This is a genomic window from Pedobacter alpinus (assembly GCF_042684645.1).
In the GTDB taxonomy this organism is placed as follows: Bacteria; Bacteroidota; Bacteroidia; order Sphingobacteriales; family Sphingobacteriaceae; genus Pseudopedobacter; species Pseudopedobacter alpinus.
Genome location: NZ_JBHULV010000052.1, coordinates 124383 through 182053, shown reverse-complemented (window position 1 = coordinate 182053; position 57671 = coordinate 124383). Strand labels below are relative to the sequence as shown.

The window sequence follows — 57671 nt, the reverse complement described above, 5'->3', positions numbered from 1 at the left end:
CTGAATAGATTCAGTTAATTGCGATGAAATAACGTAAAGCAGTTCAGCCATTATAATACAAATTAGTGGTTATAAGCCTTATTATTTGCCTACATTTATATTCAGATTTGAAAGTTCTACATGCAATTTCACCTTTGCTTTCAATGCAGAAAAAACTCTCATTAGAGTATCGATTGTCACGTTACTTGCGTTATTTTCTAGTCTGGAAATTTGTGCTTTCTGAACCCCTATGAGCTTTCCAAGTTCTTCCTGTGTCAGATTCCGTTCCTGTCTTGTCTGCTTGATGGCTTTACCTATTAAATTCATTTGAAGTTCATACTCAAAAAAATCACGTTCAGGAGTTCCGATTTCCCCGATAATTCTGTCCTGCACTTCGTCTAATGTGTATTTTTCATTTCTTTCTATTTTTTAGTCTTTTTCTATTAAATACTTTTCTCTAATCTGCATGGCTTTTTGAATCTCATTATCTGGAACTTTGCTTCGTTTTTTAACAAATCCATGTGTCGATACAACAAATGTTTGACTGTCGGAAGTTTTATCCAAAAAAAGCAAGAAGTCTATATTGAAGTCCTTGATACAAAGTTCGGAATTCCCAAATTTCATTGTTTAATTTCTTAAAAAGTTCAGGGTCTAGTTCAACTTGAGATTCTGATATTATATAAGATTTTCTCAGAATGCTTTTTCTGTAAGCCTTTTAAAAATTCAAATACTTCCTCTAAAATAATAATCTCAAAAAGTTTGTCCATTCAGTCAAATATTATTTCTGATCAAATATACATAAGTTTCCTTGAAAAGAAACTTATGTTTTAAATTAATGAAGCTTTGTGGAGGATAATATGGCTTTATAACATAAATAATAAATTTCTAACATTTATTTCTTCAAAATCAGAATTTTGTATTGATATTAAAAGTTAACAACTGGCAATCGTGAAATTTGTAAAACCTCACTTGGTGAAATTTTCCAATATTCTCAAAATTCGAAATAAAAAAATAAAAATCTATCGCATAAAAATGCCCCAGTAAAACTTAATACTGGGGCATTTAATAAATTGAATATTCTTTTAGTGTAAAAACTTACGCTTAGTTGTAAACTTTCACAATAAATATAAAATCCTGCATCTTTTTAATTTGCTGACTACGGTTTAAACCTGCTAAAGAATTCTTTTTATTGATAGCAATTTTTTGTTTCAAAGAATCTTGAGGGATATTGTTGATCGCTTTTAACAAAAAGTCAGTTTTAATAGCAAATGCGGCACCGTCAGCTTGGGTTTGCTTGCCACTTACAATGCCAATAACATTGCCTTTTGCATCCATTAACGGACCACCAGAATTACCTGGATTTACTGGAATAGAAATTTGGTAAGCAATAGAATCGCCACCAAAGCCAGTTGCAGAACTTAAATAACCTTTTCCGTAAACAACATCATCTTTAGGGTAACCAATTGTATAAACATCTTCGCCTAAATCAGAACTTGTTTTCTTAAAAGTGTAAGGTAATGGAGATAAGCTTTTAAAAGCAGGGTCTGTAATTTGCAATACTGCAATATCAAAAGCTGGATCTATATAAATTGTTTCAACTTTAAAAGACTCTCCTTTACTATTTTGTACATAAACAGAATCGGCACCATTAACTACATGGTAATTTGTAACTAAATAACCATTAGAAGAGAGGGCAAAACCAGTTCCTCCAAATTGACTAATATCTTTAGGTTGGTTTGTTGTACTGTTTATATTTCTAATTAAAGCGTTTTGAGAGCGCTTTATAGTTTCCATATCTCTTTTAAGCTGACTATAATTTGAACCGTGTTCATCTTTACTAAACTGACCGGTAGAAAATAAAGTAATTAAAGTCATAAAAATAGCAACCGTTGCAGCAACAGCTAAGTTCTTTTTATATTTATTCCAAAGTATTACAACTTTAGAAGGCTTTTCTTTTAACTCTTCCACCAAAACATCCATATCCAACTCCTCGTGGATAGCCTCCATAGCAAGCTTTAAGTCTTTTTGCTCTCCAAAAGCTTTTAAAGTTTTTAAAAAATCTAAATGAGTAATCACTTTAAGATCTAAAGTTGCATCATTTTTTCTCTCTTCTTCAAAAGAAAGCACTTCTTCGGTACTCATCTCTTGATACAAGTAAGATTCAATTTTTTTAATTAGTTCTATTTCGCTTTTCATTTTCTTTATTTTTGGTTAAAGAATAGTTTCTTTAACCTTTGCAAGCATTTATATTTTTGTGTTTTAGCATTATCAGCGTTGGTATAACCAAATTTTTCGCAAATATCTTGCATGGACATACTGTGGATATAAAAATCCTCAATAATTGTTTTGCAAGGTTCGCCTAGCTGTGTTAACGCACTATTCATCAAAAGAAACTGTTGATCTTTCTCTTCATGTTGATCCAAATCTGGCTCTACAGAAAAATGATCTTCATAATCTTTTATATCTTCACTAAATCTACTTTTATGACTTAGTTTCTTTAACCAAAGTCTTCTACATACAGAGTATAAAAATGTTTTTAGTTTACTGGTTAATTCAAAATCTCCACTTTTAATTTTATCATGAAGTATAATTATACTTTCTTGGTAAATATCTTTAGCATCATGCTCACTGCCGTTATTATTAATGATTAATTGTAAAATCATTGGAAAATAAGCCTTGTAAAGATATTTAAGTGTTGAAGATGAATTATTAAGTATCCCTAAAATAATTTCATTATCTGTTAGTCTTGAACTGTTTATCTTGTTACTCACTACTTAATACTGTTTCTGCTAAATTGTAACCCTAAATCCATAAAAAAAAATAAATTTTACATTATTTATTTTTAATCCAATTTAGTTGATTTTAAAAGGTTTATCTGAAAAAATAAAAATAATTAAATTTTTCTTTAGCTTTTGGGTTACCTTTTTAATTTTCGGGTATAAAGAGTAAATTAATCACAAAATAAAAAAGAAATTAACATGAAAAACTTATTCAAATTCGGATTTTTTGCTTTAGCTATCTCTTTATCAGTTGTTGCTTGTAATTCAAACAAAGCTTCAGAAGAAAGTGCAGATTCAACTTCAATGGATTCTATTATGGTTGATACTGCTGCTGTTGATACAGTTGCTGGTGATTCTTCTATGGTTGCTGTTGATACAACTGCTGCTCAATAAGATTTAAGTCTTAAAGAATTTAAAAACCACTATCGTTGATAGTGGTTTTTTTTGTGCTGTTTTTTTTTAAATTTGTTATATATGATTTTGAATTAATTTGCGTTTTAATTTTTTATTACATTTGCTGTAATTGCAAAAATCGTACTATTCTAAAAATATCCTTAATGGCTAAAACCAAATATTATTTTAACTCCCAGACCCTTAAATACGAAAAAGTAAAATTAAGTTTAGGGATAAAGGTTTTAAAAGGTTTAGGTTTTATTTCTACAGCATTGGTGTTTTCTTTTGTAATTATAGCTTTAGCCTACACTTTTTTAGATTCGCCAAAAGAAAAACAGTTAAAAAGAGAAATAAACACTTTAAGCTTACAATACGAAATATTACAAACACGCTTAAAACAGTTTGATGTTGTTATAAATGATTTGCAACAAAGAGATGATAATATTTATAGGGTAATATTTGAAGCAGAACCAATTCCCTTAGAAGTTAGAAACGCTGGTTTTGGTGGTATAAACAGATATAAAAGCTTAGAAAATTACGATTATAGTAAATTAATGATTGAAACCACTAAGAAATTAGATGTTATATCTAAGAAATTATACATACAATCTAAATCTTACGATGAACTAACCAAAGCTGTAAACTCTAAAAGTAAAATGATGGCAAGCATACCTGCTATACAGCCAATAGATAGTAGAAAATTACGTGGCTCAATTTCTGGTTTTGGTTATAGAATGCATCCAATATATAAAATACGTAAAATGCATGAAGGTTTAGATTTTGCAGCACCCATAGGAACGCCTATTTATGCAACTGGCGATGGGCGTATTATTGCCGCCGGTGTTGAACGTGGTTATGGAAATAGAATTATGATTAGCCATGGATATGGATATACTACCAAATATGCTCACATGAGTAAATTTAAAGTAAAGAAAGGGCAAAGTGTTAAAAGAGGAGATGTTATTGGTTTTGTTGGCAATACAGGAGCATCAACTGGGCCACACTGCCACTATGAAGTCTATAAATCAGGAAAACCAGTAAACCCTATAAATTTCTTTTTTAACGATTTAACACCTTCTGAATATGTAACTATGCTTGAGGTTGCTTCAAGAGACAACCAATCTTTAGATTAATATAAATTTTTATGCCTTACAAAGAAAAAGAAATAGAAAAGCTTTATTATCCGATTGGAGAAGTTGCTGAAATGTTTGAAGTAAATACCTCGATGATTAGGTTTTACGAGAAAGAATTTGAGATTTTACAACCTAAAAAAAATGCTAAAGGAAATAGATTATTTAGACCTGAAGATATTAGTAACCTTAAAATAATTTTTAATTTAATTAAAGATAAAGGCTTTACCATACAAGGTGCTAAAGAGTTTATGAAAAAAAATAAAAATGAAGTTGTAGAACAACAAAAAGTTATAGAGTCTTTAGAAAAGCTAAAATCTTTTATGCTAGAATTGAAAGAACAATTGTAAATTACCAATTCAATTATTCTAATTTCTACCCAAAATAAAAAATGCAAGCGCAAAATCCAACCAAAGTATTATTTGTAATAAACAAAAAAGCAGGACTTCAACTAGAAACTTCTCTTGATAAAACCATTGAGGAACACGCTAAAAAAAACGCCTATCCTTTTGAAAGATACCTTGTGGAAGGAAATAGCGTTGAAAGTGATATTGAAAAAATTATAGAAAATTTTAACCCAACTATTATAGCGGCCGTTGGTGGTGATGGGACAATAAATTTGGTGGCGTCTTTAATTTATAATACAAATATTAATTTAATAGTTATTCCACTTGGCTCTGCTAATGGTATGGCTAAAGAATTGCAAATCCCTTTAGAACTTCCTGCTTGTTTTGATTTAATTGTTAAAGGGAAAATTCAGAAGATAGATTTATTAAAAGTAAACGACAAAATATCTGTGCATTTAGCAGATGTTGGCTTAAATGCTAGAGTTGTTAAAAGGTTCGAATTAGACCCAAAAAGAGGGCTTTCTGTTTACGCAAAACATCTTTTTTTTGAAGTGTTTTTTTTAAAAAACAATAGATTCAAAATTTCTTACGACAATAAATTTCTAAACATCAAAGCAGTATCCTTAACTTTTGCCAATGCAACAAAGTATGGTACAAGCGCAGTAATTAACCCAGATGGGATATTAAATGATGGTTTTTTTGAAATTTGTATAGTAAAGCCGTTTCCTAAATACAAAATATTTAAAATTGCTTATCAAATGTTTAGAAATACTTTAAAATACTCTGAATATTATAAAGTTATAAGTTGTAAGGAGGCGCAGGTTATGTGTACTAAAAGAACTTTACTGCAAAATGATGGTGAACTCATGAATAAGGTTAACACCATCAATTTAAAGAGCTTACCAAATGCTTTAAACGTTATCATCTCTCCTAACTTATTGCACCCAACCATCATAAACTAATTCACCGTCTTTGTTTTTATCATCAACAATTAAAACTTCTACTTTCATTTTTAAATCTTTGTAAAGTTTTAGTTTAAAAAAACCTTTAGCAGATATTCCAAATCTAGAGTACTTACTATCCATAACGTAAGTTGCCTTAGATGCAGCTCCACTAACTATGTAATTATTCTGATATTTTTCTATAAATTGTAAATTATGTTCATGTCCGGCAGCGTAAATTAAACCTGGATATTTCTTAAAAATCACTTTTAAACGCTTTCTTAAAATTTTAAACCTTGGATGCGATAAGTCTTCTCTTGCACCGAAATACTTTCGGTAAATAGGTAAAAGTGAACCCACTAATGGCAGTGGTAAGTAGGCGTTTTTTTTATAAAGTGTAAATGGAAACAAGTGATGCTTTATTTTATATTTACCCCCATGTAAAGAATTACTATAAATGGGATAATGGCCTATTACCAAAATCCTTTTATCCTTATTTTTTTCTAACAAACTTTCTAACTGAACAAAAAAATCTTCCTCAGTTTCTTGTCCACAGCTAAATTCACGACCAATAGGCCTTACTCCTTTTTGCACCCACCATTGTGTGTTAATGGCTATGATTACTAAAGAATCGTTTATTTCAATTTCTTTTGGTCCTGGGCAACCATTTTCTGGAAAGTAAACTGTTTGAGGCTTAAACAAATTGTTTAAATAATCTTCTTGCCTTAAAACATAACTTAAACCGTCACTTTTTCCTTTGTTCCAATCATGGTTGCCAGAAATAAATATCACTTTACCTTTATAATTTTCAACAGCTTTGTAATGAGCATTTAAAACTGCTTCCGCATCATTTCTTAAAGGATGTTTTTCATCAGGTAAACCGTAAGGATAAACGTTGTCGCCTAAAAATATAACTGCCGATTGATCATTTTGAGGTAGATGATTTTTTAGCAATTCTAAAATCTCATCAGGTTGGTTTCTTTTGATATTGCCCGAATCTCCAATTAACAATACTTCATATATAGGCTGTTGTGTTTCCATTAATTTAACTTACAAAAAAAACAGCAAATTATATAATTATACTAATAAATTAATATTGAATGCTTAATTTCATGGCAAAACTACTGTGTATGAAGAAACTCTACATTTTTATCTTCTTTGGATTACTAAATTTTGGATTAAAAGCCCAAGAAAATTACGGCCCAAAAATCACCGCTTTGGGTAATGCAGGTGTTGCAATTCAAGATGTTTGGTCGGCAAAAAAGAACCAAGCTGGTTTAGCAGGCATTACTAAGCCAACAATTTCTGCTGGTTATGAAAATAGGTTTGGCGTTAAAGAATTAAGCACACAAGCCGCTGTATTTGCGCTACCCGTAAAAAGTTATACCATTGGTGCTGCCTTTCAAAGTTACGGAGTTGATAGTTACAATGAGGTAAAAACTGGTTTAAGCTTAGCAAAATCTTTTGGACCAGATTTATTATTGGCTGTTGGTTTAAACTATCATCAAATAAACATTACAAATTATGGGAATGCTAATAGTTTTTCTGTTGATATTGGCGTACAGTATAGAGTTTTACCCAAATTATGGCTTGCATCCCATATTTCTAACCCAAATCAAAGTAAATATGGTGATAACACAGATCAAAAAATACCCGCACATATACAGTTTGGAGGAAATTATATTTTTTCTGATCAGTTATCTATCACATCAGAAATTGAAAAAGTTTTAGGTAATGATGCTGATTTTAAAACAGGTGTTGAATACAAAGTGGTTAAATTTGTAGCGCTAAGAGGCGGAGTGTCAGTTAATCCGTTTAAACAATTTGTTGGTTTTGGTGTAAATTACCAAAAAGTAGTTATTGATTTTGCCGTAGCATCTCATCCAGTTTTAGGTTATTCACCTCAAATTTCTTTGGGTTATGAGTTTTAAAATTAAACTGCTGTTTTTTGTGGTTTTATTGGGTTTTGTACAAATTTCTTTTGCCCAACAAACTAATGATCCTATTATAGAGTATATTATTGAATCTGTGGTTGCTAACCAAACGGAAGACTTTGATTACACAGAGTTGGTTGAAAGACTTAACTTTTATAAAAAAAATAACATTAATTTAAATAAAACCAACAAAGAACAATTACAAGAATTGGTTTTCTTAAACCCGCTTCAAATCAATAATTTATTAGAACATATAGCTGTAAATGGCAAATTAATTGACATTTTAGAATTACAAAGTATTGATGGGTATGATTTAGAAACCATAAAAAACTTGCTCTATTTTTCAAGTATTAATGCGCCTACTGGTTTTGAGAATTTTACTTTTAATAAATTATTTAAAGATGGTAAGCATGACTTGTTAATTAGATTTAGTAGGTTTTTACAAACACAAAAAGGATTTAACATTCCAGCATCTTCTACAAGTTCGAGATATTTAGGAACACCTGAAAGAGTTTTTACCAGGTATCGATTCTCATTTAGTAATAATATTCAGTTTTCTTTAAATTTAGAAAAAGATGCTGGAGAAAAATATTGGAATAATACCAACGGACAATCTGGACCCGATTTTTCTTCAGCAAGTTTATACATCAAAGACATTAAAAAAATAAAAAAATTAGTAATTGGTGATTATGCCTTACAATTTGGACAGGGTTTAACTTTATGGAGCGGATTAAGTTTTGGAAAAGGTGCTGATATTTTTACAGTTGCAAAGCAAGATTTAGGATTAAGACCCTATACTTCTGTAAATGAGTTTTCTTTTTTTAGAGGGATCGCCACCCAGGTAAATTTTGGCAAATTTGATTTTACTCCGTTTGTGTCTTTAAATAAATTAGATGCTGGTATTGCTTTAAATCCGTTAACTAATTTAGAAGACATTTCTTCTTTACAACAAAGTGGTTTGCACAGAACTGCAAATGAACTTAATAACAGAAGAAGAATTGACCAGTTGTTATTTGGAGGCAATTTGCAATATAACCACAGAAAATTATCTTTAGGTTTAACAGCATACCACTCTAACTACAGCCAAAGTTTTGCAGCTGGTAACGCTTTGTATAATAAATTTGAATTTAGTGGCAATAAATTAAACAATTTAGGTTTTAATTACAGCTATACGCTAAATAATACCTACTTTTTTGGAGAAGTTGCCCATAGTTTAAATTCCGGTTTTGCTTACCTTAATGGACTAATTAGTAGTTTATCTCCCGCTGTTTCGGCAGTTGTTTTTCACAGAAATTATCAAAAAGATTATTATTCTTTTTACAACCAAGGTATTGGTGAAGGTTCTATAGCTGTAAATGAAAAAGGATTTTATGCTGGTTTACAAATAAAAACAAGCAGAAAGTTTCAATTAGATTTTTATACAGATTTATTTAAATTTCCTTGGCTTAAATTTGGAGTTGATGCTCCCTCAAGCGGATATGATATTTTTAGTCAGTTAAATTACACACCCAATAGAGTAACACGTTTTACATTAAGGTATCAGTTTCAAAACAAGCAACAAAACTCGCCAAATCAAATGGCAACAAACGTTTTAGATTTTGTAAAAAAATCTAATTACAGAGCTGAGGTTCAATATCAAATTAATAAAAGTTTTTCTTTAAGAAACAGGGTAGAAATGGTACAGTATCATGAAGAAAATTTTTCCAATAGATTTGGTTTTTTAGCTTATCAGGACATTAATTACAGTCCTTTAAGTTCAAAATGGTCTGGTAATATGCGTTTTGCATTGTTTGATACAGATGGTTTTGACACCAGAATCTACGCTTACGAAAACGATGTTTTATATGGTTTTTCTATTCCCGGTTTTCAAAACCAAGGTGTAAGGTATTATACAAATGTACGGTACAATGTTAAACGAGGTGTTGATTTATGGATAAAATACAGCTATACGCAATTTAACGGTGTAACAACTATTGGTTCGGGTTTAGACGAGATACAGGGCAATCACCGTTCTGAAGCTAAAGTTCAATTACGTTTTCAATTCTAAAATATATGATTGCATATTTTAAAACCGAAGTTCCTTTTTTGCGTCTGGTTTTAATTTTTATTGTAGGTGTAGCTTTATCCATCACTCAAAATTTAGCTCCAAATTTATGGTACAATTACATTTGGTTTGGTTGTATAATTTCGCTTTTGATTACTGCATTAACCTATAAATACTTTAAACTTTATTTAAAAAGACATTACACAGGTTTACTTGTTTACATCACCATGTTTATATCAGGTATTGTGCTATGTAACCAACATAAAGAAATTTACAAACCAAATCACTTTTCAAAACTGCAAGCACAACAATTAATTGGTGTAGTTAATGAAGCGCCAAAAATAAAAGGAGACGTTGCAAGGTTTACTTTAAATATTAAAAATAACGTTCATAATTATAAAATTACACCATCTACAGGTAAGCTTTTAATTGCATTAAGGTTTGATACCACTAAAACTTTAAATTTAAGTTATGGAGACTTAATTATATTAAAATCTAAATATCAAATAACAGAACCTGCTTATAATCCATCAGAATTTAATTATAGAAGGTATTTATCTTTCCAAAACATTTACCACCAAACATTTATAAATCAAAGACAAATTTCTAAAATAGGAATTAACGAAGGGAACCCAATTATTGCATTTGCTCTAGATTTTAGGGAAAAACAAGTTTTAAAATTTAATCAATTTTTAGAAAATGCCAACGCTAAAGCTGTTGCTTCTACTTTAATTTTAGGTTATAGAGCGCAATTAGATAAAGAGTTATTAACTACTTACTCTAACACAGGTACAATGCATGTGCTCTCAGTTTCGGGTATGCATGTAGCTATAGTTGTGATGTTGTTAAGCTATTTATTGGGGTTTTTAGATAAACAACAAAAAACTAAAATTTTAAAAACTATAATTATTATTTTCTTAGTTTGGTTTTATGCGCTAATAACTGGCTTAGCTCCTTCTGTTTGCAGAGCAGCATTAATGATTACTTTTGTGTTAGTTGCAAAAGCAAGATCATCATCAGTAAATATATTTAACGTACTGGCTATTTCTGCTTTTATTTTACTGCTTTACAACCCGTATAACTTGGTTAATGTTGGTTTCCAACTTTCATACGTAGCCGTTGGAGGATTAATTTATTTATATCCCAAAGTGCATTCCATCTACCAAACTCAAAATAAAATTATAGGTTTTATATGGTCAACAATGGCGGTTTCTATTGCTGCACAAATTGCTACCGCACCAATAAGTTTATTTTACTTTCATCAGTTTCCGGTATATTTTATTTTAAGTAATGTATTTATCGTAATCCCAGCAGTTCTAATTATGTATGTGGGTATCGCTTTTTTATTGAGTTGGTTTTACCTGCCAGCAATTAAATTCTTAGGCTTCATTTTAAATAAACTTATCATTTTTACTAATGATGGGCTTCATTTTATAGAAAATATTCCTCACGCAAATATTACCCAAGTTTGGTTAAATAGTTTCGAAATTATTTTGTTTTATTTGCTTCTAGCGAGTATCACATTTACAGTTGCAAATATTAAATACTTAAAATATTGTTACGCTTTTATTACACTTATTGTTTTTAGTTTAACAGTAAAACAGTTTAAGCACATGAACCAAAAAAACGCCACCTTTTTTAGCCTAAGAAAAAATACTGCTATAGCATTAATTGAGGGAAGAAACGCTGTTTTAATTACAGATTTAGACAAAGAAGAATTTACTTATACATTTTCTGTTAAACCGTATTTAGATAGTTGTAATGTAAACAATATTGAATTTATTAACCCTCATTTAAGTAGCGATGAAAAAATAATCAACTTTAATAATAAAAGCTTAAAAATTATTAATCATCAAACTAATTTCTATTCAAAATCTAAACAAGATTGGTTATTATTGAGTAGCAATAAAGTGATTAATTTGGACAAAGTTTTAACAAAAAATAAATTTGAAACCTTACTTATAGACGGTAGAAACAGAGACTTTGTAATTAAAGCCCTTAAATTACAAGCCCAAAATTTAAAAATAAAAACACATACTTTAAAGCGAGAATTTGCATTAGAGTATAAATTATAAATTTGAATATGTTAATACATTACGAAGTTAAAAACAGAATTGCATCTATAATTATTAATAGGCCAGAGAAGCGAAACGCACTAAACTCTGAATTAGTTATTGCGTTAATTAAAGCTTTTAAAAAAGCAGAAGTTGATGAAGATGTGAAAATTATTGTTTTAAAAGCAAATGGAGAAGTTTTTAGTGCTGGTGCCGATTTAGATTATTTAAAAAAATTACAAGCAAATTCTTTTGAAGATAATTTGGAAGACTCTAACCTATTAAAAAAACTTTTTCTTGAAATATATCATCAACCTAAAATAGTTATTGCTCAAGTTGCTGGACATGCCATTGCTGGTGGTTGCGGTTTAGCGTCTGTTTGCGATTTTATTTTTACAACGCCAGAAGCAAAATATGGTTATACCGAAGTTAAGATAGGCTTTATACCAGCTATAGTTTCTCTTTTCTTAATTCGTAAAGTTGGAGAAAGTTTAGCTAAGGAATTATTACTAACTGGAGATTTGATTAGTGCTGATAAGGCAAAAAACATAGGTTTGGTTAATTACATATCCGCAACAAGCGATTTAGAAAAAGATGTATTACAATTTGCAGAAAAACTTTGTAAAACAACATCTTCACAATCTATTGCGTTAACTAAGCAACTAATTAATCAGGTACAAGACAAGTCTTTGTCAGAAGCTTTAGATTTTGCAGCAGAAATGAATGCACATGCCAGAGCTACAAATGATTGCAAAAAGGGAATTCAGGCTTTTTTGAATAAAGAGAAAATAAATTGGTAAATGAATTATATTGTAACATTTAATTAAAACAAACATCTAAGATAAAAACACACAAAAAATGAATAAGCTATTTAAAACAACATTAATAGCTATAGCATGTATTGGATATACATTTATAGCTCAGGCACAAAAAATTATAAAAGAAGGTACAGTTACTTATGCTGTTGAATATGATTTACCACCAGACCAACAATCAATGGCTGCGATGCTACCAGCGGAGTTTGTAGTAACTTTTAAAGGAGACTTAAGTAAATTTAATATGGATATGGGTATGTATTCAACATCTGTTATTTACAACAATGCTACTAAAGAATCTTTAAGCTTAACCGAAGTACCTATGCAAAACAAAAAAATTGCTGTTAAAATGAGTAAAGAGCAAAGTGATAAAATGCAGCAAATGCAAGCCGGAGGAGAGAAAGATTTTGATATTACAGCCACAACTGAATCAAAAAAAATTGGTGGTTATAATTGTATAAAATATGCACTTACAGAAAAATCATCTGGCGATAAAAGTGAAGTTTGGGCAACCACAGAGATAGAAATACCCTCAAATTCGTTAACAAGTACAGTTAAAGGAATTAAAGGTGTACCATTAGAATTTAGTAATGATGCAAGAGGTATGAAATCTAAAATGACATTTAAAAGCATTAAAGAAGATGCTGTTGTAGACATAAATATGACCGTTCCTGATGGTTTTGAAACTATGAAATTTGAAGATTTATTAAGCCAAATGGGCGGATAAAAAATTTAATTCTACATATAGGCTTTTAAGCTTGGGCATTCTTTTATAAATTGCACCATGCTTAAAAGCCTATTTTTTTTTATAAAATATTTCCTTTTTTGGGTTGTATTTTTCTTAATAGTTCGTTTCTTTTTTGAAATTTGGAATATTGACAAGCTATCCTCCTTCCCTTTTACAGAAATCTTAAAAACTTTTTTATACGGCATATTGATGGATATGTCTATGGCCGGATATTTCTGCGTTATCCCATTTCTAATTTCTATCGTATTTTGGCTTTTAAACAAAAACATTCCATTAAAATTTATTAACATTTACTCATACATATTATTAGCTATTAGCGCTATAATTGCCGTTGTTGATATTAATATCTATAAAGAATGGGGCACTAAGTTTAACGATAAAGCAATAGAGTTTTTATTAGATTCACCAAACGAGGCAATAGCTTCTACAAGCTCTTCTCCTATTCTTGCTAGTACTTTTGCAATACTTTCAATTTTTGTTTTAGGTTTATTTACTTATCATCTTTTAATCAGAAAAACGAACTCAATTTCATTAAAACAAAAACTATTATATAAATTGATAGCATCATTTTTCATTATTTCTTTTACTTTTTTGGCTATTAGAGGCAGCGTTGGTATTGCACCAATGAATCCAAGTAGAGTTTATTTTAGCAATCAGCAAATATTAAATATATCGGCAATTAACACCAACTGGTACCTAATATCAAACATTATTAGCCAAAGTAAGCAAAAAGGAAATCCGTATTTGTATTTTACAGATAAAGAGGCTTATGCTATAAAAGATAATCTTTATAAAAACATCAAAGACACCACAATCATTTTAAATACGGCAAAACCTAATATTGTTTTAATTATTATGGAAAGCTTTACAGCTGATGTGATAGAAGAATTAGGTCCAGAAAAAGGTGTAACTCCTAATTTTAGTAAATTAATAAAAGAAGGTTTATTGTTTACCAATATTCTATCCACATCTGACCGTACTGATAAAGGAATTGTAGCAATTTTGAGTGGCTTTCCTTCTCAAGCCATACAAAGCATCATAAAGCGAAATGATAAACAAGCAAAATTACCAGCAATACCAACTGATTTAAAGAAAATTGGCTATCGAACCTCTTTTTTTTATGGTGGCGATTTGCACTTTGCAAACTTTAAATCGTATTTAATGAGCCATAGTTACGATAAAATAATTGACATAAATAACATTAATACTGACGAAGAGCTTAGTAAATGGGGCGTTGCTGATGATGTAACTTTTAACGAATTTCTGAAAAACTTAAAAACAGAAAAACAGCCTTTCTTTTCAACACTATTAACTCTATCTAACCATGAACCTTTTTATCTTAAAGGCGATTATAAATTTGGTAAGAATAATGTAAGTAATATGTTTAGAAGCACAAGTTACTTTACAGATGAAATGTTGGCTAAGTTTGTAGCAGAAGCAAAACAAGAAGATTGGTACAAAAACACATTATTTATTGTAGTTGCTGATCATGGGCATCGTTTACCTACAGAAAAAAGGGAAATTTATGATCCAGGAAGGTATCACATTCCTCTTTTATTTTTTGGTGGTGCTTTAAAAGAAAGTTATCACAACAAAAAAATAGAAAAGGTTGGTAACCAAATAGACTTTACATCAATTCTTTTAAATCAGTTAAATATAAGGGACACTGCTTACCATTACAGCAAAAACTTATTGTCTCCACAGGTTAATGGTTTTGCTTTTTACTCATGGGATAATGGCTTCGGGTTTATGAATAACAATAAACAAGCTGTTAGTTTTGACCCTATTGGCAAAAGAGTTATTTATAAAAACAAAATTGATACCCCTCAACAAGAAAAAGAATTAGAAAAAAAGGCAAAAGCTTTAATGCAAACTGTATATCAAGACTATTTAAACTTTTAGTGCTTTATTAAAAACCGGCAATTTTTTACATCAATTTAAAAAAATCTAATTTAAGAATAGAATATACCCAAATATGGGTATGCTTAATCATTTAAAAAGTATTACTTTCATGTAAATATTTTTATGAAAAAGTTAGCCTTAATCTTCACACTTATTTTTACCTCAATTTTAGTTTTTGGCCAAAATTGGAGTGTTTTACAATTAGAAAAAGCAAACACAGCTAAAGCTATCAGCTTTTTAACATCGGTAGAAAAAGATGCTATAAAATACATCAACTTAGCCCGCTTATATCCTCAAGAATTTGCCAAATACGAAGTTACGGGCTATTATGGTACTGCTAAATACGGCGATTATCTTAAAAATTCTCCATACATCACTTCTTTGTTAAACGATTTGGCAAAAGCTGTTCCATCAGAGGCTCTCGTTTTTGACCAAGCTGCTTACGATAACGCAAAGTGCTTTGCTACTGAACAAGGTTTAGCAGGTACAGAAGGTCATACTCGCATTAATTGTAATAAAGGCAATTATGCTGAATGCTGTTCTTATGGTATGGAAACCGGAAAAGATATTGTGATGCAATGGCTAATAGACCATAATGTTGCCAGTTTAGGCCATCGAATTAATTGTTTAAACAAAAGTTATAAAAAAATTGGCTTAAGTGTGCAGTATCATAAACGTTGGGATAAAGTAGCTGTTGCCGATATGATTTGGTAACATGTTTATTATTAGAAGCCTTCTCACTTTCTTAATAATAGCTTTATTTGGTTTGCAAATTTGCTGCGCAAATATGGCTTCTCCCATTACAGAAGGCACAAAGGCATCTTCTGCACTATCTAGCAAAGACATTAATATTTTAGGAGAACAAATTCATATTAAAATTAGTAAAGATTTTTCTTTTGCTAAATACACCATTATTTACACTATTAATAACAGCTTTAGGAGCAATAAAATACCGCTGTTATTTTTAGCTTTAGACTATAAGGCCGACTTTAAAGTTTGGCTAAACAATGAGCCTGTAGAAATAAAAAGTATTCCAAATGACTATGTGAATATAGACCGTAGTAAATTTAGAGGTTTTAGCGAAAACTTTAAAGCCAATGAAGGTGAAGCAGAACGGGTATATGTTAGTTTTGAAAATAACAAGGTTGATATTTATAGCATAGAAGATCTAAAATTTTTTGAAACCAATTTAGCTACCGGTATTCATCAAATAAAAGTTGAATATATTGCAAATGTTTGGGAAGATAAATCTGATTGGGTTAAGAGTTTAAGTTTTAGATATTCTTTATCTCCGGCTAAGTACTGGAAATCTTTTAATTCTTTAAGTATTAAAATACAACAAGAGGAAAATCAAGAAATTAGCACCAATTTAGGTACAGAAAAAGAGATTATCAATCAGTTTAAATACTGGCATTTTAAAACTTTACCTGCCAATTTTATAGTAATTAAATACAAACCAAAGCAAACCGCTTTTTTAAATATATTAATAAATATTTCCCCAAATGGTTTTATGTGGCTTTTTGGAGTTATTGCCACATTAATTCATTTACTGGTTTTAATAAAAAACAGAACATCAAATAATAAAAAAAATAAGTTAATAGTTGTTATAGGAAGCCTAATTGTTCCATTTTTAACCATGTTAGTTTATAATTCATCTTTTAGTTTTATTGATAATATGATAGGTGTTAATGCGAGTAGGTTTCATGGGTATTACATCCTAATATTTGGATTATACCCTTTTGTAATGCCTATATATTGGTTAATAATGCACTTAATTAATAGGTTTTTAATCAGAAATGAACTCGCAATTTAATTTATATGTTTTGAGCTATCACAAAGCCAGATGCCCAAGCCCATTGAAAATTAAAACCACCTAACCAACCAGTAACATCAACACACTCGCCACCAAAATATAAACCCTGTATTTTTTTCGACTCTAAAGTTTTAGAAGATAGTTCGTTAGTGGAAACCCCGCCACGCATTACTTCCGCTTTATCATAACCTTTATCTCCAGCTGGTTTCACTTTAAAATGATGTATAAAGTTTTCAATAGCTATAAAATCATCTTTAGTTAAAGAAGCTAAGTTTTTTTGAGTAGGAATAAACTCGCCAATAGCATCAATAAATTTACGAGTATAAAATGCAGCTAAGTAGTTTGATAAAACTTTTTTCCCATTCGCACTTCGCTCCTGCTCTATCAAACTTATTATATTTTGATTAGGCAATAAATCAATTTCAATTTGATTACCTGGTTGCCAATAAGAAGATATTTGAAGTATTGCGGGGCCACTTAAACCCCAATGCGTAAACAAAATATTTTCTTCAAAACTTATTTCTGGTAAACTTACTCTTGCAAAAATGGAGTTACCAGATAAACCTGCAAAAAAAGCTTCTTCTTTACCTGTGATAGTTAAAGGCACCAAAGCTGGGGCTGTTTTAACAATTTCTAAGTTAAATTGCTTAGCTACTTTTAAAGAAAAATCTGTAGCGCCCATTTTTGCAATTGGCAATCCACCACTTGCCATTACTACTTTAGGGCATATTATGGTATGGCTTTTACCATGTTGCTCATAACCTATTTCAAATCCATTTGGATGTTGTTTAACAAACTTAACATCGCAATTCAATAAAATTGTTTGGTCTAATTGTTCGCATAAATCAGTAAAAATGTTTACAATATCTTTGGCTTTATTTGTTGTAGGAAAAAGCTGACCCAAAGTTTTTTCTTGTCCGCTTATACCATAAGTCTCAAAAAAAGAAACAGAATCATCAACAGTCCATTGTGACAATGCTGATTTTATAAAATGTGGATTTTCTGATACAAAATTAGCTGGTGTAGTGTGTAAATTGGTGTAGTTGCAACGCCCACCGCCAGATATTAGAATTTTAGCACCAACTTGGGCATTTTTTTCTAAAATTAAAGTGCGTTTACCTAAATAACCTGCTTGTACAGCACACATTAAGCCACAAGCACCACCTCCAATTATAACCGCATCGTAATTCATGCTTCAAAAATGGCATTTTTAAATCATATCTATAATATTTAGTAAAAATATGCGCTCATTGATTAACTTTGTACTATGGAAGAAATCTCCAGTATAACAGAATTTGGTAAGGTTTTAATTTTCTTAATAACAGGTTTATTAGCTGTTGGAGGTGCTTTTGCAGTAAATAAATTAATTGCACCGCACAAACCAAATCCCGAAAAAAACAGTTCTTACGAATGTGGTGAGGAGCCGACCGGTTCTTCGTGGATTCAATTTAACAGTCGCTTTTACGTAATTGCCCTTATATTTTTACTGTTTGATGTAGAAATGATTTTCGTTTTCCCTTGGGTCACTATATTTAGCGATAAAGAATTAATTGCTGCTGATAGCCGCTGGGGATGGCTTACATTTACCGAAATGATTATATTTTTAGGGATTCTTTTATTAGGATTAGTTTATGTTTGGCGCAAAAAAGATTTAGATTGGATTAAACCAGATGCTATTTTGCCTACCATAGATACTGCAATTCCGTTAAATGCTTATGATGGAATAAACGAAAATAAATATGTTCCATTTCAGCATAAAAAAACAGTTTCGGAACAACCAGCAACAGCACCCGTTGTTAGCAAACCCGCATTTACTCCACGATTTAAAAAACAATGAGTTTAGAAAAGCAATTAGAAAATACTGGAGTTGTAGTTACCAAATTAGATGACTTAATGAACTGGGCAAGACTTTCATCATTATGGCCCTTAAGTTTTGGTATAGCTTGTTGCGCTATTGAAATGATGGGTTCAATGGCTTCAAATTTTGATTTGGATAGATTTGGAGTTTTTCCACGCCCTTCGCCAAGGCAAGCAGATGTAATTATTATTGCTGGTACGGTTACTTTTAAAATGGCTGAGCGAATTAAAAAATTATATGAGCAAATGCCAGAACCTAAATATGTAATTTCAATGGGTTCTTGTTCTAATTGCGGTGGTCCATACTGGGAACACGGCTATCATGTTGTTAAAGGTGTAGATAGGATTATCCCTGTTGACATTTATGTACAAGGCTGCCCTCCACGTCCAGAAGCACTAATTGGTGGCATTTTAGAATTACAAAAATTGATAGAGAAAGAAAAGCTCTCTGAAGTTTAGAGAAAGGTGGAAGGTTTATAATGGAGGCTATAAGGTTTAAACCGGATTTTTTTTAACTTGAAGATCCATCTAGCTCTGTGAACTCCGAGCCCTCTGAGGTTAATAAAAAAATAAACTTTGTGCACTTTGTGACTAAAAATAATAAAAATCTTTGTGCTCTTTGTTGTTAATAAACAAAGCTCATTAAAAAACAAAATTAATGGTTAACAAAACAACCAAAAAACAAATATGAAATCAATATCACAAACCCGATTAGGTATTTTAGGCGGTGGGCAATTGGGAAGAATGCTTATACAAGAAACCATTAATTACAATATTTCTGTAAGTATTTTAGACCCAGATGCTGATGCACCTTGTAAAAACATTTGTGATTATTTTGAAGTAGGTTCTTTAGGTGATTATGAGACTGTTTATAATTTTGGTAAGAATCTTGATTTAATTACCATTGAAATTGAAAAGGTAAATATTGAAGCTTTAGAAGAATTAGAAAAAGAAGGTGTTTTGGTTTATCCACAACCACGCATCATTCGTTTAATACAAGATAAAGGTTTACAAAAGCAGTTTTTCAAAGAAAACGATATTCCAAGTTCTCCATTTCAAATATTTAATACCAAAGAGCAATTAATTGAAGCAAACTTACATTTCCCATATATTCAAAAACTAAGAAAAGATGGATATGATGGTAAAGGAGTAAAAAAAATTGAGAATGAAACCGATTTAGAAAATGCTTTTGAACAACCATCATTAGTAGAAAACTTAATTGATTTTGAAAAAGAAATTGCTGTTATTGTTGCCAGAAACCCTAATGGAGAGATAAAAACCTTCCCTATGGTTGAAATGGATTTTAACCCTGATGCTAACTTAGTTGAATTTTTAATTTCACCATCTACTTATAGTTTTGAAATACAACAAAATGCAGAAGAAATAGCAAAACATATTGCAGAAAGTTTAAATTTTGTAGGTGTATTAGCTGTAGAAATGTTTTTAACAAAAGACCATCAAATATTGGTGAATGAATTGGCTCCACGTCCGCACAATAGCGGACATCAAACTATTGAAGGCAATTTTACTTCACAATTTGGGCAACACATTAAAGCAATTTTCAATTTACCTTTAGGTAATACTGATGCAATTGCAAACGCAGTTATGATTAACATTTTGGGAGAAAAAGGTTACGAAGGTGTTGCAGAGTATAAAGGTTTAGAAGAAATTTTAAAAAAAGAAGGTGTTTATATTCATTTATACGGAAAAAAATACACCAAACCTTTCCGAAAAATGGGGCATATTACCATAATTGACGAGGATAGGCAACAAGCAATTGAAAAAGCTAAATTTGTAAAAGAAACATTTAAGGTAAAAGCATAAAAAATGACAAAAGCTACAGTAGGTATAATAATGGGCAGTCGCTCTGACTTAGGAATAATGGAAGAAGCTGCAGATGTGTTAAAAGAATTGGGAATTGATTATGAATTAACAGTAGTTTCTGCACATCGCACTCCCGAAAGAATGTTTAACTACGCCCAAAATGCAGCTGAAAGAGGTTTAAAGATTATTATTGCTGGCGCAGGTGGTGCTGCACATTTACCTGGAATGGTTGCCTCCATTACCCACTTACCAGTAATTGGTGTGCCTGTAAAATCAAGTAATTCTATTGATGGATGGGATTCTGTGCTTTCTATTTTGCAAATGCCAAATGGAATTCCTGTGGCTACAGTTGCTTTAAATGCAGCTAAAAACGCAGGTATTTTGGCGGCTCAAATTTTAGGTACTTCAGATGGTAAAATTGCTGAACGAGTAATTAAGTTCAAATCTGATTTGAAAAATAAAATTGAAGAATCTGCGGAGAATTTAAAAGCTGAAGGATATCCTTCTTCTTTTTAGTTTAAAGTAGGATTTTCTGGGAAATTAATAATGTGGGCGTATTTAACGCCCATATTTAAAACAGCTTCTTTCCAAATATCCGATTCATCAAAAATCATATCTGAATTAAATTTATCAGAAACTATCCAACTGTTTGCAGCTAACTCATCATCTAATTGATTTTTAGACCAACCAGAGTAACCTATAAAGAATTTTATTTCTTCTTCTTTAATATTATAATTGTTGATTTGTAATTTTAAACTTTCAAAATCACCACCCCAAAATAATCCATTCCCTAAATCAATTCCGCCTATTACTTTTTCAGGAATTTTATGGATAAAATGCAGAGTATCATTTGCTACTGGCCCACCAATATAAATTTGCATATTGGAATCCCAACAATCAGAAATTACATCTTTTAATAAAAAATCACTTTTCTGATTTAAAATATAACCAACAGTTCCTTCAATATTATGCTCCGTTAAAAAAACAACTGTCCGCTTAAAATTATCATCGGCCATAAATGGTTCCGAAATTAATAATGTTCCTTTTTGTGGTATAACTTTACTAAGCATACTCAAATAAACATAATTTTTGGTAAATCAGGCTGATTTTTAAAAAATTTAATAACCCAATCATCAAATATTTATGGATTTATCCTGCTTTAGCAAAATCAATCTGAGTATTATTGAAATGAGATTTAATAGTATTAATATCACTTTTAATAATAGCTAACAATTCTAAATCGTAATTATGCGTTGCCATATTAACTAATTTAGTTTTCACTTTAAGATTTTGTTCTTGTAAATCTTGTTTAATAATTGATAACAATTGATTATCAAAATTTGAAATTAAACTTTTAATTTGTTGAGTAGCTGTGGTGGTTTTCATAATCTAATTTTTAGTGATTTTTTATAAACTATTTTATAAAACCTTTACTAATGAAATGCCAAAAATTTTTAATCATATTAAAATCTTCAAAAGACATTAATTTTAAGCCAAAAACATTCGTAAAACAGAAATATCAACAATTTAACTGTCTAAAAAAAACTACATTAAATACAGCTTAAATAGTTGAAACAGACAAAAGCTCGGCTAAGTTTAAATGCTCGGTTACCATTTTTAAATTGCCTTCATTATCATAAGGCCATAGTTCTTTAGGTTTATCCCAATATAGCTCAACACCATTTTTATCAGGATCATCTAAATATAAAGCTTCTGAAACACCATGATTTGCAGCGCCACTTAAAGGATATTTATAAGTATTTAGCCGTTTAAGAATATTTGCCAAATCTTTTCTTTCAGGAAAAAGTATGGCAACATGAAAAAGTCCTGGTGCTCTTACATTGGCAAAATCTGCTCCCTTAGAATACCAAGTATTTAAACCAATATGATGATGATAACCGCCTGCGGATAGAAATGCAGCCTCATCCCCTATTTTTTGAGTTACAGTAAAACCCAGTAAATCTTCATAAAATGATAATGATTTAGTTAAGTTGCTCACCTTTAAATGAACATGACCTATTTTTGTTTCTTGTGGGATTATAAATTTCATCAATAAATATACATAGCTTTGCACAAATTTAATCTTTAGATAATGCTTATTCGTCTTTACGAGGAAAACCCAAACGAAAAAGTTTTAGAACAAATTGTTACTGTTTTAAAAAATGGGGGTATTATAATTTACCCAACAGACACTGTTTATGGCTTAGGTTGCGATATTACCAACCAAAAGGCAATAGAACGCATTGCTAAATTGAGAGGCATAAAGCCTGAAAAAGCTAATTTTTCTTTTATTTGTTACGATTTAAGTCATATTTCTGACTATATAAAACCAATAGACAATTCTACGTTTAGGGTTTTAAAGAAAGCTTTGCCGGGTCCGTTTACATTTATTTTTAATGCAAATAATAATGTTCCTAAATTGTTATCAAGCAAAAAGAAAACGGTTGGCATAAGAGTACCTGATAATAATATAGCTCGTAAAATAGTAGAAATGTTAGGTAATCCTATTCTTTCAACTTCTATACATGATGAGGATGATATTATAGAATACACAACAGATCCTGAATTAATTTTTGAAAAGTATCAAGACACTGTAGATTTAGTAATTGATGGCGGTTATGGAGACAATACTCCATCCACTGTAATTGATTGTACTTCTGGCGATTTTGAAATAATACGTGAAGGAAAAGGTGATATTTCTGATTTTATATAAAAACAAACTCCAATAACATTTTTTAGAGATAGTTATTTGATTCACAATTTATAGAGATTCCATTGCATAAAAGTTGAATGTGATTGTTGTTTGAACTAGATTATTGAATATTTAATCTATTTAAATAAAAACACTTATCAGAAATAGTAAAATATTTAAAAATAACATGAAAAAGTAATAAAATCCTTATGTAAGTAAGGATTTTGTTATTTAGAATCTAAAATATCAATGAATTCTTTATTTTAGCTGTCATGGCTCAAATCATCAACTTAAAACCTTTTAAAAGTTTTTTTAAATCAGAATCTATTGGTGGAATTATACTTATTTTATGTGTTATACTTAGTTTAATTATTGCAAACTCTAGCCTTGGAAATTCATTTATTAATTTTTTAGAGTTAAAACTTGGTTTTGAAAACAATTATCTTCAATTAAGATATCCTGTTATCCTATGGATTAACGACGGCTTAATGGCAATTTTCTTTTTAATGGTTGGTTTAGAAATTAAAAGAGAATTAGTAGAAGGAGAATTATCAAGTATAAAACAAGCCACCTTACCCATATTTGCTGCACTTGGCGGAATGTTAGTTCCAGCTGCAATTTATTTTTTAATAGATCACAGTGCAGAAACAGGGCATGGTTGGGGAATACCAATGGCTACTGATATTGCTTTTGCAATCGCAATTTTATCTTTGTTAGGTAGCAAAGTGCCCAATTCTCTAAAAATATTTTTAACTGCATTAGCCATTGTTGACGATTTAGGGGCTATATTAGTTATTGCTGTTTTTTACTCAAAAGAAATACATATTGAATATTTAATGTATGCCGCATGTATTTTAGCTTTGCTTACAGCGTTTAATTATTTCGGAGTTAAAAAAATATATTTCTACATCATTCCTGGAATTATAATGTGGTATTTAATACACCACAGTGGCATACACGCAACCATTGCTGGTGTTTTAACAGCTTTTACAATACCAACAAATACAACAGATAAAGAATCCCCATTAGAAAAATTAGAACATTTATTGGTAAAACCGGTAAACTTTTTAATAATGCCAATTTTTGCTATTGCAAATACGAATATAAAGTTTGAATCTCAAATGTTAACCAATATCACATCAGGGGTTAGTATGGCAATTATATGTGGTTTAATGATTGGGAAGCCTTTAGGTATTGTTTCTTTTTCTTGGTTATCTGTAAAGCTTAAATTGAGTAATTTACCGATTAACACTAAATGGTCGCAAATTGCAGGACTTGGTTTACTAGGTGGTATAGGTTTTACCATGTCTATTTTTATAGCATTGCTTTCATTTGATCAACCAGAATATCAAATTCAAGCAAAATTCTCTATTTTAATAGCATCGGTTAGTGCGGGTGTATTAGGTTTCGTAATTCTTAAATTTTTAGGAAAGAAAAAAGGAAGAATGATTTTGAAATAGCAGCATCAAAATATAATTACAAACCTCGTATTTTAAAAAATATGAGGTTTTTCTATTTGAAAAACAAAACATTTAAAATTTTAACAATAAAAAGCACTATTTCAATTAAAAACATATTAATACATGACTAAAATTATTCATTTCACATAAAAATTCTACAAAAACTATTAAAAACTTAATTAAATTAAAAATATTACTTAATTTTACATCATAATTCAACATAAAAATCAATTATGAGAAAATTAAGCACTAAAATCTACAAAAAATTTATTGAAACTGAATCAAAAGCAGGAATAATCTTAATTATTTGTGTTTTAGTATCGATAATGATCGCAAACTCATCTTTAGGCTATTACTTTAATGAATTTTTAAATACTAAACTAGGATTTGAGCTGAATGGAATAGATTTAAGATACTCTTCTTTAAGTTGGATAAATGATGGCTTAATGGCTGTTTTCTTTTTATATGTTGGCTTAGAAATTAAAAGAGAAATTGTTGAAGGTGAATTGAAATCTGTTAAACAGGCATCTTTACCAATAGTTGCTGCTATAGGTGGTATGTTAGTACCCGCTTTACTATTTGCTTTAATAAATTACGGTTCAGATTCTTCTAAAGGTTGGGGAATTCCAATGGCAACTGATATTGCATTTGCAATTGGAATATTATCTGTTTTAGGAAATAGAGTGCCCAATTCTTTAAAAATATTTTTAACCGCCTTAGCAATTGTTGATGATTTGGGTGCAATTTTAGTAATTGCCGTTTTTTATACTGCTGATTTACATTTTACTTATTTATTATTTGCTACTGGTGTTTTTGCATTTCAAATGGCACTAAATTATTTTGGAGTTAAAAAATTGGTTTATTACATCATCCCTGGAATGGTTTTATGGTATTTTATTCACCATAGCGGCATTCATGCAACAATTGCCGGTGTTTTAACAGCTATAGCAATACCTGCAACCAGCAAAAAAAATGCACACTCTCCTTTAGAAAAATTAGAGACTTTATTGAGCAACCCGGTAAGCTATATGATTATGCCATTATTTGCTTTAGCCAATACCAACATAAGATTTGAATCTGAAATGCTTAAAGGTTTAACAAATCCTTTAGGTTTGGGAATACTAGCTGGTTTAGTTATTGGAAAACCACTTGGTATTACTTTAGCATCATGGATTGCTATTAAATTAAAGATTGCAAAAAAACCTAATCAAGCAAATTGGAAACAACTTTCTGCGGTAAGTATGTTAGGTGGTATTGGTTTCACCATGTCTATTTTTGTATCGATACTTTCATTTGCAAGTCCATTGTTTCAATTAGAAGCTAAATTCTCTGTTCTTATTGCATCAATAATTGCAGCAGCATCCGGATATATTTTATTAAATTACCTAAGCAAAAAGCAGGTAGTAAAAGTTGTACCTGTAAAAGCTAAAAAAGAAGTGAAAGATTATAATACAGAAAATCTTGAATTAAGTATTTAAAACGCATTGCATTTAAAAAAAAAAGCCCTCATTCGTTAAAATAATGAGGGCTTTTTTGCTTTTAAGCTTTAATTATTAGCTTTTTATTTTTCCGATAAATTCTGGAATGTGTGAAAGATAATCTTCTTTATTACCAATGGTTTTAACAAAAGCGGTACCCATAATGGCACCATTTACATATTTGTTAGCTCTATCAAAACTTCTTTTATCCGATATACCAAAACCTATGATTAATGGATTTTTAAGCTCCATAGCCTTTATTCTCTCATAATATTTACTGATTTCGTCAGATTCATCTAAATTTTTTCCTGTAGTAGATGATGACGACAACAAGTAAATAAATCCGTTAGATAATTCATCTATTTTACGAATACGTTTTTCGGCAGTTTGCGGCGTAACTAAGAAAATATTAGTCAACCCGTTTTTAACAAATTCCTCTTTGTATAAATCTTCATACTCATCTAAAGGTAAATCAGGTACTATAATGCCATCTACTCCTACCGCGGCAGCATCTCTACAAAAATTGGCCACACCATATTGCAGCATAGGGTTTACGTAACCCATTAACAATACGGGTATATTTATTTGCTGGCGTAAATCTGCTAGCTGTTGAAAAAGAAGTTTAAGCGTCATTCCGTTTTCGATAGCTATTTGTGAACTGTGTTGAATTACAGGTCCGTCGGCTAATGGGTCTGAATACGGAAATCCAATCTCTAAAAAATCGGCACCAGCTTTTTCTAATGCTTGCGCAATTTTTAAAGTTGCGCCAACTTCTGGGTAACCAGCTGTATAGTAAATAGAAAGTATATTATTTCGCTTCTCTGCGAAGAGTTTGTTTAGTCTGTTCATTTTGTTGAGTTCATTATTTTAGAGATTATTAGTGATTAGTCCGCAGTCGGTAGTCAAAAGTCCACAGTTTGGTTGCATAAATAGACGGCGGACAACGGACTTAAAACTTCGGTCTTTCTACAAATTAAAATATTTCATAAAAGTAGCTAAATCCTTATCTCCTCTACCAGAAAGACAAACTACTACTACATCATCCTTTTTAAAAGTCATTTTCTCTAATTGAGCTAAAGCATGTGCCGATTCTATTGCAGGGATAATACCTTCCATTTTAGATAATAGTAAACTTGCTTGCATGGCTTCATCATCAGTAATACTAACATACTCTACTCTTTTAATTTTATTTAAATGAGCATGTTGAGGGCCAATCCCAGGATAATCTAAACCAGCGGAAATAGAATAAGGCTCAATTACTTGCCCATCTTCTGTTTGCATTAAAATAGTACGAGAACCATGCAAAACCCCTTCTTTACCCAAAACAGATGTTGCTGCAGAATGGCCAGAATTTACACCTAAACCAGCTGCTTCTGCGGCTATAAGTTTAACATTTTCGTCATCCAAAAAATGATAGAACATTCCCATTGCATTACTGCCACCACCTACACATGCTAAAACATAATCTGGCTGATCGTTACCAGTATGTTCAATTAATTGCTTTTTGGTTTCTTCTGATATAATTGACTGGAAAAGAGAAACCATTTCTGGGTAAGGATGTGGACCAACCACAGAACCGATAATATAATGTGTATCAACTGGATTATTAATCCAATCCCTCATCGCTTCATTGGTAGCATCTTTTAATGTTTTACTACCAGAAGTTGCGGGCACTACTGTAGCTCCCATCATTTTCATACGGGCAACATTAGGCGCTTGGCGCTCAATATCAACCTCGCCCATATAAATTACACACTCTAAACCTTTTAAGGCACAAACCGTAGCCGTGGCCACGCCATGTTGCCCTGCTCCTGTTTCGGCAATAATTCTTTTTTTACCTAGTTTTTGTGCTAATAAAATTTGCCCAACAGTGTTGTTAATTTTATGCGCTCCGGTATGGTTTAAATCTTCTCTTTTTAAATAAATGCTTGCGCCGTATTTATCTGATAATCTTTTCGCTAAAAATAATGGCGACGGACGACCAACGTAATCTCTCAATAAAGATTCATATTCCTCTTTAAACGCTGGTAACGCAATTATATCTAAATATTTTTCCCTTAGCTCTTCAACGTTAGGGTACAACATTTCTGGAATGTACGCCCCTCCAAAATCTCCGTAATATCCTTTATCATTTACTCTGTAACTCATATTTATGTTATTTTTTTATCTTTTTAAAAGCCATTTTTAATAGTTCTATATCTTTTAAGCCTGGCTCAATTTCAAATCTCGAATTTATATCTATTCCGTGTAAGTTGGCATTCTTTATTGCTAAAACTTGATCCAAATTAGCTAAACTTATGCCACCGCTCAATAAAAACGGTTTATCTATTTTATAATTATCTAAAATTTGCCAACTAAATGTTTCTCCGCTGCCACCATATAGAACAGTCTTTGTATCAAACAAAAATAAATCGACATGGTTTTGGTAAGGTAATAAATCTTCAAAATCAAAATTTTCATCGATACCAAAAGCCTTAATTACTTTAAAACCTGCTATTCTTAATTCTTCGCAAAATTGCGGAGTTTCTTGTCCATGTAATTGTATGGCTTTCATGCCATAAAGCTTACCAAACTCTACCACCTCTGGTAAGGTAGCGTTAACAAAAACACCCGTTTTAATTATCTCTGAAGGTATATTTTTCAAAAATTGTTTTTCAAAATCTAAACCAATAAATCTTTTAGAAGGTGGGTAAAATATAAAGCCTATAAAATCTGGATTTAATTGTACCAAGGCATCAATATTTTCGGGATATTTCATCCCACAAACTTTAATTTTTAGGCTCTTCATTTAGCTTATAGCGATTAATTGGTCAAAAGATTTTTTGGCAGCACCAGATGATAAGGATTTTTCTGCCTCGTAAAAACAATCAGCAAAGGATTTAAATGGTGTAATTGTTTGTATGGCAATTGCAGCATTACACAACACTACATTATTTTGGTTTAATGTTGCTTTATTAGCCAAAACATCAATAAATATCTTGGCAGAATCTTCTACTGTATGCCCACCTTTAATAGTTGTAGCATCAATTTTATCAAAACCTAAATCAGCAATATCATGTATTTGCTCTCCGTTTTTTGAAAAAGTTTTAAAATCACAGGTTAAAGAAACTTCATCATAGCCCTCCAAAGTGTGTAAAATGGTATAATTTGAACTAGAGTTTTGGTATATGTAAGCATAAATTCTTGCTAACTCTAAACTAAAAACACCTACCATTTGGTTTTGCGGCATAGCAGGGTTTACCATTGGCCCCAACATATTAAAGAAAGTTTTTACCCCTAATTCTCTTCTAATTGGTGCAACGTTTTTCATTGCAGGGTGAAATAATGGAGCGTGTAAAAAACAAATGTTGGCTACTTCTAAAGATTTTTTTAAAACATCCTCATCATTGGTGAATTTATAGCCTAAAAACTCCATTACGTTGGAAGAACCACAACCAGAAGAAACGCCATAATTACCATGCTTTGCAACATGATAACCAGCACCAGCAACCACAAAAGAAGCTAATGTTGATATATTAAAAGTGTCTTTACCATCTCCCCCAGTTCCGCATAAATCTATTAAGTTAAAATCTTTATTTATGGCAATAGGTAAGCATAATTCTAACATTGCCTCTCTAAAACCATGTAATTCATCAACAGTTACATTACGCATAGAATATGCGGTCATAAAAGCGGCCATTTGAGAGTTATTGTATTTACCAGAGGAAATATTGGTTAAAATTTCTTTAGACTCTTGCCTGTTAAATGTTTTCTGTTCGAATAAGTGATTTAAAATCGCTTTCATTGTTATAGATTATTTCATAAAAAAAGGGTTACCAATGGCAACCCTTAAATGTATATTCTTTTAAAATATTAAAATATGGTTTGCCCTACGAATTATCGAAGTGCCACCACCAAATTATATTTAAATTAATTTTTCTCATTATTTAGCAAATATGGGATTTTTTTAAATAGTTAAAAAATTAAAAGCTCTCTGATTGAAAAAATTTAACATAAATGAATAATATTAGAGAACATTAATTTCGCATCTAATTCAAATTTACTTTTTTATCAAACTTGTTTAACAAAGTTGAATTTGCAACCATTTTTAACAAAATTACACCAATTATTATGGATAATAATATTTGAAAAGAATTAAGAAAGCTGCTGTAAAAAGTATCCTTTTTATAATCTATCAATAACTCTCTACCAACTTCACTTTGTAGCTTACTTAAATTCCCCAAACTTTCATTTGCTTTGTTTAGGCCAAATTTAGCAATGGTAATTTCTTCGGCATTTTTATCAGATTTTTTAATTTCACTAAATGCGTTGTCAAAATAAGCTAACTGAGTTTTTAGATTTAATAGCGCATTTTTTTCTCTATCAACCAAAATTGTACCTTCATATTTCAATAATAATTTATCAAAATCTTTGTGAACAGCATTTAGTTTTTTTTCTAATCTGGTTTGGTCATTTGCTTCGTTTGCATGTAAATACTCTTCTAAAATAAACAGTCTTTGCTCATTTAAAGTTCGCATTTCATACAAATCAACAGAAGGTTGTAACCTATCTTCAAAAATTGATGCTACGGTATAATCGTTACTTTCTGAAATCTTTTTTTCTAATAAATTACTTATAATAATGGCCACCATCAATGCTACCAAAACAATGGCGGCTTTCATTTTCTCTTTAAACATTAAAGACCACTTCATAAGCAAATTTTAGGTTCTTAACTAAAGTACAAATTTTATAATTAAACCCAATATTATTTACAATTGAAAGAAGTTTAACTTTTATGGCTATCTATAAAACTGATAATTTTTTGGTACAAAGGATTACCTCCGAAAGCCATTTGAGACATCATACCAATATGTTTTTTACCTTTTATCTCTTCAAAAATTACTTTTTTTCCTTGTTTCAACATTTCATCTTTAAACGCTGGACTTTGCATTCTGATTGATAAAAAAGTTTTTTCGCCCATAAATATCAAATATGGATTATTGATGTTTGGAATTTTATAAAAAGGAGATGCTGTTTTCCACTCGGCTGGCTCGCTTGTGAAAACTTTTAGAAAACCAGGTACATATTCATCATCAGTATTTATTTGCAAGGTTAAATATTGGTGTATATTTAAGCCAAAAGCATCATTTAAAATCACCCCTTTTATTGGATTTTCTACCCCAATTTTTTCAAAATACTTTTTATCTTGATTTATTAAAGCTGCTAAATGTGCTCCAGCAGAATGTCCCATTATAAAAATACGATTTGGGTTTCCGCCATATTTATTAATATTCAGCTTTACCCAATTAACTGCTTTTGCGCAATCAAAAGCCATTTCTTGATATTGCACATTTGGAGACAAAGGATAATTTATAACTACAACAATTTTTCCTTTTCTAGCGAAGTTTCTTCCTAAAAACCAATAAGTATCTTTTTTACCACTATTCCAGGATCCTCCATGAATAAATACAATGACATCTTGAGGAGTTTTAATATTCTTTTCGTGATAAATATCTAAAAGATTAAAGTTCACTTTATCAGCGTAAGCTATATCTTTCTCTTTTTTAACTTTAGAAAATGATATGATGGACGTAAGCATAATGATTTGGAGAATTATAAAAAACTTCATTTTTTTAGGAAAACATGAATTAACAAATTAGGATTTATTAAATATATCTTAAATTATTGCAATTTACACATCAAAAAAATTAGCTTTAAATACAGCATTTCTTATATTTTTTACCACTACCGCAAGGGCATGGCTCATTTCTTCCAATTTTTGGATCTGCTTTTATAGGTTCTAGACTGCCCCAATCCTGAAATTCATTTTCATAATAATTACTACCCAAATTATAAGTAGTGTTTTCATAAATTTCAAAAATATTATTAATATCCATTTTATGGTAATTAACATTTAAATTATCAAAAGCCTTCTTTAAATAATTAAAGTCACCATTAACCATCGTATCAACAAAGTCTTTTTCATATAGTTCTTTAATAATTGGCAATAGTTGTTTCTGATTTGTATCAATTACGTCTCCAATTAACATCCCTAAATAATTTTTATCTATTAATTCTTCATCAAAATTACTTGCATTATAATAGTTTAAAGTTGCACAGTATATATCTGATATTTCATCTTGTTTGTGTTGATTATGTAATGCCATTTGGCATAAAGCTTCTGATACAGTTGATTTTATAAATGTGTAATAGTTATCATCTATTAATACAGCAGCCAAGGCTTTTGTGTTGTTAAAAGCTAGTTTATATAAACATTGCCAAAGTGTCTCAGTAATATGGTCTCCTAACCAAAAATCTAAAAACTCCTCATCGCCTTTTAAAAAGTTTAAAATTTTAGGCAAGCTACTTTCAGATTTTAATTCCATCAATAAAAATATGGCATGTAAGGGGAAATCTAGAAATTTATTGTCTTTTAAGCTATAAAAATGGCCAAATCTAAACTCTGCGTCCTTTAAAAGAGATTCTAAATCTTCAATCAAGGTTTGTTTTGGCAGTGCTAAAATTTCATGTATTAATTCTTGCTCTATTGTTATATCATTTGCATATAAATAGTTAATTTCAGTATGGTTGAACTTTGGCGGTTTTGTTATTTGAGGTATATTTTCTAAAATATTTATTCCACGTTTCTTTTTTTTACTATTTAAATTAGTGAGATAATTTAAACTGGTTTTCATCCTTAGATCATACAGTAATCCTTCCGCTTCCTCAACGTCAATATGCTCCTTATTAATTTCTTTCATTTGCTGTAAAACTTCCTCGGCTTCTGCTAATTTACCTAAACCAGCATAATACATTATCACTAGTTTAAAATAACCCAAAACCTCTGCTAAATGAAATAAATCCCTATCAGGATATAAATCTTTTAACAATAAAGTTGAACCTAAAGTAGTTAATGCTTCATCAAATTTGTTTTCATTAATTTGTTTTGTAACCAGTCCAAATAATCCAAAAAGGTAATCTGGATGGTCAATTAAAATTTGCTGATTAATTTCATTAAGCTTATCCCTTTCCCCTCTACTTTGATAAGCTACTGCTAAATAATTTTTTAGTTGCGGACATTTAGGGTACTGCTCAATAAGTTTAATTATTTTTTTAGTAGTAAAACTTTTAACCTTATTTACGTTAATTTCAAAAAATAAATCTTGTAGTATAGTTGATAATTCTGGTGTGATACCATATTTATCGTTACTAAATTGTGAATCTTCTGTTATAAGCAACCCACCTTTATAATATGTGTTGTATTCCATTGTTAATTAAATTTCAAAATTTAAACCATCGTAAGCGAGGCTAATACCTGCTGGCAATTCGGCACTTATATTTTTGTGAGTACCTAACTTATGACTAATGTGAGTAAAATAGGTTTGTTGGGCATTAATTTCTTGAGCAAAAGCTACAGCTTCATCAAAAGTAAAATGCGAAATGTGTTTTTCTTTTTGTAAGGCATTTAGCACCAGTATTTTAGTTCCTTTTATTTTTTCTTTCTCTAATTCCGAAATAGTTTTAGCATCAGTAATGTAAGTGAAATCTTTTATTCTGAAACCCAAAACTGGCATTTTAAAATGCATTACTTCAATTGGCTGTATGCTTATATCTCCTATTTCAAAAACATCATTATCAATATCATAAAACTTAATTAAAGGAATTCCTGGATATTTAAAATCGGAGAAAATATAGTAAAACTCTCTTTTTAATGATTCTTGTGTGGCTAAATTGGCATAAATAGCCATTTCAGATTTTTGCTTAAAATTAAAAGCTCTAATATCATCTAAACCTGCAATATGGTCTTTGTGAGGATGAGTAAAAACCACAGCGTCCAATTTCTGAATATTCTCCCTCAGCATTTGATACCTAAAATCTGGTCCGGTATCAATAATTACAGTTTTTTCATCAGATTCAATTAAAACACTACTTCTTAAGCGTTTATCATTTTTATCTAAAGATAGGCAAACCGCACAATTACAAGCTATAACGGGTACGCCTTGTGATGTTCCAGTGCCTAAAAATGTAATTTTCAAATTGCTAAAGTTGTTTGCTTAATAGCGTAGTAAAAAGATTTTTGTTTTTCGGATAGTTTAGTTTCATCAGCGTCAATAGTTTTTAGCAATTCTACTAAAGAAAGAATTTTACTCTCTAAATTAGAAAACTTATTCACCATCACAATTTTACTGTTTTCTATTAAACACGACCCCGTTTTAAAATTCCCTTTTTCGTACCTTACTTTAAAGCCTAACTCTTTTAACAGCAGCTCAACTTTTTCTAAAGTATGATTGGTAAAAGAGATATTCATGTTAATATTATTACAACTAATTATCTTGAGTCTTGTTTTTTAATTCTAGATAAATTATCTCAAATCAACCACATCCACTCCAGGGTATTTCTTAGCATCAAAAGAAAAAACAGCATCACTCACTTTAATATTAGGTGTAAATGCTTTTATAAAGTAGGTATAAACATTTCCGTTTTTATCATTAACCACAATGTTAGAAATTTGTTTATTTACTTTATCAATTCTCAATTTAATTTTAGAAAAAGAACGTGTTTGTAATGGCGCAAGTTCAATATTTTGATATTTACGTCCACTAATGGTAGTTTCACCTAAGTAAATATATTTGAAACCTTTTTCGTAAATGGTGAAAATTTGAGCTGGGTTTAATGCTGTTGAACTATTATCTATCTCATTTAATTGAACCTCATTATCCTGCTTTAAATAAGTCCATTGTACTTTACCGTCAGATATTAACTGTTGGTTTGCTATAGCAATATTATACTTATTCAATTTTGACTTTGCGTACATGGTACCGGCTTGGCTTTCGCTGATGTTTGCTTGTGGGTTTTTTATACTGTATGTAAAATCAGCTTTAATAACATCATAAGATCGGTATTTTTTACTTACACCTGCTAAAATAGCTTTCGCGGTAGCGTCTGATTGTGCGTATGTGAAAGTTGTTGCGCTTATTAGTGCTATCAGTAATATTATGAAATTTCGTTTTCTCATTATTAGTCTTTTTTATCCAAGTTAGACAAGAACTGTTCCAAAGCATAGTCGTCTAATATCAATACTTCTCTGGCTTTACTGCCTTCAAAAGCTCCAACAACTCCTGCTGCTTCTAGCTGATCAATAATTCTGCCTGCCCTATTGTAACCCAATTTAAGCTTACGCTGAATTAATGATGTTGAACCCTGTTGGTGCAATACTATTAAACGAGCAGCATCTTCAAACATTACATCTCTATCACTTGGATCAAAATCTTTAACGCTTCCACCATCACCATCATCGCCAACATATTCTGGCAGCACATAAGCAGATGAATAACCACGTTGCTCGCCAATAAAATCAGTAACTCTATCCACTTCTGGTGTGTCAACAAAAGCACATTGTAACCTAATTAAATCACTTCCGGTTGATAAAAGCATATCTCCTTTTCCAATTAATTGATCGGCACCGCCAGAATCTAAAATGGTACGTGAATCAATTTTAGAAGTAACTCTAAAAGCTAACCTTGCCGGAAAATTGGCTTTTATTGTACCTGTAATAATATTTACAGATGGCCTTTGTGTTGCTAAAACTAAATGAATTCCAATTGCTCTTGCCAACTGTGCCAACCTTGCAATTGGCGTTTCCACCTCTTTACCGGCAGTCATCATTAAATCGGCAAACTCATCAATAACTAAAACTATAAAGGGCAAAAATTTATGTCCGTTGTTTGGGTTTAGCTTACGCTTTATAAATTTCTCGTTGTACTCTTTTAAATTTCTTACACCAGCTTCTTTCAATAAATCATAACGCTGATCCATTTCTATACACAAAGAATTAAGCGTATTAATTACTTTTTTAGTATCGGTAATAATGGCATCATCTTCTCCTGGTAATTTGGCTAAAAAGTGGCGTTCAATCTTTTTAAATAAAGAAAGCTCCACCTTTTTAGGATCTACCAATACAAATTTTAATTGCGATGGATGTTTTTTATAAAGTAATGAAACCAAAATGGTATTAATACCTACAGATTTACCTTGCCCGGTTGCCCCAGCTACTAACATGTGAGGCATTTTAGCTAAATCGGCAATAAAGACTTCATTAGAAATGGTTTTACCTAAAGCAATTGGCAAATCCATGGTGGTGGTTTGAAACTTTTCCGTAGCGATGATGGAGCGCATAGAAACCATTTCTGGATGTGAATTTGGCACCTCAATACCAATTGTACCTTTTCCTGGCATTGGCGCAATAATCCTAATTCCTAATGCGGCTAAACTTAAAGCGATATCATCTTCTAAGTTTTTAATTTTAGAAATCCTTACACCTGGTGCAGGAATAATTTCATAAAGCGTTACCGTTGGGCCAATAGTTGCTTTAATTTTGTCAATTTCAATGTTGTAGTTGTTTAACGTTTCTACAATTTTGTTTTTATTGTTTTCTAATTCGGTTGTATCAACAGCTATTTTATTAGAACCATATTGCTCTAAAAGTTCTAAAGTTGGCGTTTTATAGGATGCTAAATCTAAAGTTGGATCATATGCCCCAAATTGTTCTACTAAATCTTCAGATTTTATTTCTTCTTCTGTTTTCTCTAAACTTAACTCTAACTCTTCGGGTTCAATAATTTCCAGTTCTTTATTTACTGTTTTTTTAACTTCTTCAAAATCTGGTTTTATAACATTATCAAAACCGTCATTATCTAAGGTATTATTTACCTCAAAACTATTAGTTTTTACTGTTTGTGCTTCTTCAATAACTGGTTTTGGGGGCAACGGCGCATTTACAAGAGGTGTAGTTTTCACTTCTTGGTAGCGACGAGCAACATAATCTTGTTGTTCTAAAACTTCTTCCTCATCCTCTTCTATCTCCCCAGCATAAGCATGTTCAACTTCGTATTCATCAACTGGATCTGTATCTAGCAAAGGTTTTGGCGTTCTTTTAGGTAATTTAAAATCAATATTATAAGCCATAACCAAACAAGTTAGTCCGGCAAAAAGTAATAAGCCACCTACACCGCTACTACCAATTTGGGCTTGTAATAATAAATTAGTGTAATAACCAAATTCTCCTTCTAAGAAATGAGGATAATCACCTATAAAAGCATGAAAAAAAGCGAAGGTTACTGAAGTGAAAATTAATAAGAAAAAGCAATAAGCCAGGGTTTTAGGTAGCGATAATAGTTTTACCTTAAAAAGTAAACGATATCCAATTATAATGAAAATGAATACGAATATAAATGAAGCTAAGCCAAACCATTCGTATATAAATTGATGGGATAGCAAAGCACCTAATTTACCGGCCCAATTTTGAATATTTGGATCTAAAACTCCATTAGATTTTAACTCCTCAGAGGTTTTAAAGAAATTACTCCAACCACCATTAGCATCAATCACATAACTTTGGTCTTCTTGCCAAGTAAATATGTAAGAGGTAAAAGAAATTAAAAAATAAAGAGCTAATAATAAAATAAATAAACCAGCAATTTTAATAACCCTATCATTATTAAAATTTAGCTTCGGAAAACTTTCCGTAGGTACTTTTTCTGTCTTTTTCTTAAACGGTTCAGAAGATGCCGAAGCTTCTTCTCTAAACGTATTTGTTTTAAATTGATTTCCTCTTACAGGCATTCGCTAATAAATTTTCACAACAAATATAATTTAATGCTTAGGTAGATGCTAAAATAATTTCTTTTAATTACTTATATCATTAAAAATTGGTTTTTTAAAAAACTCTTTTTACTGAATTATAGCCAATTGAAACAAAAAACTCAAAGTTTTAAATTCTAGGTTATTTTTATTTAAACATTTTGTGGTACAAGAAAGAGCCTGTTTAAAATTCATTTAATAATTTGTTTACAATTATCTTTTGCTACAAATCTTTATTTTTTTTGAATTACAGTTTCTATTGGAATTAAAGGATTTTTGCTTTTCGCAAGATAACTTCTGTTTTATTTTGCATAATCTCCCTTTATTCAATCACAAATTACCATTAAATATTTTTTTAAATTAAATTTATACTGGTTTTTAAAAAAAAATGTAACGTATCGAATCAAAATCTTAAATTATGATCAAAATTAGGCGATATATTTTTTTGCTTTAGAATTTATGTATAATATTACTGCTTAAACTTTCAAAATGCAACACACTTTTTTAGAAGATTTAATCATTAAAGAAGATGAAGAAGCAATAAAAAAGCTTTTATCAGAAAAACCAGAGTTGGTAAATGAGGAAACCAGTCATCAAGTTTCTCCGCTGATGTTATCTTGCTACTTCAACAAAAAACAGATAACACCAATTTTATTACAATTTATAAAAGATATTTCTTTACAGGAAGCATCTGCGGCAGGTAAATTTGACGAAGTTGCACACCAAATTTTTAAAAATCCAAATCAAATAAACAATTTTTCTAATGATGGTTTTACGTCTTTAGGCTTAGCTTGTTATTTTGGACAAGAAGAAGTTGCTCGTTATTTAGTTTTGAAAGGTGCTGATGTTAATTTACCCTCAAAAAACGGATATCATGTTTTTCCGTTACACTCTGCGGTAGTTGGTAATTTTACAGGAATTAGCAAAATGTTGATAGAAAACGGCGCAGAAGTTAATGTGGCACAATTAAACGGACTTACACCATTACACTCGGCAGCACAAAACGGCAATATTGAATTAATTATTTTATTATTAGAAAAAGGTGCTGATACAACTTTAAAAATGGAAGACGGCAAATTACCAGCAGATTTGGCAATGGCTAAAGGATTTATTGAAATTGCTGATATTTTGGCTTAATATTTTTGAGAATAGTTGGTAAATCAAAAAAAACAATAATTAAATATCCCAATACTGCACTTTTTTACGTTTTATAAACGTACGAATATCTAAAACTATAGCGGCAAAAAAGTAAAATGCTAAAGGGAAACCCACTGCTAAAAAAGACGTGTAAATAAAAAACAATCTTATTTTTGATTGCGAAATCTCAAACTTATCGCCTAAATAGGTGCAAACACCAAAAGAATAACGTTCAAAAAAAATCAGAATTTTATTAATCATATTCTTAATGTTTTATAATTTTTAAACCAATGCCACAATTTAGGCATTTTTTTTCATCACAGTAATATTTTTTTAAATGAATAATTGCTTGTGTATCAAACGCATTGCTCACATTAAATCCTCTTTCAATAAAACCTCTGCTAATTTTATTTTCCTCTGGCTTAATAGTGAGCAATAAATTAAAAGCCAATTCCACAAATTGTTTGTCCCCTATTTCTTGTCCGTAAAAGAATAAAAGTGGCGTTAAAGCATTAATTAAAATATTATCAATACTTAAATTCCCAATATTTATACTTCGTTTAGCAACCTCTTTATCAAACATGTAATGCTTTATCCAATAGTTATTTATGGGCAAATCTTTAAATATTGCACTATAATCTGCTTTGTTTTTTACAGCTATAATTTTTGAAAACAAATGTTGAGATTTTAAAACCAATGCCGCAAACTGACTCAATCTAACTGTTGGAAAATTATCAGGTCGGGTTTTAGAGAATTTCCATAAGCTTATATCAATTACATTAAGTTGGTATTTGGCTCTTAAAAATTGAAATTCTGCTTTTAATTGAGATGGATATTCATCTTTTAGTTCACCTTGTAAGAATCCTGCAACACCAAAAACCAAGGCTTCTACCTGTAAAACAGAATTTTTGTGTTTTGCTAAAATAAGCTGCGGTAAGTTTTTAGATAACAACTCGAAAGGCAAAGCATTTACTTTAAAACCAAAGCTTTTGGCTAAAACGGTATAAAAGGTATCTTCCCAACTGCCATTATATTTATTGTAAATATCCTTTATAATTAGTGATTTATGCTCTAACCGTTCGGTAAGCATTCTATCTAAACATTGATGTTTCGTAAAATCATCCACCAAATTAACTTGCGCCTCGCATGGTATCCAATAATTATTTTGACTTATAAGCTCGTAATTCTCAATAACTTGAGGATTTACCAAGTTTTTAAGTTCTAAAACAGGCAACAAAGTTTTATCTGTTCTGTAAATTGGCACATCATGTGTCCAAACTACATGTAAAATAACGTTATCATAAGCCTTATCTTTTTGGTGATGGTGTTTCAACCAATCAGAAGATTTGATGTGAATTTCTACATTCCCAGCCCAAATTGTTTCTGCAATTTTTACTTTGGCGTTAAAAAAATCAGGACCCGAATCTAAATTATGTATTCCAAAATTAATAATTTGTAAAGATTGATGATCTGTGGTAAATAATTCTAAAGGATTGAAAAGTTTATACTTCCAAATAAAATGTAATATGTTTTCGGTAGATAGCATGGTTAAATTTATGAAAATATAAATTTAGTTGGTGTAAATTTTAATCTAAAATTAATATTACCTATTAGATAATATAATTTATAATGAACTGTTGCTTTTGATTGGAAATAATAATATGTTTATGAAAACCCAAAATGATATGCTAAACCGTAGAAAATTTTTAAAAACAAGTGCCTTATCAGCCGTATTAGCCATAAATATTCCACAAATTGTTGAAGCTGCAATGCCAGAAACACAAAAACCAAACATTATTAAACAAGATGATATTATTCTTTTTCAAGGAGATTCTATTACTGATGCTGGCAGAAAAAGAGAAGATGCCAATTTTAACACCAATAATAACTTAGGTACAGGTTATGTTTTACATACTGCCGCAGAGCTATTAACCAGCAACGCATCAAAAAATTTAAAAATCTATAACAAAGGTATAAGTGGCAATAAAGTTTACCAATTGGTAGAACGTTGGGAAACAGATTGTATGGCTCTAAAACCAAATATACTGAGTGTTTTAATTGGCGTTAATGATTATTGGCATTTCCATAGTGGCAAATACAAGGGCACTGTTGAAATTTATGAAAATGACTTTAGAGCGCTTTTACAAAAAACAATGGCTCAATTCCCAGATTTGAAATTGGTAATTGGCGAACCTTTTGCCCTTAAAGATATTAAGGCTGTTGACGATACTTGGTACCCAGCTTTTGACGAATATAGAATGACTGCTAGAAAAATAGCGAAAGATTTTAATGCAGTTTTTGTGCCTTATCAAGCTGTTTTTAATGAGGCTTTAAAATATGCCCCAGGTGTTTACTGGACAAATGACGGTGTACACCCAAGTTTAGCTGGCGCAAAACTGATGGCAAACGCTTGGCTTAAAGCAACAAAAACTATATAATGCTAAACACATTATATAATTGACTAAAGCCAAATGCTTAAAGCTAAAAGCTAAAAACCTGATTATATGAATATTATATAATTATTTTTCGAATTATTTATAAAAGCTTTGGTAAATTGCATATTATTTTAATTAGCACAAAATGATAGATCTTCTGAATTTTAAAGAGATACTTTCTGTATCTATGATTCTTTTTGCAATTATTGATATTTTAGGTTCAATTCCTATTATTATTGATTTAAGACGCAAAGCCGGCGGACATATACAATCAGAAAAGGCAACTTTGGTTTCTTTGTTTTTGATGCTTATTTTCTTGTTTTTAGGCGAAGGCTTATTAGGAATTATAGGCTTAGATATTTCTTCTTTTGCTATTGCTGGTTCTATTGTTATTTTTATAATTGCAATGGAAATGGTTTTAGGTATTAACTTTTTTAAGGAAGAAATACCCGAATCAATATCTATTGTGCCATTGGCATTTCCATTAATTGCTGGGGCAGGCACCATGACTACCCTTCTATCCTTAAAAGCAGAATATGCCACCATTAACATTGTGATAGGTATTTTTGTAAATCTTATTTTTGTTTACGCAGTACTAAAAAACTCCTTGCGTATAGAAAAACTTTTTGGCCCCACTGGATTACATATTTTAAGAAAAGCTTTCGGTATAATTTTATTAGCCATTGCTATTAAAATGTTTAGAAACAATACTGGTCTGTAGGTTTTTGTTGATTAGTTTTATTAGCTGAGTTTTAATTTAATAATTTTTTAATTAGTGAAGTAAAAAAAGCTATAATAGATGCTTTTCTCTTCACCACGTCATGTCGAAGATACGAGACATCTCACAAGTAAGTTCTGCATGTAGCGTTTAATACCAAATATATGAGATGTCTCACTATCGTTCAACATGATGAGTTTTCTTAACTTCATCACCTTGGGCTAGCGTTAGCAGATGCTAGAAGAAATTAGCAGCCAATTTTAATCAATGAAAAGAAAAAAAATTTGGGATTTATATAAAATTTAAAGAAAATTAAGTTTCCACATTTTTTAAAGTGCTTTTTAATTTTAACTCCAACAATACAAATATTAGATTAGTTGTTTCAAATAAAAAATATCTTTAAACTTCTGGCACCATGTGCGCCTAAAACTAAGCTTTGCTCAATATCTGCTGTTTTTGATGGCCCTGCTACAAAAGTTCCAAAGCCATATCTTTTATCCCCTATTAATTGGTAGGCATGGTGCATTGTGGCTACTATGTTTTCTTTATTTACAATAAAAGCCAAATGTTGAGGAATAAATGGCAGTACTCTTTCACTAAATAATTCATCATTTATCCAACAAGCTCCGTTTTCGGCAACTGCAAAATGTGCTGGTAAAATCATTAGTTCAACATCTGCTAATTGGTGGTTATCCGCTCCATTAAATTCTTCGGCAATGGTTGAGTATTCTTTTAATGGGCTAACAATTCTTACTTTACCAACTGCAAAATCAGTTTCAATTTGTTTAATAACTTCCTCTGTATTATTTACTCCAAAAACCTTAGCTCCTATTCCTTCAACTACTCGGGTAAATTCTGCTTGTAAGTTTTCTGTGGGTGTTACAAAAAAGTGTGCTAATGATGGCATCACTAACTCATCTGGCTGGTTTTGCTTTACTGCAGCTAATATTTGGTCTCTGCTACTCATTATTATCCTTTCTATTTTTACTGTACCATTCACCAAAAGATGATGTTGGCACTGTTGGCATTTCTCTGTGTAAATACCATGCATTAAATTTATTGTTTGCTACAAACGGAGCGTATTTAAGTGTTACTCTGGCAGCTTTACCAGCAAGCCTGTACATTGTTGGCGATGCTAATGTTTTTGCCATAACCTGAATTGCTAATGCTTTTTTAGGATCTACTATTCCTTCTTTAACTAATACTTGTCGCCATTTGTACAATTGGTCGTGAATATCAATTTTTACCGGACAAACATTAGAACATGAACCACAAAGGGTTGATGCAAATGGCAAGTCGGCATGTGCTTTCATATCTAAATTTGGCGAAAGTATAGAACCTATTGGCCCAGCAATTACAGCTTGGTAACTATGTCCTCCACTTCTGCGATAAACTGGGCAGGTGTTAAAACAGGCCGCACATCTAATGCATTTCAATGAATTTCTGAAATCTGGCCTTCCTAGCTGTCTTGTTCTGCCATTATCTACCAATACAATATGCATTTCTTTGCCTACAATTGGTTTTGCAAAATGACTAGAATAAGTAGTGATGGGTTGCCCTGTGGCGCTTCTTCCCAATAATCTCAAGAATACAGAAAGGTGTTCTCTTTTAGGGATTATTTTTTCAATCCCCATACAAGCAATATGGATATCGGCTAAATGTGCGCCCATATCTGCGTTGCCTTCATTGGTACAAACCACAAATTCACCTGTTTCTGCAATGGCAAAGTTTACGCCTGTTAATGCTGCTTTACGGGTTAAAAAAGTATCTCTTAAGTGTTGTCTTGCGGCTTCAGTTAGTAGTTGTGGGTCGGCACTGCCTTTTGGTGTGCCTAAATGTTCATGAAATAACTCGCCTATTTCTTCTTTCTTTTTATGGATGCAGGGTAAAACAATATGACTTGGTGGTTCTTTTGCCAACTGAACAATACGTTCGCCCAAATCAGAATCTATTACGCCTACTCCGTTTTTTTCTAAAAAATCGTTTAAATGGCATTCTTCGGTCAACATCGACTTACTTTTTACCATTTCTGTGATGTTATGCTTTTGCAAAAGTGAAAGTACAATTTCATTATGCTCTTTAGCATCTGCCGCCCAATGAATTTGAATACCGTTTGCTTTGGCATTTTTCTCAAATTCTTCCAAATAATTATGAAGATTTGAAAGGGTATGGTTTTTTATTTGAGAAGCTGCCTCTCTTAGCTCTTCCCATTGCGAAATTTGATGCGCTACTTTGTCTCGCTTTTGGCGGATAAACCACAATGTTTTATCATGCCAATCTACCCTATCTTCATCTAAATTAAATACTCTTGATTTTTCTGCGTGGTCTGCTATTTTCACTATTTTCTCCCGTTTAAAATCTCAGCAATGTGTATAATTTTGGTTTTACTATTCTGCCTTTTCAAAATACCATCCAAATGCATTAAGCAAGACATATCAACACCTGTAATGTATTCTGCTTGGTTTCTAACATGGTCTGCTACTCTATCTAATCCCATTTTTGAGGACACTGCTTCTTCTGCAACGCAAAAAGTACCACCAAAACCACAGCATTCGTCCTTTCTGTCTAGCTCAATCATTTCTATACCTTCAACCATATCTAATAGCTGTTGTGGTTTTGAAAAAGCCGCAGCATTTAATTCTGACATTTGAGATATTTTTAAACCTCTTTGCCCATGGCAACTTTGGTGCATCCCTACTTTATGCGGAAAGCTAGCAGTCAGCTTATCCACTTTTAAAATATCAGTTAAAAAACTAACTAACTCAAATATGGTTTCACTTATTTTCTTGGCTTCCGCCGGATGATTTTCATCATGCAAATGTTCGCGAATATGCAATACACAGCTTCCTGATGGAGCTACGATGTACTCAAAACCCTTAAAGTTTTCTACAAAGTTTTTATTACAGCCTCCGGATAAATGTTCGAAACCTGAATTTGCCATTGGTTGGCCGCAGCAGGTTTGGTTTTTAGGATAACTAACCTGACAACCGTATTTCTCTAACAATTCTAGTGTTGCAATGGCAACATTAGGATAAAACTGATCTACATAGCAAGGAATAAATAAGGCAACTCTCATTAATTAATTGTTTTTTACTGGTGATACAAAAAGTTTTAAAGCAATCATATCAGTTGGTAATGGTTTTTTATTCCAATGTTTGTGTATGGCAACTGCCGCACCCATTGATGTTGCTTGCGCCATAGAGGCAGCGTAAACTTCAATTTCTGGGAAAACCATTGCCAATAAATTCATAAATATCTGGTTTTTTGAGAAACCTCCATCAACAAATATTCTTTTAACGCTTGTGTTTTTTAACACTAGCGTTGTTGCAACATATTGTTTAAAAACGAGTGTAAAAATCAAATAATGATAAGCTGCAACATCGTCCTCAAAATCAGTTAAATTCACCTTAGAAAAATCAAAGTGGTTTTCTTCTAAAGTATCAAAATACTTAACCAAACTACCTTTCGGCAGGTATTCTGACAATAAATTCAAATCTAATTTTACCGTTTTATATTTCCCTACTGAAGTTTCAAAATGTTCAGCAATTCTTTTCACTTCTTGCTCATGTTCAAAACCTGCAAACAAACGAGATGCTTTTATTGGTTTACCTTGAAAAGATAAATAGCACAAACAATCTTTATCTAATTCTTCTTTTGTTAAAGGCACACTATTAAAAGGATTTAAACTGATGCACCAAGTACCTGTTGAAAGCAAAATAAAAGGTTCTTTAAAACTCTCTAAATAGGGTATTAATGCGGCAGAACTGTCATGCAAACCAACTCCTGTTAAATAGTTTTCACTCGGAAAAGTGGATTGCATTACATCATCTCCAGAAAAAATTGGTGCTAACATATCCTCTAATCGTTCTTTAGTAACCCATTCATGGTAATTTTGTTTTTCAAAATTCCATAAATTTGTATGACAACCAATACTCGTAATATCGCTATGCATTTTGCCCGTAATTATAGAGCTCATGTATTGAGGTAAGTGTAATGCGTATTTTACCTGTGCAAAAATTTCAGGTTTTTCGTACTTCATACGGTACAGTTGCATCCCAGAATTTAAGCTGCCCAAAACAGGTGAAGCTGTGCTTACCGCAATTTCTTTTTCTCCTCCGTAAGTATCATAAAACTGCTTTTTTAAAGCTTCTGGGTATTCTTTTAAGTAGTTATATAAGGGCGCTAATGGTTTTCCATTCTCGTCAACATATACCAAACTTGCACCATAGGTAGAAAAATTGATAGCTTTAATGTCAAATTGCTTGTTCCTTAACACTTCATGTAAAGAGTCGAAAACAGAAAGTCTTAAACTTTCTAAATTTTCGCAGGTGTCTCCGTCCTCATCTTTTGTTTCAATAAATCTGGCTGTACGTTCAAAAACTATTTTATAATCTTCATCAAATAAAAACAGCTTTTTATTGGTTTTCCCAATATCAAATATGGCAATAACTGGAATTTTCATTTTTTAATTATTAGATATGAGATGTGAGTATTGAGATATGAGTAGCTCTAAATGGAAGCAAAACATAATGATATATCTTTGTGTTTCCTGCATCCCGCAGGCGAGGTAACACGATATTCATTCATACCCACAAAAAACCTTACCCACCATTTGGCGGATATATCTTTTTTGTTCTATTCTTCGACTCCACTCAGAATGACAAAAAAGACATTGCATCCATCCTTAACGCAAAAAGAAATGAAATATGAAACAAAGACACTCTTAGAAGTACTCATATCTCACACCTCATTTCTCAAATCTCATCTACAGTCCTGTTGCTTTAGTTTCAGAACCTCTTTCGTTTATTAAAGCTGCTCTTACATTTGCAGCTCTAAATAATTTTACCGGATTTAATGCTCCACCGTTTTGTAACCTAGCTTCTGCAATTAATGGGCGCACATCTGTACGATAAGCTTGTTGCAAAATTTCTTGTGCTAAGCTTACATCATTTTTTTGCTGAGCAGCTTTTAACGCAACTCTATCTACAATTAATGCTTGTGCATAAGCCATCATAATAGCTTCTACAGATTGTAATAAATCTTCTAAAGGATCTTTAATATTATGCGATGCATCAATCATCCAAGCTAAACCTGATGCATGGTTCATTTTTGCATGGTCCATACCGTCCACCAACTCGTTAAAAATTAAGAACAATTGGTAAGGCTTAATGGCTCCAGTAGTCAAATCGTCATCTCCATATTTAGAATCGTTAAAGTGGAAACCACCTAACTTACCTTCCATCAATAATAAAGACACGATTTGCTCAATATTAGCATTTGGTAAATGGTGACCTAAATCTACCAAGGTATATGCTTTTGGACCTAATTTAGTAGCGTATAGCAAAGATTGACCCCAATCTGCCACCGTTGTTGAGTAAAAGTTAGGCTCGTTAGATTTATATTCTACAAACATTTTCCAATCTTCTGGTAATGCTGCGTAAATTTCTTTCAAACTAGCCAATGTGTTTTCAAAAGCTTCTCTAAAATTTAACTGTCCGGGAAAGCTAGAACCATCTGCCAACCAAACGGTTAAAGATTTTGAGCCTAATGCATCGCCTTGTTTAATTACTTCAATGTTATGTGCAATAGCTTGGTCTCTTACGCTTTTTTTAACGTTTTGTAACGAACCAAATTTGTAACTAAATTCTTGACCAGGTTGATCTTGAAATGTATTTGAGTTTACAGCATCAAACTTTAGGTTTAGCTTTTTAGCTAAGCTCATGATCTTTTCTGCATCTTCTGGAATATCCCAAGGAATATGTAAAGATATGGCTCCGCTAGATTGGTTTAATTGGTGTAATAAACCAATGTCTTCCATTTTTTCCTCTAAATTACTTGGCTCCCCGCCACCAGAAAAGCGACCGAAACGAGTACCACCTGTACCTAATGCCCAGCTTGGTATAGCAATTTGAAAGTCTCTTAATTTTTGGATATGTGCATCAGCCCCTTCGTTTTCTTCTAAAAAGAATGCTAATTTTTTTTGATGTTTTGCAGCTAATTCTTGATTATGCTGCTCTATAATATTTTTATCTAAAATCATAATTGGTTATTATGTTAATTCCCCCAGTTTAAAGGGGGAATTGTTTAATTCAAATTATTTTAATAGTTATGTTAATGTAAACATAACGGCATGATTACCTCCCCAAACCCCCTACAGAGGGACTCCTGTCAAATGGTTAAACTCGTTATTACCATTCTACATTCCCACAATAATTCCTCTCCTTCGGAGAGGTTAGGTGAGGCTCTTACCTTGCAAATGCCATTGCCACGCCACCATCAACATTTAACATGTTACCTGTTGATTTTGACAATAACCCCCCTGTTAATGCAAAACAAGCATTCGCAATATCAACCGGAAGGATAATTTTGTTTAACAAAGTTCTTTTTGCATAATAAGCTGGTAATTCTGCTACAGTAATTCCGTAAGCTTTTGCTCTGCCTTCAGCCCAACCGCCTGCCCAAATATTACTATCACTAATAACAGCATCTGGGTTAACAACGTTTACCCTGATTCCGGCTGCTCCTAATTCGGCAGCGTTTAATCTACTTAAGTGTAATTGAGCTGCTTTTGCACTTCCGTAACCTGCATTATTAGGGCCACTAACTAAAGCATTTTTACTCACAATATTAATCACATCGCCGCCCATATCCTGTTTTTTCATTACTATTGTAGCAGCTTGAGTTACCAAGAATTGGCCTTTAACTAAAACATCATATAATAAATCCCAATCCTTTTGACTATGGTCTTCTATTGATTTAGAGATAGATAAGCCTGCATTGTTTACAATAATATCTACACCACCAAAGCTTAAAGCAGCAATTTTCATTGCGTCTTCGCTATGTGTTTGGTTAGTTACATCTAATATTGCAGTTGCATAAGCATCTTTACCAAAATCTTTTTTAAACTCTTCTCCTGCCTCTGCTAATCGCTCAGCATTCATATCATTTAAAATTACGCATGCACCTTCTTCTACAAATTTGCGGGCAATTGCTTTACCAATTCCACCTGCACTACCTGTAATTAAAGCTACCCTACCAGATAAAGCTTTAGGCTTAGGCATTCTTTGCAGTTTTGCTTCTTCTAATAACCAATATTCAATATTAAAAGCTTCTTGACGAGGTAATGAAGTATATTCTGAAATGGCCTCAGCACCTTTCATCACGTTAATTGCATTTGTATAAAACTCTGCTGCAACGCGGGCAGTTTGTTTATCTTTTGAGAAAGAGAACATTCCAACACCTGGGTAAATGATAATTACCGGGTTAGCGTCACGTACTGCAGGACTATTATCATGTTTACAGGTATTATAATAGTCTGTGTACATTTTACGATAAGCTTCAAAAGCTGGCGCTAATTTCTCTTTAATGGCAGCTATATCACTTAAATCTGCATCTTTAGCTAAATCTAAAACTAAAGGACTAATTTTAGTTCTTAAAAAGTGATCAGGGCAGCTGGTTCCTAATGGTGCTAATCTATCTAAATCGTTTGAATTGATGAATTCTAAAACTCTATCATCATCAGTAAAATGACCTAGCATAGAACGTTCGCTAGAGCAAAATCCTCTTAAAATTGGCGCTAAATCTGCTGCTTTTGCTAATCTATCGGCTTTAGTTAAAGATTGGATTTTTTGACCACCAAAAACAGGACCTTTTTTACCGTAATTTTCTTCTAAATACTCAGCACATTTTTCTATTACCTCTAAAGTATTCATGTAGCTTTCGTAAGCAGTATCTCCCCAAGTAAACAAACCATGAGAACCTAACATGATGCCTCTTATACCTGGATTTTTATCCAAACATTCTTTAAGTTGTAAACCTAAATCGAAACCTGGCTTTTGCCATGGCACCCAACCAATTGTACCACCAAATAACTCTTGTGTAATTTTTTCGCCGTCTTTAGCTGCTGCAATAGCAATAGCTGCATCTGGGTGTAAATGATCTATGTGTGCAAATGGTAAAAAACCATGTAAAGGTGTATCTATTGATGGTGCTTTTGAAGCTAAATCATAAATGCAGTGGTTAAATAATTCAACCATTTCATCTTCATGATCCATGCCGCGGTAAACGTTTTTTAAAGATCTTAATCTTTCTACATAAAGCGCTGCAAGTCCGCTTTTCTTTAAGGTTCCAATATCACCACCAGAACCTTTAATCCACATTACTTCTGTTTCTGCACCTGTTAATGGGTCTTTTGCTAAAGCCTTACAAGATGTGTTTCCACCACCATAATTGGTTAATCTTAAATCGGCACCTAAAAGATTTGAACGATAAATTAAAAGTGCTACTTCATCTCCGGCTAATTTTGCTGCTTCGGCATCGTCCCACAAATAGCTTACATGCTTAAAAGAAGTTGTTTTAGTTGACATATTATATTTTTTTAATTTTTATTATTTAATTGAATTACCGTAACCAACTACCAATATTGATATAAGTATAATTACTATTCCTGCTATTACTGTACTAAATGTTTTTGACCTAACGCCTTTCCATTCTTTTAAAATAATACCCCAAAGGTTTGCTACCAATATGATAAAAGCCATGTGAAGTATCCAAGAGCTTGCTCCGTTACCTAACAAACTTTCTCCCATTCCGTAAAAGAAAAATTGTAAAAACCACGTTGTTCCTGCCAAGGCAGAAAAAATATAATTTTTGGCTAAAGGCGTTTTTGAGTTGCTGTAATCACCAAATGTTTTGTTACGGGCATTTAATATCATACACCAAATAAAATTGGTTAATAAACCTCCCCACATGATAATAATGTAGGTTACATTATTTTGATACAGAAACTCGCCTTTACCAGGATTTGCATTCTTCCAAGCAGTGTTTGCAACATCAGCCATATCTTTTCCGGCATCAATACCAAAAGCAAAACAAGCACTTAAAATACCTGATACTATTGCAACAAATAAACCCAAACCAATTTTAAACTCAGTATTAGATGCATCTTTTTCTGCATTACCTAAATCTTTGTCTTTCATACTGCCTGCAATTGCGCAAACCACAATACCAAGAATACAGATAAATAAGCCTAGTAAAACAAGTTGCCCCCAAGTAGAACCAGCAATCATACTAATAGAGTCTTTTCCGGCCTCTGGATAATACTCATAAAAAACTGATGGTATTAAAGCGCCAAAAACAGAACATAATCCTAAAATAATAGAACTACCTAATGCAACACCAAGATACCTAACGCCTAGTCCGTAGGTTAAGCCTCCTATACCCCAAAGTGATCCAAATAAAAACGTATAAAAAAGTACAGAGCCTGAAGCTTCACTAATAATATCTGCAAAACCTGGAATTGTTAAATAGGCCGCTAGTGGTGGTACAATTAGCCAAGAAAATATTCCGCCTACTATCCAATAACTTTCCCAAGACCAGCCTTTAACTTTTTTGTATGGGATGTAGAAACTTCCAGACGCAAAACCGCCGAAAAAATGATACAGAACCCCTAATAATGCGCCCATAAATTTTTTATTTTTTTTAGTTTATTTTTTTTGGTTACGCTAAAATAGGTGGTGTTGCCTTTAAAACTGTCATGGTCTATCATGCAAACTTAAATGTTGTTAATTTTAAGATAACATTTACTAAAGTTTTAAATTGTATGTTCTTTAATTTTTTAGGAAATCACAAAACACAAACATCTTGAAAATAAGATAATTAATTAAAAGATTTAATTTAAAAAAAAATCTATCAATTATTAGGTAGTCCTTCCTAAAATATTTTTGAAAAATGGTTAAAATTTTTTCTAAAATATTATCGGCTTAAGCTTTAAACTCAAAGAAAATAAATATTAGTTTTAGTTTATGGCACTGCTTATGTTTTAATTTAATACTTAAAAATAGATAATAACCTATGAACCAACAAAATAAAGAAAGATTTAATAAGCTAAAAAAGTTTGGTTACTTTTCTAAAGGGTTGATTTATACATTAATAGGTGTATTGGCAGCATTGGTTGCATTTGGATTTAATGGAAATATAAGAAGTCAGGCGGAGATTGTAAATCCAATAAGCAAATTGCCTGGCGGAGAAATATTAAATATAATTATAGGTTTAGGATTAATATCCTACTGTGTATATCGCTTTTATGCTGCAATTGTAGATCCTTTATATCATGGGGACAAAAAAAGGGTTAGAATAAGGGCGGTTCATGCTTATACAGGTGCTTTATATTTAATTCTCGCAATTTCGTTTATTAAACCAATATTAAATATGGAAAGTTCGGCAGATTTAAGTTCAGAAAAGGCAGCTTTAGATTTAATATTGAGCAAGAGTTACGGAATATATTTAATTTGGGTTATCGCAATTTCAATGGCTGGAAATGCTATTTGGCAATTTTATTTAGGTTATAGTGGGATTTATATGGTTCAGGTTGATGATGAACCAACAGGCAAAGAATATGGTTTTGTAAAAAAGACTGGTAAATTTGGCTACATGGCTCGTGGAGTTGTATTTGGTGTGATATCTTTTTTTATGGTTAAGGTTGCTTTACACAAAAACTCTGATGCCTATGAAGGTACAGAAGGTGCTTTTGAATATTTATTAAATTTAACCTACGGTCCTTTTTTAATGGGTACGGTTGCTTTTGGTATGATTGGTTATGGGTTGTTTTGTATAATGGTAGCTAGATATTCCAACCTTACTAAATATTAATAAATAAATACCTAAAGGCTAAATTCAACAATAAATAAGGCTATGCTCATTTTGAAAACTAATAGAGCGGTAAAACTAAATTTACCGCTCTATATTTTTTAGGTAGAAATTTGGTAATTAAAATTTTAATATCTTATGATGCTTTTGCCCAAAGCACCTTTTGATTGTTGAGATTCTATTTTGATAGGTGTATTGTTATTATTTACTTGAGCGTTTGATCTGTTGCATTGCCCCAAAGCAAAATATATTAGCACAAAAATGATGATTGTTGAAAAACAACCGCCTCCCAATTTTTTAGCCCCATAACCAGCTATAATGGTTTTAAAGAAACTGTTCATAACTTTAAGATTAAAAAAAATGTCTTAACTATTATTGAATAATTAAGACATTTTTAAGGTTAATAATTTTTGTTAGCGTAACCAGATTGGTTTGTTTTTTGGCTTACGTTATTTATAACCTCATTAACCATTTTCTTTCCTTTATCCATCCATTCCGGACTTTTTTCTTTTATTCCGTCTAATTTAGTTTTTCCAAATTGATCTTTTTTTGTAAGGTAATTATAGCCGTAACTTACAGCTGCACCTAATGCAATTAATTTTAATAGTTTCATGATATCTGATTTTATATTTACAATCATGTATCAATCTTAATGCCAATGCTATTTATTTTAGGTATTCATACTGCCAGCTAATCAAGAAATATATTTACTTAATAATTGTAAATTCTATCTTGCTATTGTTATAAACCTTATGTGTTTGCTTCTGAAAATCGTTTTCATTGGCTTTATAAATATTATCTACAAAAGTTTGCGGATTTCTTTGAATTAATGGAAACCAAGTACTTTGAATTTGTACCATCATACGATGTCCTTTTTTAAAGGTATGTAACACATCCTGCAAAGGTATATTTACTATAGTTTCTTGGTTTGGCACCATTGCTTCCGGTTTTTCAAAACTATTTCTAAATCTAGCTGGCATCACTTCAGACCTTACCATTTGCCAATAATTACTTAATGTTACATTTTTATTAGGCATGTATGGGTTGTTTGGTTCATTTGCTGGGTAAACATCAATTATTTTAACAACCCAATCCGCATCAGAACCAGTTGTGCTAACATTCAGTTTTGCCAATAACTCACCACCAACGGTCATATCTTCTTCTAAAACTTCTGTTTGATAAACCAATACATCAGTTCTTCTGCCTGCAAAACGTTGGTCTTCGCTCATATAATTAAATGGCGTAAAACCCATTGTTGTAGTTACATCATTTGTATATGGTACTGGTTTTAATGGGTCGCTTTCGAATGAACGAGCACCATATTGCAAAGTAGATATTTCTGATAAGCCGCCATTTAAACCTAATGACAAAGTTTTAGTTTGGCCATTTTTTGCCGGCCATTGGTCAAACATTTTCCATTCTTTTGAGCCCGTATCAAACAAATACGCTTCTGGTAAACCTGTGTTTCCATCGCCCGTTCCTTTTAAAAAGTGATTAAAAAATTTAGCTTCAATATTTTTTTGGTAAAATGTAGCTATACTGTCTCCATAATAAATATCATTGTGCATGGTGTGTCCAGTTTCGCGGCTCCATCTTCCATGTCCAAAAGGTCCTTCAACAATGGTATTATAAGTCTTTGGATTATTCTTTTCGATAGTTTTATAAATAGCTAAAGGTCCACGTAAATCTTCTGCATCAAACCATCCACCAACCGTCATCACAGCTGGAGTTACATTTTTTAAATGAGGTAAAAGATTTCTTTTTTGCCAAAATTCATCATAGTTTGGATGGTTAATGGTTTCTTGCCAAAAGAAGTTATCCGCATAATATTTATCAGCATTTTTTAGTGGCCCTAAATCCAAACCAAATTGATAACCATCTTTGGTATCTACACCAAGCATTTTATACCAAGCTTTAGTGGTATTCTCAGTTTTTTGAACTCCAAAAACGGGAAAAGTAAAAAAATATGATTGTATAAACGCACCATTATGGTGGAAGTCATCAAACCAAAAATCGGAAATTGGAGCTTGAGGAGACGATGCTTTTAAAGCTGGATGATTAGCTGTTAAACCAACCGCAGTGTAAAAACCAGGATATGAAATACCCCACTGCCCTATTTTACCATTATTATTTGGGATATTTTTAATCATCCAATCAATGGTATCATAAGTATCAGAACCTTCATCTACATCTTTTTTTGATTTTTTATTAGCGATAACAGGAGTCATGTTTGTCCATTGTCCTTCACTCATCCAACGGCCTCTTACATCTTCATAAACAAAAATGTATTTCTCTTTCATCATAAATGGTGAAGGCCCCAAACTACTCCGGTATTTATCTTCTCCGTAAGGTGCAACACCGTAACAGGTACGCTGCATCATAATTGGGTATTTGTTGGTTTTAGAAGCATCTTTAGGGATGTAAATTGAAGCAAATAATTTTACTCCATCCCTCATGGTAATGTATTTCTCAATTTTATTATAATTCTCCTTCACATAATCTGCTGATTGTGTTTGTGAAAAAGATAATGTCGGCAAAAATGCCAGTAATAGGTATAAAACTCTTTTCATGTTTTTTGGCTTAAAAAACTAAGATAAAAAACATTAGTGTAATTAAGTTTTACATAGAAGTTATCAATAAAAAATTTACAAATGAAATGGATATTTTTAAATCACAGAAAAATTTTATCATATTTTTTTTACTAAAAAAAGTTTACCTCAATAAAAGGGTTTGAAGCCTCTTTAATAGGTTTATCCATTGTTACTCTGCACTTAAAAAAACGAACAGTAAAAGATTTGAAACAAGGCACAATTATAGAATACCTCATCCATATCATTTTATGAAAAAATTTATACTCTGGTTCTTTGGAATCATCATTGTGATTGCGGCGGGCGTTTTTATAGGCGGAAAGTATTTACAAAAGAATTGGAAGCCTTTATTAGAAGAGCAATTAAAGAAAGCTGTAATAAATGCTACAGATAGTCTGTACAAAATAGAATACAAAAGCATAGATATAAATCCTTTAAATGGGAATCTTAAGCTGTTAGATTTTAGACTGATACCAGATTCGGCGATTTATGAAAAATTGAAATCGCTAAAAAAAGCCCCCGATAATTTATACCAACTTTCTGTAGATGCTTTAGTTATAAAAAATGCAAATGCCCAAGAAGCAGTGCAAACAAAAAAATTGAATATTGCTGATATATTGATTGACCACCCGCAACTTAAAATTATTAACGACAGACAAGCCTATAACGATACAGTAGCCATTGCAAAAGAAAGAAAAAGCCCCCATGAATTAATCAAAGACGTTTTTAAAGAATTAAAAATTAATAGTATTAGCTTACAAGATGTTGATTTTACTTTTGTAAATAAAAGCAATAAAGTAGAAAAGCAAACCTCGCTCAAAAACCTCAATATAAAAATAAATGATTTATTAATTGATTCGCTTTCTTCGCAAGATAAATCACGAGTGTATTATACCAAAAACGTTCAAATCGACATTAATAAATATCAAATTGCTACGCCAGATAGTTTGTATTATGTAGAAATGAATAATTTAAGTTTTTCTACATTAAAAAATGAATTAGTATTAAACGATGTTAAACTAAAGCCCAGATTAGGAAAAGTGCCATTTTATAAGAAAGTGGGTTACGCAAAAGACAGGTTTGATTTAGAGTTTAATAACATTGTAATTAAGGATGTTGACTTTGATTTATTTTTAAAACAACAAAGACTTTTTGCACAATCTTTATCTATAAATAAGGCCCGTGTAGATGTTTATAACAATAATGCTTACCAAAAACACAGATCTAACAAAACCGGAAAATTTCCTCATCAACAGCTACTTAAATTAGCATTAGATATGCGGATAAAGGAATTAAACTTAAAAGACGTTGACATCAGCTATTCTGAATTTGATGCTAAAAGCAAAAAAACCGGACGCATAGATTTTAAAAATGTGAATGGTAAAATAACTAACGTAACTAATGATAGCGCATCTTTAGCTAAAAACAGCTTAATGATAGCCAAAGTAAATACTTACATATTTGGCAAAGCACCTTTAAATTTAACGCTTAAATTTTATATGAATAGTAAGATAGGCGAGTTTGACTATAGTGGAGAAGTTGGTGCCTTTGATGGGAAAATTTTAAATACAATAGTTACTCCGTTAGGCATGGCAAAAATTAATGCTGTTAATGTTAAAAAACTAAGTTTCTCTGCAAAAGCCAATCAAAATACAGCAAGTGGAACCACGCAATTCTATTATGATGATTTAAATGTAGATATACTTAAAAGAGAGGATGATGGAACGCTAAAAAGCCAAGGCTTTATTTCTTCTTTGGCCAATAAATTTATCATTAATACTCAAAATCCATCCAAAAAAGGCGAATTTATAACTGGTCGTATATTTTATGAAAGACCTTATTACGCTTCATTTTTTAACTATTTATGGCAATCGCTCTTTACAGGCCTAAAAGAAAGTGTAGGTGTAAGTAGAGAGAAAGAAGATAAATTACGAAAAAGTGCAGTAAGGGTTGGTAGTATTGTTAACGATGCTAAGGATGCTTTTTCTTCTATTAAGGAAACACTAAAGGCAAGAAAAGAAAAGAGACAGCTGAAAAGGGAAGAGAAAAAAAAGGAGAAGGAAGAGGAAGAAATAAAACCTTTGGAATAGGGATTTTCATTCTTTGGGTGTTTCCCAATTGAAAAAATTGGGGCGTTCCCCTTGAAAAAAGGGTCGGGCTGTACATTCATACTTCACAAAGCATTAGCCACAAGCCGGTATCCATTTCCATCCCTAACGCAAAACCTAAAATGAGTTTAAGCAAGCAGCCCACGGTTAAAATCGTGGGCTGTTTTTGTTTTTGACATCCATGGTCTGTGTCCTCACAGACCATTTTTGTTAATTAAGTTTCGATGT

The 57671-nt window shown here is 31.4% G+C and carries 57 protein-coding genes; 24 read left to right on the top strand and 33 right to left on the bottom strand.

What is annotated here, in order from left to right:
- Window positions 1-81 precede the first annotated feature (81 nt).
- The 5 genes from ACFSSE_RS16330 to ACFSSE_RS16310 all read right to left on the bottom strand — a co-directional run bounded on the left by ACFSSE_RS16330 (window position 82) and on the right by ACFSSE_RS16310 (window position 2750).
- On the bottom strand, window positions 82-372 hold the full coding sequence (locus ACFSSE_RS16330) for a helix-turn-helix domain-containing protein (protein ID WP_379046174.1): 291 nt from the start codon (window positions 370-372) through the stop codon (window positions 82-84).
- A gap of 36 nt (window positions 373-408) precedes the next feature.
- Window positions 409-603 (bottom strand): hypothetical protein, encoded by a 195-nt coding sequence (locus ACFSSE_RS16325; RefSeq protein WP_379046171.1) that lies wholly within the window; start codon window positions 601-603, stop codon window positions 409-411.
- Entirely contained in the window at window positions 536-676 is a 141-nt protein-coding gene (locus ACFSSE_RS16320; RefSeq protein WP_379046413.1) for a hypothetical protein, read from the bottom strand. The genes ACFSSE_RS16325 and ACFSSE_RS16320 overlap by 68 nt, the downstream gene beginning before the upstream one ends.
- Window positions 677-1080: 404 nt before the next feature.
- Complete coding sequence (locus ACFSSE_RS16315; RefSeq protein WP_379046168.1) at window positions 1081-2175, bottom strand: S1C family serine protease; 1095 nt, start codon at window positions 2173-2175, stop codon at window positions 1081-1083.
- 5 nt (window positions 2176-2180) lie between these two features.
- Window positions 2181-2750, bottom strand: coding sequence for an RNA polymerase sigma factor (locus ACFSSE_RS16310; protein WP_379046165.1), 570 nt, complete (start codon window positions 2748-2750; stop codon window positions 2181-2183).
- A gap of 207 nt (window positions 2751-2957) precedes the next feature.
- Here ACFSSE_RS16310 and ACFSSE_RS16305 point away from each other — a divergent pair, with 207 nt between their 5' ends.
- From ACFSSE_RS16305 to ACFSSE_RS16290, 4 genes are all read left to right on the top strand, one after another.
- Window positions 2958-3152: a PG1828 family lipoprotein gene (locus ACFSSE_RS16305; protein ID WP_379046162.1), complete on the top strand. Its 195-nt coding sequence runs from the start codon at window positions 2958-2960 to the stop codon at window positions 3150-3152.
- Between the two features lie 164 nt (window positions 3153-3316).
- On the top strand, window positions 3317-4285 hold the full coding sequence (locus ACFSSE_RS16300) for a M23 family metallopeptidase (protein WP_379046159.1): 969 nt from the start codon (window positions 3317-3319) through the stop codon (window positions 4283-4285).
- Window positions 4286-4296: 11 nt separating this feature from the next.
- Window positions 4297-4632, top strand: a complete 336-nt coding sequence (locus ACFSSE_RS16295) for a MerR family transcriptional regulator (protein WP_379046156.1) — start codon at window positions 4297-4299, stop codon at window positions 4630-4632.
- A gap of 41 nt (window positions 4633-4673) precedes the next feature.
- Window positions 4674-5591: a diacylglycerol/lipid kinase family protein gene (locus ACFSSE_RS16290; RefSeq protein WP_379046153.1), complete on the top strand. Its 918-nt coding sequence runs from the start codon at window positions 4674-4676 to the stop codon at window positions 5589-5591.
- On the opposite strand, the gene ACFSSE_RS16285 is transcribed toward ACFSSE_RS16290, so the two are convergent.
- A complete protein-coding gene (locus tag ACFSSE_RS16285; RefSeq protein ID WP_379046150.1) occupies window positions 5565-6611 on the bottom strand; it encodes a metallophosphoesterase in 1047 nt (348 codons plus the stop codon). The two genes, ACFSSE_RS16290 and ACFSSE_RS16285, sit on opposite strands and share 27 nt — an antisense overlap.
- A gap of 89 nt (window positions 6612-6700) precedes the next feature.
- Here ACFSSE_RS16285 and ACFSSE_RS16280 point away from each other — a divergent pair, with 89 nt between their 5' ends.
- The 8 genes from ACFSSE_RS16280 (at window position 6701) to ACFSSE_RS16245 (ending at window position 16880) form a co-directional block, all read left to right on the top strand.
- Window positions 6701-7501, top strand: coding sequence for a hypothetical protein (locus ACFSSE_RS16280; protein WP_379046148.1), 801 nt, complete (start codon window positions 6701-6703; stop codon window positions 7499-7501).
- On the top strand, window positions 7491-9551 hold the full coding sequence (locus ACFSSE_RS16275; protein ID WP_379046145.1) for a hypothetical protein: 2061 nt from the start codon (window positions 7491-7493) through the stop codon (window positions 9549-9551). Before ACFSSE_RS16280 ends, ACFSSE_RS16275 begins: the two co-directional genes overlap by 11 nt.
- A 5-nt stretch (window positions 9552-9556) precedes the next feature.
- Window positions 9557-11623, top strand: a complete 2067-nt coding sequence (locus ACFSSE_RS16270) for a ComEC/Rec2 family competence protein (RefSeq protein ID WP_379046142.1) — start codon at window positions 9557-9559, stop codon at window positions 11621-11623.
- A gap of 8 nt (window positions 11624-11631) precedes the next feature.
- Window positions 11632-12402 carry an enoyl-CoA hydratase/isomerase family protein gene (locus ACFSSE_RS16265; RefSeq protein ID WP_379046139.1) on the top strand — a complete coding sequence of 257 codons (771 nt, stop codon included), beginning with the start codon at window positions 11632-11634 and terminating at the stop codon, window positions 12400-12402.
- A 58-nt stretch (window positions 12403-12460) separates the two neighbouring features.
- Entirely contained in the window at window positions 12461-13144 is a 684-nt protein-coding gene (locus ACFSSE_RS16260; RefSeq protein WP_379046136.1) for a hypothetical protein, read from the top strand.
- Window positions 13145-13201: 57 nt separating this feature from the next.
- Window positions 13202-15067, top strand: a complete 1866-nt coding sequence (locus tag ACFSSE_RS16255) for an LTA synthase family protein (RefSeq protein WP_379046133.1) — start codon at window positions 13202-13204, stop codon at window positions 15065-15067.
- Window positions 15068-15190: 123 nt separating this feature from the next.
- Window positions 15191-15781: a CAP domain-containing protein gene (locus tag ACFSSE_RS16250; RefSeq protein ID WP_379046130.1), complete on the top strand. Its 591-nt coding sequence runs from the start codon at window positions 15191-15193 to the stop codon at window positions 15779-15781.
- Window positions 15782-15854: 73 nt separating this feature from the next.
- Window positions 15855-16880 carry a hypothetical protein gene (locus ACFSSE_RS16245; RefSeq protein WP_379046126.1) on the top strand — a complete coding sequence of 342 codons (1026 nt, stop codon included), beginning with the start codon at window positions 15855-15857 and terminating at the stop codon, window positions 16878-16880.
- 1 nt (window position 16881) lies between these two features.
- Here the strand turns inward: ACFSSE_RS16245 and ACFSSE_RS16240 are convergent, their stop codons facing one another.
- Entirely contained in the window at window positions 16882-18072 is a 1191-nt protein-coding gene (locus ACFSSE_RS16240) for a BaiN/RdsA family NAD(P)/FAD-dependent oxidoreductase (protein WP_379046123.1), read from the bottom strand.
- A 75-nt stretch (window positions 18073-18147) separates the two neighbouring features.
- Between ACFSSE_RS16240 and ACFSSE_RS16235 the strand changes: the two genes are divergently transcribed.
- The 4 genes from ACFSSE_RS16235 (at window position 18148) to purE (ending at window position 21077) form a co-directional block, all read left to right on the top strand.
- The gene (locus ACFSSE_RS16235; RefSeq protein WP_379046120.1) at window positions 18148-18717 is read left to right on the top strand and encodes an NADH-quinone oxidoreductase subunit A; all 570 of its coding nucleotides are present in this window, start codon (window positions 18148-18150) and stop codon (window positions 18715-18717) included.
- Entirely contained in the window at window positions 18714-19196 is a 483-nt protein-coding gene (locus ACFSSE_RS16230) for an NADH-quinone oxidoreductase subunit B (protein ID WP_379046117.1), read from the top strand. Before ACFSSE_RS16235 ends, ACFSSE_RS16230 begins: the two co-directional genes overlap by 4 nt.
- Window positions 19197-19424: 228 nt before the next feature.
- Complete coding sequence (locus ACFSSE_RS16225) at window positions 19425-20561, top strand: 5-(carboxyamino)imidazole ribonucleotide synthase (protein WP_379046114.1); 1137 nt, start codon at window positions 19425-19427, stop codon at window positions 20559-20561.
- A gap of 3 nt (window positions 20562-20564) precedes the next feature.
- Window positions 20565-21077, top strand: a complete 513-nt coding sequence (purE, locus tag ACFSSE_RS16220; RefSeq protein WP_379046111.1) for a 5-(carboxyamino)imidazole ribonucleotide mutase — start codon at window positions 20565-20567, stop codon at window positions 21075-21077.
- Here the strand turns inward: purE and ACFSSE_RS16215 are convergent.
- From ACFSSE_RS16215 to ACFSSE_RS16205, 3 genes are all read right to left on the bottom strand, one after another.
- On the bottom strand, window positions 21074-21631 hold the full coding sequence (locus tag ACFSSE_RS16215; RefSeq protein WP_379046108.1) for a YqgE/AlgH family protein: 558 nt from the start codon (window positions 21629-21631) through the stop codon (window positions 21074-21076). The genes purE and ACFSSE_RS16215 overlap by 4 nt on opposite strands.
- Before the next feature lie 79 nt (window positions 21632-21710).
- The gene (locus ACFSSE_RS16210; protein WP_379046105.1) at window positions 21711-21947 is read right to left on the bottom strand and encodes a hypothetical protein; all 237 of its coding nucleotides are present in this window, start codon (window positions 21945-21947) and stop codon (window positions 21711-21713) included.
- Between the two features lie 175 nt (window positions 21948-22122).
- Window positions 22123-22611, bottom strand: coding sequence for a VOC family protein (locus tag ACFSSE_RS16205; protein ID WP_379046102.1), 489 nt, complete (start codon window positions 22609-22611; stop codon window positions 22123-22125).
- 42 nt (window positions 22612-22653) lie between these two features.
- Between ACFSSE_RS16205 and ACFSSE_RS16200 the strand changes: the two genes are divergently transcribed.
- From ACFSSE_RS16200 to nhaA (ACFSSE_RS16190), 3 genes are all read left to right on the top strand, one after another.
- Window positions 22654-23274, top strand: coding sequence for an L-threonylcarbamoyladenylate synthase (locus ACFSSE_RS16200; RefSeq protein WP_379046099.1), 621 nt, complete (start codon window positions 22654-22656; stop codon window positions 23272-23274).
- A 251-nt stretch (window positions 23275-23525) separates the two neighbouring features.
- Window positions 23526-24713 (top strand): Na+/H+ antiporter NhaA, encoded by a 1188-nt coding sequence (nhaA, locus tag ACFSSE_RS16195; protein ID WP_379046096.1) that lies wholly within the window; start codon window positions 23526-23528, stop codon window positions 24711-24713.
- 233 nt (window positions 24714-24946) lie between these two features.
- Window positions 24947-26191, top strand: coding sequence for a Na+/H+ antiporter NhaA (nhaA, locus tag ACFSSE_RS16190; protein ID WP_379046093.1), 1245 nt, complete (start codon window positions 24947-24949; stop codon window positions 26189-26191).
- 75 nt (window positions 26192-26266) lie between these two features.
- On the opposite strand, the gene trpA is transcribed toward nhaA (ACFSSE_RS16190), so the two are convergent.
- The 11 genes from trpA to ACFSSE_RS16135 form a co-directional block, all read right to left on the bottom strand.
- Window positions 26267-27040 (bottom strand): tryptophan synthase subunit alpha, encoded by a 774-nt coding sequence (gene trpA / locus ACFSSE_RS16185; protein ID WP_379046090.1) that lies wholly within the window; start codon window positions 27038-27040, stop codon window positions 26267-26269.
- 117 nt (window positions 27041-27157) lie between these two features.
- Complete coding sequence (trpB, locus tag ACFSSE_RS16180) at window positions 27158-28339, bottom strand: tryptophan synthase subunit beta (protein ID WP_379046087.1); 1182 nt, start codon at window positions 28337-28339, stop codon at window positions 27158-27160.
- Between the two features lie 7 nt (window positions 28340-28346).
- Window positions 28347-28979: a phosphoribosylanthranilate isomerase gene (locus tag ACFSSE_RS16175; protein ID WP_379046084.1), complete on the bottom strand. Its 633-nt coding sequence runs from the start codon at window positions 28977-28979 to the stop codon at window positions 28347-28349.
- Window positions 28980-29975 (bottom strand): anthranilate phosphoribosyltransferase, encoded by a 996-nt coding sequence (gene trpD / locus ACFSSE_RS16170; RefSeq protein ID WP_379046081.1) that lies wholly within the window; start codon window positions 29973-29975, stop codon window positions 28980-28982.
- A gap of 244 nt (window positions 29976-30219) precedes the next feature.
- Complete coding sequence (locus ACFSSE_RS16165; RefSeq protein WP_379046078.1) at window positions 30220-30882, bottom strand: MCP four helix bundle domain-containing protein; 663 nt, start codon at window positions 30880-30882, stop codon at window positions 30220-30222.
- Window positions 30883-30956: 74 nt separating this feature from the next.
- A complete protein-coding gene (locus tag ACFSSE_RS16160) occupies window positions 30957-31799 on the bottom strand; it encodes an alpha/beta hydrolase (protein ID WP_379046075.1) in 843 nt (280 codons plus the stop codon).
- An 85-nt stretch (window positions 31800-31884) separates the two neighbouring features.
- A complete protein-coding gene (locus ACFSSE_RS16155; protein ID WP_379046072.1) occupies window positions 31885-33438 on the bottom strand; it encodes a DUF1186 domain-containing protein in 1554 nt (517 codons plus the stop codon).
- A gap of 6 nt (window positions 33439-33444) precedes the next feature.
- On the bottom strand, window positions 33445-34206 hold the full coding sequence (locus ACFSSE_RS16150) for an MBL fold metallo-hydrolase (RefSeq protein WP_379046069.1): 762 nt from the start codon (window positions 34204-34206) through the stop codon (window positions 33445-33447).
- Entirely contained in the window at window positions 34203-34478 is a 276-nt protein-coding gene (locus ACFSSE_RS16145; protein WP_379046066.1) for a hypothetical protein, read from the bottom strand. Before ACFSSE_RS16145 ends, ACFSSE_RS16150 begins: the two co-directional genes overlap by 4 nt.
- A gap of 54 nt (window positions 34479-34532) precedes the next feature.
- The gene (locus ACFSSE_RS16140; RefSeq protein WP_379046063.1) at window positions 34533-35186 is read right to left on the bottom strand and encodes a LolA family protein; all 654 of its coding nucleotides are present in this window, start codon (window positions 35184-35186) and stop codon (window positions 34533-34535) included.
- A 2-nt stretch (window positions 35187-35188) separates the two neighbouring features.
- Window positions 35189-37792, bottom strand: a complete 2604-nt coding sequence (locus ACFSSE_RS16135) for an FtsK/SpoIIIE family DNA translocase (protein ID WP_379046060.1) — start codon at window positions 37790-37792, stop codon at window positions 35189-35191.
- A 507-nt stretch (window positions 37793-38299) separates the two neighbouring features.
- On the opposite strand from ACFSSE_RS16135, the gene ACFSSE_RS16130 reads away from it, so the two are divergent.
- A complete protein-coding gene (locus tag ACFSSE_RS16130; RefSeq protein WP_379046057.1) occupies window positions 38300-38947 on the top strand; it encodes an ankyrin repeat domain-containing protein in 648 nt (215 codons plus the stop codon).
- Between the two features lie 39 nt (window positions 38948-38986).
- Here the strand turns inward: ACFSSE_RS16130 and ACFSSE_RS16125 are convergent, their stop codons facing one another.
- Together ACFSSE_RS16125 and ACFSSE_RS16120 are read right to left on the bottom strand one after the other, a co-directional pair.
- Entirely contained in the window at window positions 38987-39208 is a 222-nt protein-coding gene (locus tag ACFSSE_RS16125; protein ID WP_379046054.1) for a PspC domain-containing protein, read from the bottom strand.
- A gap of 4 nt (window positions 39209-39212) precedes the next feature.
- Window positions 39213-40493: a DUF2851 family protein gene (locus ACFSSE_RS16120; protein ID WP_379046051.1), complete on the bottom strand. Its 1281-nt coding sequence runs from the start codon at window positions 40491-40493 to the stop codon at window positions 39213-39215.
- A 121-nt stretch (window positions 40494-40614) separates the two neighbouring features.
- On the opposite strand from ACFSSE_RS16120, the gene ACFSSE_RS16115 reads away from it, so the two are divergent.
- Both ACFSSE_RS16115 and ACFSSE_RS16110 read left to right on the top strand, forming a co-directional pair.
- A complete protein-coding gene (locus ACFSSE_RS16115; protein WP_379046048.1) occupies window positions 40615-41385 on the top strand; it encodes an SGNH/GDSL hydrolase family protein in 771 nt (256 codons plus the stop codon).
- Window positions 41386-41527: 142 nt separating this feature from the next.
- Window positions 41528-42103 (top strand): MarC family protein, encoded by a 576-nt coding sequence (locus ACFSSE_RS16110; protein WP_379046045.1) that lies wholly within the window; start codon window positions 41528-41530, stop codon window positions 42101-42103.
- Between the two features lie 379 nt (window positions 42104-42482).
- Here the strand turns inward: ACFSSE_RS16110 and ACFSSE_RS16105 are convergent, their stop codons facing one another.
- The 7 genes from ACFSSE_RS16105 to rhaT all read right to left on the bottom strand — a co-directional run bounded on the left by ACFSSE_RS16105 (window position 42483) and on the right by rhaT (window position 51564).
- On the bottom strand, window positions 42483-43067 hold the full coding sequence (locus ACFSSE_RS16105) for a LutC/YkgG family protein (RefSeq protein ID WP_379046042.1): 585 nt from the start codon (window positions 43065-43067) through the stop codon (window positions 42483-42485).
- A complete protein-coding gene (locus ACFSSE_RS16100) occupies window positions 43060-44439 on the bottom strand; it encodes a lactate utilization protein B (protein ID WP_379046039.1) in 1380 nt (459 codons plus the stop codon). The genes ACFSSE_RS16105 and ACFSSE_RS16100 overlap by 8 nt, the downstream gene beginning before the upstream one ends.
- The gene (locus ACFSSE_RS16095) at window positions 44439-45176 is read right to left on the bottom strand and encodes a (Fe-S)-binding protein (RefSeq protein ID WP_379046036.1); all 738 of its coding nucleotides are present in this window, start codon (window positions 45174-45176) and stop codon (window positions 44439-44441) included. The genes ACFSSE_RS16100 and ACFSSE_RS16095 overlap by 1 nt, the downstream gene beginning before the upstream one ends.
- 3 nt (window positions 45177-45179) lie before the next feature.
- A complete protein-coding gene (locus ACFSSE_RS16090; RefSeq protein WP_379046033.1) occupies window positions 45180-46562 on the bottom strand; it encodes an FGGY-family carbohydrate kinase in 1383 nt (460 codons plus the stop codon).
- A 303-nt stretch (window positions 46563-46865) separates the two neighbouring features.
- Window positions 46866-48140: a sugar isomerase gene (locus ACFSSE_RS16085; RefSeq protein ID WP_379046030.1), complete on the bottom strand. Its 1275-nt coding sequence runs from the start codon at window positions 48138-48140 to the stop codon at window positions 46866-46868.
- 205 nt (window positions 48141-48345) lie between these two features.
- On the bottom strand, window positions 48346-50466 hold the full coding sequence (locus tag ACFSSE_RS16080; protein WP_379046027.1) for a bifunctional aldolase/short-chain dehydrogenase: 2121 nt from the start codon (window positions 50464-50466) through the stop codon (window positions 48346-48348).
- Between the two features lie 21 nt (window positions 50467-50487).
- Window positions 50488-51564 carry an L-rhamnose/proton symporter RhaT gene (gene rhaT / locus ACFSSE_RS16075; RefSeq protein WP_379046025.1) on the bottom strand — a complete coding sequence of 359 codons (1077 nt, stop codon included), beginning with the start codon at window positions 51562-51564 and terminating at the stop codon, window positions 50488-50490.
- Window positions 51565-51952: 388 nt separating this feature from the next.
- On the opposite strand from rhaT, the gene ACFSSE_RS16070 reads away from it, so the two are divergent.
- Complete coding sequence (locus ACFSSE_RS16070; protein WP_379046022.1) at window positions 51953-52750, top strand: DUF1206 domain-containing protein; 798 nt, start codon at window positions 51953-51955, stop codon at window positions 52748-52750.
- A gap of 125 nt (window positions 52751-52875) precedes the next feature.
- Here the strand turns inward: ACFSSE_RS16070 and ACFSSE_RS16065 are convergent, their stop codons facing one another.
- The 3 genes from ACFSSE_RS16065 to ACFSSE_RS16055 form a co-directional block, all read right to left on the bottom strand.
- Window positions 52876-53088 carry a hypothetical protein gene (locus ACFSSE_RS16065; protein ID WP_379046019.1) on the bottom strand — a complete coding sequence of 71 codons (213 nt, stop codon included), beginning with the start codon at window positions 53086-53088 and terminating at the stop codon, window positions 52876-52878.
- 59 nt (window positions 53089-53147) lie between these two features.
- The gene (locus ACFSSE_RS16060) at window positions 53148-53360 is read right to left on the bottom strand and encodes a YtxH domain-containing protein (RefSeq protein ID WP_379046016.1); all 213 of its coding nucleotides are present in this window, start codon (window positions 53358-53360) and stop codon (window positions 53148-53150) included.
- Between the two features lie 94 nt (window positions 53361-53454).
- The gene (locus ACFSSE_RS16055; RefSeq protein ID WP_379046014.1) at window positions 53455-55317 is read right to left on the bottom strand and encodes a CocE/NonD family hydrolase; all 1863 of its coding nucleotides are present in this window, start codon (window positions 55315-55317) and stop codon (window positions 53455-53457) included.
- A gap of 269 nt (window positions 55318-55586) precedes the next feature.
- On the opposite strand from ACFSSE_RS16055, the gene ACFSSE_RS16050 reads away from it, so the two are divergent.
- Complete coding sequence (locus ACFSSE_RS16050) at window positions 55587-57425, top strand: hypothetical protein (RefSeq protein WP_379046012.1); 1839 nt, start codon at window positions 55587-55589, stop codon at window positions 57423-57425.
- The last annotated feature ends 246 nt before the right edge of the window (window positions 57426-57671 follow it).

Excerpts from the sequence above, each read along its gene's own strand:
- ACFSSE_RS16325 (WP_379046171.1), bottom strand. The coding sequence starts at position 603 with ATGAAATTTGGGAATTCCGAACTTTGTATCAAGGACTTCAATATAGAC.
- ACFSSE_RS16315 (WP_379046168.1), bottom strand. The coding sequence starts at position 2,175 with ATGAAAAGCGAAATAGAACTAATTAAAAAAATTGAATCTTACTTGTAT.
- ACFSSE_RS16305 (WP_379046162.1), top strand. The coding sequence starts at position 2,958 with ATGAAAAACTTATTCAAATTCGGATTTTTTGCTTTAGCTATCTCTTTA.
- ACFSSE_RS16300 (WP_379046159.1), top strand. The coding sequence starts at position 3,317 with ATGGCTAAAACCAAATATTATTTTAACTCCCAGACCCTTAAATACGAA.
- ACFSSE_RS16295 (WP_379046156.1), top strand. The coding sequence starts at position 4,297 with ATGCCTTACAAAGAAAAAGAAATAGAAAAGCTTTATTATCCGATTGGA.
- ACFSSE_RS16290 (WP_379046153.1), top strand. The coding sequence starts at position 4,674 with ATGCAAGCGCAAAATCCAACCAAAGTATTATTTGTAATAAACAAAAAA.
- ACFSSE_RS16285 (WP_379046150.1), bottom strand. The coding sequence starts at position 6,611 with ATGGAAACACAACAGCCTATATATGAAGTATTGTTAATTGGAGATTCG.
- ACFSSE_RS16280 (WP_379046148.1), top strand. The coding sequence starts at position 6,701 with ATGAAGAAACTCTACATTTTTATCTTCTTTGGATTACTAAATTTTGGA.
- ACFSSE_RS16275 (WP_379046145.1), top strand. The coding sequence starts at position 7,491 with ATGAGTTTTAAAATTAAACTGCTGTTTTTTGTGGTTTTATTGGGTTTT.
- ACFSSE_RS16270 (WP_379046142.1), top strand. The coding sequence starts at position 9,557 with ATGATTGCATATTTTAAAACCGAAGTTCCTTTTTTGCGTCTGGTTTTA.
- ACFSSE_RS16265 (WP_379046139.1), top strand. The coding sequence starts at position 11,632 with ATGTTAATACATTACGAAGTTAAAAACAGAATTGCATCTATAATTATT.
- ACFSSE_RS16260 (WP_379046136.1), top strand. The coding sequence starts at position 12,461 with ATGAATAAGCTATTTAAAACAACATTAATAGCTATAGCATGTATTGGA.
- ACFSSE_RS16255 (WP_379046133.1), top strand. The coding sequence starts at position 13,202 with ATGCTTAAAAGCCTATTTTTTTTTATAAAATATTTCCTTTTTTGGGTT.
- ACFSSE_RS16250 (WP_379046130.1), top strand. The coding sequence starts at position 15,191 with ATGAAAAAGTTAGCCTTAATCTTCACACTTATTTTTACCTCAATTTTA.
- ACFSSE_RS16245 (WP_379046126.1), top strand. The coding sequence starts at position 15,855 with ATGGCTTCTCCCATTACAGAAGGCACAAAGGCATCTTCTGCACTATCT.
- ACFSSE_RS16240 (WP_379046123.1), bottom strand. The coding sequence starts at position 18,072 with ATGAATTACGATGCGGTTATAATTGGAGGTGGTGCTTGTGGCTTAATG.
- ACFSSE_RS16235 (WP_379046120.1), top strand. The coding sequence starts at position 18,148 with ATGGAAGAAATCTCCAGTATAACAGAATTTGGTAAGGTTTTAATTTTC.
- ACFSSE_RS16230 (WP_379046117.1), top strand. The coding sequence starts at position 18,714 with ATGAGTTTAGAAAAGCAATTAGAAAATACTGGAGTTGTAGTTACCAAA.
- ACFSSE_RS16225 (WP_379046114.1), top strand. The coding sequence starts at position 19,425 with ATGAAATCAATATCACAAACCCGATTAGGTATTTTAGGCGGTGGGCAA.
- purE (WP_379046111.1), top strand. The coding sequence starts at position 20,565 with ATGACAAAAGCTACAGTAGGTATAATAATGGGCAGTCGCTCTGACTTA.
- ACFSSE_RS16215 (WP_379046108.1), bottom strand. The coding sequence starts at position 21,631 with ATGCTTAGTAAAGTTATACCACAAAAAGGAACATTATTAATTTCGGAA.
- ACFSSE_RS16210 (WP_379046105.1), bottom strand. The coding sequence starts at position 21,947 with ATGAAAACCACCACAGCTACTCAACAAATTAAAAGTTTAATTTCAAAT.
- ACFSSE_RS16205 (WP_379046102.1), bottom strand. The coding sequence starts at position 22,611 with ATGAAATTTATAATCCCACAAGAAACAAAAATAGGTCATGTTCATTTA.
- ACFSSE_RS16200 (WP_379046099.1), top strand. The coding sequence starts at position 22,654 with ATGCTTATTCGTCTTTACGAGGAAAACCCAAACGAAAAAGTTTTAGAA.
- nhaA (WP_379046096.1), top strand. The coding sequence starts at position 23,526 with ATGGCTCAAATCATCAACTTAAAACCTTTTAAAAGTTTTTTTAAATCA.
- nhaA (WP_379046093.1), top strand. The coding sequence starts at position 24,947 with ATGAGAAAATTAAGCACTAAAATCTACAAAAAATTTATTGAAACTGAA.
- trpA (WP_379046090.1), bottom strand. The coding sequence starts at position 27,040 with ATGAACAGACTAAACAAACTCTTCGCAGAGAAGCGAAATAATATACTT.
- trpB (WP_379046087.1), bottom strand. The coding sequence starts at position 28,339 with ATGAGTTACAGAGTAAATGATAAAGGATATTACGGAGATTTTGGAGGG.
- ACFSSE_RS16175 (WP_379046084.1), bottom strand. The coding sequence starts at position 28,979 with ATGAAGAGCCTAAAAATTAAAGTTTGTGGGATGAAATATCCCGAAAAT.
- trpD (WP_379046081.1), bottom strand. The coding sequence starts at position 29,975 with ATGAAAGCGATTTTAAATCACTTATTCGAACAGAAAACATTTAACAGG.
- ACFSSE_RS16165 (WP_379046078.1), bottom strand. The coding sequence starts at position 30,882 with ATGAAGTGGTCTTTAATGTTTAAAGAGAAAATGAAAGCCGCCATTGTT.
- ACFSSE_RS16160 (WP_379046075.1), bottom strand. The coding sequence starts at position 31,799 with ATGAAGTTTTTTATAATTCTCCAAATCATTATGCTTACGTCCATCATA.
- ACFSSE_RS16155 (WP_379046072.1), bottom strand. The coding sequence starts at position 33,438 with ATGGAATACAACACATATTATAAAGGTGGGTTGCTTATAACAGAAGAT.
- ACFSSE_RS16145 (WP_379046066.1), bottom strand. The coding sequence starts at position 34,478 with ATGAATATCTCTTTTACCAATCATACTTTAGAAAAAGTTGAGCTGCTG.
- ACFSSE_RS16140 (WP_379046063.1), bottom strand. The coding sequence starts at position 35,186 with ATGAGAAAACGAAATTTCATAATATTACTGATAGCACTAATAAGCGCA.
- ACFSSE_RS16135 (WP_379046060.1), bottom strand. The coding sequence starts at position 37,792 with ATGCCTGTAAGAGGAAATCAATTTAAAACAAATACGTTTAGAGAAGAA.
- ACFSSE_RS16130 (WP_379046057.1), top strand. The coding sequence starts at position 38,300 with ATGCAACACACTTTTTTAGAAGATTTAATCATTAAAGAAGATGAAGAA.
- ACFSSE_RS16125 (WP_379046054.1), bottom strand. The coding sequence starts at position 39,208 with ATGATTAATAAAATTCTGATTTTTTTTGAACGTTATTCTTTTGGTGTT.
- ACFSSE_RS16120 (WP_379046051.1), bottom strand. The coding sequence starts at position 40,493 with ATGCTATCTACCGAAAACATATTACATTTTATTTGGAAGTATAAACTT.
- ACFSSE_RS16115 (WP_379046048.1), top strand. The coding sequence starts at position 40,615 with ATGAAAACCCAAAATGATATGCTAAACCGTAGAAAATTTTTAAAAACA.
- ACFSSE_RS16110 (WP_379046045.1), top strand. The coding sequence starts at position 41,528 with ATGATAGATCTTCTGAATTTTAAAGAGATACTTTCTGTATCTATGATT.
- ACFSSE_RS16105 (WP_379046042.1), bottom strand. The coding sequence starts at position 43,067 with ATGAGTAGCAGAGACCAAATATTAGCTGCAGTAAAGCAAAACCAGCCA.
- ACFSSE_RS16095 (WP_379046036.1), bottom strand. The coding sequence starts at position 45,176 with ATGAGAGTTGCCTTATTTATTCCTTGCTATGTAGATCAGTTTTATCCT.
- ACFSSE_RS16090 (WP_379046033.1), bottom strand. The coding sequence starts at position 46,562 with ATGAAAATTCCAGTTATTGCCATATTTGATATTGGGAAAACCAATAAA.
- ACFSSE_RS16085 (WP_379046030.1), bottom strand. The coding sequence starts at position 48,140 with ATGATTTTAGATAAAAATATTATAGAGCAGCATAATCAAGAATTAGCT.
- ACFSSE_RS16080 (WP_379046027.1), bottom strand. The coding sequence starts at position 50,466 with ATGTCAACTAAAACAACTTCTTTTAAGCATGTAAGCTATTTGTGGGAC.
- rhaT (WP_379046025.1), bottom strand. The coding sequence starts at position 51,564 with ATGGGCGCATTATTAGGGGTTCTGTATCATTTTTTCGGCGGTTTTGCG.
- ACFSSE_RS16070 (WP_379046022.1), top strand. The coding sequence starts at position 51,953 with ATGAACCAACAAAATAAAGAAAGATTTAATAAGCTAAAAAAGTTTGGT.
- ACFSSE_RS16065 (WP_379046019.1), bottom strand. The coding sequence starts at position 53,088 with ATGAACAGTTTCTTTAAAACCATTATAGCTGGTTATGGGGCTAAAAAA.
- ACFSSE_RS16060 (WP_379046016.1), bottom strand. The coding sequence starts at position 53,360 with ATGAAACTATTAAAATTAATTGCATTAGGTGCAGCTGTAAGTTACGGC.
- ACFSSE_RS16055 (WP_379046014.1), bottom strand. The coding sequence starts at position 55,317 with ATGAAAAGAGTTTTATACCTATTACTGGCATTTTTGCCGACATTATCT.
- ACFSSE_RS16050 (WP_379046012.1), top strand. The coding sequence starts at position 55,587 with ATGAAAAAATTTATACTCTGGTTCTTTGGAATCATCATTGTGATTGCG.